Source organism: Methylobacterium pseudosasicola, from assembly GCF_900114535.1.
Classification (GTDB): Bacteria; Pseudomonadota; Alphaproteobacteria; order Rhizobiales; family Beijerinckiaceae; genus Methylobacterium; species Methylobacterium pseudosasicola.
Genome location: NZ_FOTK01000021.1, coordinates 52,852 through 109,039, shown reverse-complemented (window position 1 = coordinate 109,039; position 56,188 = coordinate 52,852). Strand labels below are relative to the sequence as shown.

General features: G+C 68.8%; 57 protein-coding genes (2 of these 57 running past the window's edge). 43 read left to right on the top strand and 14 right to left on the bottom strand.

Features of this window, described 5'->3' with window-relative positions:
- The 15 genes from BM228_RS19880 to BM228_RS19810 all read left to right on the top strand — a co-directional run.
- A protein-coding gene (locus tag BM228_RS19880; RefSeq protein WP_092043326.1) for a methanol/ethanol family PQQ-dependent dehydrogenase crosses the window boundary here: on the top strand, positions 1-1,186 show its 3' portion. The gene continues 698 nt to the left of window position 1, outside the view; the window shows 1,186 of its 1,884 coding nt (coding positions 699-1,884); its start codon lies beyond the left edge, outside the window; it ends in the stop codon at positions 1,184-1,186.
- A gap of 124 nt (positions 1,187-1,310) precedes the next feature.
- Positions 1,311-2,216, top strand: a complete 906-nt coding sequence (gene moxJ, locus BM228_RS19875; protein ID WP_092043325.1) for a methanol oxidation system protein MoxJ — start codon at positions 1,311-1,313, stop codon at positions 2,214-2,216.
- A gap of 62 nt (positions 2,217-2,278) precedes the next feature.
- On the top strand, positions 2,279-2,872 hold the full coding sequence (gene moxG / locus BM228_RS19870; RefSeq protein WP_425284971.1) for a cytochrome c(L), periplasmic: 594 nt from the start codon (positions 2,279-2,281) through the stop codon (positions 2,870-2,872).
- A gap of 86 nt (positions 2,873-2,958) precedes the next feature.
- Positions 2,959-3,255: a methanol dehydrogenase [cytochrome c] subunit gene (locus tag BM228_RS19865; protein WP_244537226.1), complete on the top strand. Its 297-nt coding sequence runs from the start codon at positions 2,959-2,961 to the stop codon at positions 3,253-3,255.
- A 173-nt stretch (positions 3,256-3,428) separates the two neighbouring features.
- A complete protein-coding gene (locus BM228_RS19860) occupies positions 3,429-4,460 on the top strand; it encodes an AAA family ATPase (protein ID WP_092043323.1) in 1,032 nt (343 codons plus the stop codon).
- Positions 4,457-5,314, top strand: coding sequence for a DUF58 domain-containing protein (locus BM228_RS19855; protein ID WP_092043322.1), 858 nt, complete (start codon positions 4,457-4,459; stop codon positions 5,312-5,314). Before BM228_RS19860 ends, BM228_RS19855 begins: the two co-directional genes overlap by 4 nt.
- Positions 5,315-5,462: 148 nt before the next feature.
- Positions 5,463-6,350, top strand: a complete 888-nt coding sequence (locus BM228_RS19850) for a nonribosomal peptide synthetase MxaA (protein WP_092043320.1) — start codon at positions 5,463-5,465, stop codon at positions 6,348-6,350.
- A gap of 3 nt (positions 6,351-6,353) precedes the next feature.
- On the top strand, positions 6,354-7,403 hold the full coding sequence (locus BM228_RS19845) for a vWA domain-containing protein (protein ID WP_092043319.1): 1,050 nt from the start codon (positions 6,354-6,356) through the stop codon (positions 7,401-7,403).
- Between the two features lie 198 nt (positions 7,404-7,601).
- On the top strand, positions 7,602-8,180 hold the full coding sequence (locus BM228_RS19840; protein WP_244537228.1) for a tetratricopeptide repeat protein: 579 nt from the start codon (positions 7,602-7,604) through the stop codon (positions 8,178-8,180).
- Complete coding sequence (locus BM228_RS19835) at positions 8,177-9,208, top strand: vWA domain-containing protein (protein ID WP_208612064.1); 1,032 nt, start codon at positions 8,177-8,179, stop codon at positions 9,206-9,208. The genes BM228_RS19840 and BM228_RS19835 overlap by 4 nt, the downstream gene beginning before the upstream one ends.
- Positions 9,209-9,210: 2 nt before the next feature.
- Positions 9,211-9,744 carry an SRPBCC family protein gene (locus tag BM228_RS19830; protein WP_092043314.1) on the top strand — a complete coding sequence of 178 codons (534 nt, stop codon included), beginning with the start codon at positions 9,211-9,213 and terminating at the stop codon, positions 9,742-9,744.
- Positions 9,741-10,691 (top strand): YncE family protein, encoded by a 951-nt coding sequence (locus BM228_RS19825; RefSeq protein WP_092043313.1) that lies wholly within the window; start codon positions 9,741-9,743, stop codon positions 10,689-10,691. Before BM228_RS19830 ends, BM228_RS19825 begins: the two co-directional genes overlap by 4 nt.
- Positions 10,688-11,209 carry an MxaH protein gene (locus BM228_RS19820; protein WP_092043311.1) on the top strand — a complete coding sequence of 174 codons (522 nt, stop codon included), beginning with the start codon at positions 10,688-10,690 and terminating at the stop codon, positions 11,207-11,209. Before BM228_RS19825 ends, BM228_RS19820 begins: the two co-directional genes overlap by 4 nt.
- Before the next feature lie 10 nt (positions 11,210-11,219).
- The gene (locus BM228_RS19815; RefSeq protein WP_244537225.1) at positions 11,220-11,921 is read left to right on the top strand and encodes a response regulator transcription factor; all 702 of its coding nucleotides are present in this window, start codon (positions 11,220-11,222) and stop codon (positions 11,919-11,921) included.
- A gap of 361 nt (positions 11,922-12,282) precedes the next feature.
- Positions 12,283-12,795, top strand: a complete 513-nt coding sequence (locus BM228_RS19810) for a DUF1440 domain-containing protein (RefSeq protein ID WP_092043309.1) — start codon at positions 12,283-12,285, stop codon at positions 12,793-12,795.
- Between the two features lie 18 nt (positions 12,796-12,813).
- Here the strand turns inward: BM228_RS19810 and BM228_RS19805 are convergent, their stop codons facing one another.
- Positions 12,814-13,074 (bottom strand): hypothetical protein, encoded by a 261-nt coding sequence (locus tag BM228_RS19805; RefSeq protein WP_092043308.1) that lies wholly within the window; start codon positions 13,072-13,074, stop codon positions 12,814-12,816.
- A 191-nt stretch (positions 13,075-13,265) separates the two neighbouring features.
- Between BM228_RS19805 and BM228_RS19800 the strand changes: the two genes are divergently transcribed.
- From BM228_RS19800 to BM228_RS19770, 7 genes are all read left to right on the top strand, one after another.
- Positions 13,266-13,877: a PAS domain-containing protein gene (locus BM228_RS19800; protein WP_092043306.1), complete on the top strand. Its 612-nt coding sequence runs from the start codon at positions 13,266-13,268 to the stop codon at positions 13,875-13,877.
- Between the two features lie 103 nt (positions 13,878-13,980).
- Positions 13,981-14,205, top strand: coding sequence for a hypothetical protein (locus BM228_RS19795; RefSeq protein WP_092043305.1), 225 nt, complete (start codon positions 13,981-13,983; stop codon positions 14,203-14,205).
- 275 nt (positions 14,206-14,480) lie between these two features.
- Positions 14,481-14,864: a hypothetical protein gene (locus BM228_RS19790; protein ID WP_092043303.1), complete on the top strand. Its 384-nt coding sequence runs from the start codon at positions 14,481-14,483 to the stop codon at positions 14,862-14,864.
- Positions 14,865-14,906: 42 nt separating this feature from the next.
- Entirely contained in the window at positions 14,907-15,560 is a 654-nt protein-coding gene (locus BM228_RS19785) for a hypothetical protein (RefSeq protein ID WP_092043301.1), read from the top strand.
- A gap of 323 nt (positions 15,561-15,883) precedes the next feature.
- Positions 15,884-16,342, top strand: a complete 459-nt coding sequence (locus tag BM228_RS19780; protein WP_092043300.1) for a Ros/MucR family transcriptional regulator — start codon at positions 15,884-15,886, stop codon at positions 16,340-16,342.
- 351 nt (positions 16,343-16,693) lie between these two features.
- Positions 16,694-16,939 carry a DUF6894 family protein gene (locus BM228_RS19775; RefSeq protein ID WP_092043344.1) on the top strand — a complete coding sequence of 82 codons (246 nt, stop codon included), beginning with the start codon at positions 16,694-16,696 and terminating at the stop codon, positions 16,937-16,939.
- A 34-nt stretch (positions 16,940-16,973) separates the two neighbouring features.
- A complete protein-coding gene (locus BM228_RS19770; RefSeq protein WP_092043298.1) occupies positions 16,974-17,252 on the top strand; it encodes an adenylosuccinate synthase in 279 nt (92 codons plus the stop codon).
- Between the two features lie 12 nt (positions 17,253-17,264).
- On the opposite strand, the gene BM228_RS35865 is transcribed toward BM228_RS19770, so the two are convergent.
- Positions 17,265-17,393 (bottom strand): hypothetical protein, encoded by a 129-nt coding sequence (locus BM228_RS35865; RefSeq protein WP_280142339.1) that lies wholly within the window; start codon positions 17,391-17,393, stop codon positions 17,265-17,267.
- Between the two features lie 268 nt (positions 17,394-17,661).
- Between BM228_RS35865 and BM228_RS19765 the strand changes: the two genes are divergently transcribed.
- Positions 17,662-18,171, top strand: a complete 510-nt coding sequence (locus tag BM228_RS19765) for a DUF3016 domain-containing protein (RefSeq protein WP_092043297.1) — start codon at positions 17,662-17,664, stop codon at positions 18,169-18,171.
- 51 nt (positions 18,172-18,222) lie between these two features.
- On the opposite strand, the gene BM228_RS19760 is transcribed toward BM228_RS19765, so the two are convergent.
- Positions 18,223-19,797, bottom strand: coding sequence for a PepSY-associated TM helix domain-containing protein (locus BM228_RS19760; protein ID WP_092043295.1), 1,575 nt, complete (start codon positions 19,795-19,797; stop codon positions 18,223-18,225).
- Between the two features lie 10 nt (positions 19,798-19,807).
- Positions 19,808-22,156 (bottom strand): TonB-dependent siderophore receptor, encoded by a 2,349-nt coding sequence (locus BM228_RS19755; protein ID WP_092043294.1) that lies wholly within the window; start codon positions 22,154-22,156, stop codon positions 19,808-19,810.
- Between the two features lie 263 nt (positions 22,157-22,419).
- Here BM228_RS19755 and BM228_RS19750 point away from each other — a divergent pair, with 263 nt between their 5' ends.
- On the top strand, positions 22,420-22,941 hold the full coding sequence (locus BM228_RS19750; RefSeq protein ID WP_244537224.1) for a helix-turn-helix domain-containing protein: 522 nt from the start codon (positions 22,420-22,422) through the stop codon (positions 22,939-22,941).
- Between the two features lie 21 nt (positions 22,942-22,962).
- Here BM228_RS19750 and BM228_RS19745 read toward each other — a convergent pair whose 3' ends face one another.
- From BM228_RS19745 to BM228_RS19735, 3 genes are all read right to left on the bottom strand, one after another.
- Positions 22,963-24,357, bottom strand: a complete 1,395-nt coding sequence (locus tag BM228_RS19745; protein ID WP_244537223.1) for an FAD/NAD(P)-binding protein — start codon at positions 24,355-24,357, stop codon at positions 22,963-22,965.
- A 281-nt stretch (positions 24,358-24,638) separates the two neighbouring features.
- A complete protein-coding gene (locus BM228_RS19740) occupies positions 24,639-24,986 on the bottom strand; it encodes a hypothetical protein (protein WP_139234132.1) in 348 nt (115 codons plus the stop codon).
- Positions 24,987-25,388: 402 nt separating this feature from the next.
- Entirely contained in the window at positions 25,389-30,041 is a 4,653-nt protein-coding gene (locus BM228_RS19735; RefSeq protein WP_280142338.1) for a S8 family serine peptidase, read from the bottom strand.
- 497 nt (positions 30,042-30,538) lie between these two features.
- Here BM228_RS19735 and BM228_RS19730 point away from each other — a divergent pair, with 497 nt between their 5' ends.
- A complete protein-coding gene (locus tag BM228_RS19730) occupies positions 30,539-31,591 on the top strand; it encodes a helix-turn-helix domain-containing protein (protein WP_092043288.1) in 1,053 nt (350 codons plus the stop codon).
- Positions 31,592-31,621: 30 nt separating this feature from the next.
- On the opposite strand, the gene BM228_RS19725 is transcribed toward BM228_RS19730, so the two are convergent.
- The gene (locus BM228_RS19725) at positions 31,622-32,080 is read right to left on the bottom strand and encodes a YeeE/YedE family protein (RefSeq protein WP_092043286.1); all 459 of its coding nucleotides are present in this window, start codon (positions 32,078-32,080) and stop codon (positions 31,622-31,624) included.
- Positions 32,077-32,490 (bottom strand): YeeE/YedE family protein, encoded by a 414-nt coding sequence (locus BM228_RS19720; protein WP_092043285.1) that lies wholly within the window; start codon positions 32,488-32,490, stop codon positions 32,077-32,079. The genes BM228_RS19725 and BM228_RS19720 overlap by 4 nt, the downstream gene beginning before the upstream one ends.
- 321 nt (positions 32,491-32,811) lie before the next feature.
- Here BM228_RS19720 and BM228_RS19715 point away from each other — a divergent pair, with 321 nt between their 5' ends.
- The 7 genes from BM228_RS19715 to BM228_RS19685 all read left to right on the top strand — a co-directional run bounded on the left by BM228_RS19715 (position 32,812) and on the right by BM228_RS19685 (position 41,208).
- Entirely contained in the window at positions 32,812-33,003 is a 192-nt protein-coding gene (locus BM228_RS19715) for a hypothetical protein (RefSeq protein ID WP_092043341.1), read from the top strand.
- 52 nt (positions 33,004-33,055) lie between these two features.
- Positions 33,056-33,901 (top strand): serine O-acetyltransferase, encoded by an 846-nt coding sequence (gene cysE / locus BM228_RS19710; protein ID WP_092043283.1) that lies wholly within the window; start codon positions 33,056-33,058, stop codon positions 33,899-33,901.
- A 418-nt stretch (positions 33,902-34,319) separates the two neighbouring features.
- On the top strand, positions 34,320-35,711 hold the full coding sequence (locus tag BM228_RS19705) for a family 2B encapsulin nanocompartment shell protein (protein ID WP_092043281.1): 1,392 nt from the start codon (positions 34,320-34,322) through the stop codon (positions 35,709-35,711).
- Positions 35,698-37,683, top strand: a complete 1,986-nt coding sequence (locus BM228_RS19700; protein WP_092043279.1) for a family 2A encapsulin nanocompartment cargo protein cysteine desulfurase — start codon at positions 35,698-35,700, stop codon at positions 37,681-37,683. The genes BM228_RS19705 and BM228_RS19700 overlap by 14 nt, the downstream gene beginning before the upstream one ends.
- 246 nt (positions 37,684-37,929) lie before the next feature.
- Entirely contained in the window at positions 37,930-39,015 is a 1,086-nt protein-coding gene (locus BM228_RS19695; RefSeq protein WP_092043278.1) for a glycosyltransferase family 2 protein, read from the top strand.
- Positions 38,913-39,647 carry a class I SAM-dependent methyltransferase gene (locus BM228_RS19690; RefSeq protein ID WP_092043276.1) on the top strand — a complete coding sequence of 245 codons (735 nt, stop codon included), beginning with the start codon at positions 38,913-38,915 and terminating at the stop codon, positions 39,645-39,647. The genes BM228_RS19695 and BM228_RS19690 overlap by 103 nt, the downstream gene beginning before the upstream one ends.
- 31 nt (positions 39,648-39,678) lie before the next feature.
- Complete coding sequence (locus tag BM228_RS19685) at positions 39,679-41,208, top strand: glycosyltransferase family 39 protein (protein ID WP_167367779.1); 1,530 nt, start codon at positions 39,679-39,681, stop codon at positions 41,206-41,208.
- Positions 41,209-41,332: 124 nt separating this feature from the next.
- Here the strand turns inward: BM228_RS19685 and BM228_RS19680 are convergent, their stop codons facing one another.
- On the bottom strand, positions 41,333-42,226 hold the full coding sequence (locus BM228_RS19680; protein ID WP_092043273.1) for a TauD/TfdA dioxygenase family protein: 894 nt from the start codon (positions 42,224-42,226) through the stop codon (positions 41,333-41,335).
- Between the two features lie 390 nt (positions 42,227-42,616).
- Here BM228_RS19680 and BM228_RS19675 point away from each other — a divergent pair, with 390 nt between their 5' ends.
- The 5 genes from BM228_RS19675 to BM228_RS19655 are packed head-to-tail and all read left to right on the top strand — an operon-like array spanning position 42,617 to position 47,795.
- On the top strand, positions 42,617-43,765 hold the full coding sequence (locus BM228_RS19675) for an acyl-CoA dehydrogenase family protein (protein ID WP_092043271.1): 1,149 nt from the start codon (positions 42,617-42,619) through the stop codon (positions 43,763-43,765).
- Positions 43,766-43,784: 19 nt separating this feature from the next.
- Positions 43,785-44,882: an LLM class flavin-dependent oxidoreductase gene (locus tag BM228_RS19670; RefSeq protein ID WP_092043269.1), complete on the top strand. Its 1,098-nt coding sequence runs from the start codon at positions 43,785-43,787 to the stop codon at positions 44,880-44,882.
- Positions 44,882-45,832 carry an ABC transporter substrate-binding protein gene (locus BM228_RS19665; protein ID WP_092043267.1) on the top strand — a complete coding sequence of 317 codons (951 nt, stop codon included), beginning with the start codon at positions 44,882-44,884 and terminating at the stop codon, positions 45,830-45,832. The genes BM228_RS19670 and BM228_RS19665 overlap by 1 nt, the downstream gene beginning before the upstream one ends.
- A 31-nt stretch (positions 45,833-45,863) precedes the next feature.
- A complete protein-coding gene (locus tag BM228_RS19660) occupies positions 45,864-46,412 on the top strand; it encodes a cupin domain-containing protein (protein WP_092043265.1) in 549 nt (182 codons plus the stop codon).
- A 36-nt stretch (positions 46,413-46,448) separates the two neighbouring features.
- On the top strand, positions 46,449-47,795 hold the full coding sequence (locus tag BM228_RS19655) for an LLM class flavin-dependent oxidoreductase (protein ID WP_092043263.1): 1,347 nt from the start codon (positions 46,449-46,451) through the stop codon (positions 47,793-47,795).
- A 460-nt stretch (positions 47,796-48,255) separates the two neighbouring features.
- Here BM228_RS19655 and BM228_RS19650 read toward each other — a convergent pair whose 3' ends face one another.
- Both BM228_RS19650 and BM228_RS19645 read right to left on the bottom strand, forming a co-directional pair.
- On the bottom strand, positions 48,256-48,618 hold the full coding sequence (locus tag BM228_RS19650) for a DUF6481 family protein (RefSeq protein WP_092043261.1): 363 nt from the start codon (positions 48,616-48,618) through the stop codon (positions 48,256-48,258).
- Positions 48,619-48,717: 99 nt separating this feature from the next.
- A complete protein-coding gene (locus tag BM228_RS19645; RefSeq protein ID WP_007565404.1) occupies positions 48,718-48,927 on the bottom strand; it encodes a cold-shock protein in 210 nt (69 codons plus the stop codon).
- Positions 48,928-49,554: 627 nt separating this feature from the next.
- Here BM228_RS19645 and groES point away from each other — a divergent pair.
- The 5 genes from groES to BM228_RS19620 all read left to right on the top strand — a co-directional run bounded on the left by groES (position 49,555) and on the right by BM228_RS19620 (position 52,885).
- Positions 49,555-49,842: a co-chaperone GroES gene (gene groES / locus BM228_RS19640; protein ID WP_007565402.1), complete on the top strand. Its 288-nt coding sequence runs from the start codon at positions 49,555-49,557 to the stop codon at positions 49,840-49,842.
- 90 nt (positions 49,843-49,932) lie between these two features.
- Complete coding sequence (gene groL / locus BM228_RS19635) at positions 49,933-51,576, top strand: chaperonin GroEL (RefSeq protein ID WP_092043259.1); 1,644 nt, start codon at positions 49,933-49,935, stop codon at positions 51,574-51,576.
- Between the two features lie 157 nt (positions 51,577-51,733).
- Positions 51,734-52,081 carry a hypothetical protein gene (locus BM228_RS19630; RefSeq protein ID WP_092043257.1) on the top strand — a complete coding sequence of 116 codons (348 nt, stop codon included), beginning with the start codon at positions 51,734-51,736 and terminating at the stop codon, positions 52,079-52,081.
- Positions 52,082-52,189: 108 nt separating this feature from the next.
- Positions 52,190-52,426: a DUF6522 family protein gene (locus BM228_RS19625; RefSeq protein ID WP_092043256.1), complete on the top strand. Its 237-nt coding sequence runs from the start codon at positions 52,190-52,192 to the stop codon at positions 52,424-52,426.
- A 90-nt stretch (positions 52,427-52,516) separates the two neighbouring features.
- A complete protein-coding gene (locus tag BM228_RS19620) occupies positions 52,517-52,885 on the top strand; it encodes a hypothetical protein (RefSeq protein WP_092043254.1) in 369 nt (122 codons plus the stop codon).
- Between the two features lie 831 nt (positions 52,886-53,716).
- Here the strand turns inward: BM228_RS19620 and BM228_RS19610 are convergent.
- Positions 53,717-54,259: a hypothetical protein gene (locus tag BM228_RS19610; protein ID WP_092043251.1), complete on the bottom strand. Its 543-nt coding sequence runs from the start codon at positions 54,257-54,259 to the stop codon at positions 53,717-53,719.
- Positions 54,260-54,546: 287 nt separating this feature from the next.
- Positions 54,547-55,887: a TAXI family TRAP transporter solute-binding subunit gene (locus BM228_RS19605; protein ID WP_244537222.1), complete on the bottom strand. Its 1,341-nt coding sequence runs from the start codon at positions 55,885-55,887 to the stop codon at positions 54,547-54,549.
- Between the two features lie 239 nt (positions 55,888-56,126).
- Between BM228_RS19605 and BM228_RS19600 the strand changes: the two genes are divergently transcribed.
- Positions 56,127-56,188: the 5' portion of a hypothetical protein gene (locus tag BM228_RS19600; RefSeq protein WP_092043248.1), read on the top strand. Its footprint extends 223 nt past the window's final position; 62 of the gene's 285 nt are visible here — the first part of the coding sequence; its start codon is at positions 56,127-56,129; its stop codon lies off the right edge, out of view.

The following is a 56,188-nucleotide window of genomic DNA, read 5'->3' as shown; positions in this document are numbered from 1 at the left end:
CCTGCTGCTGGCCAAGGACTTCAACATCAAGAACGCCCATTACGGCCAGAAGGGCCTGGGCACCTCGACCTGGGAGGGCGACGCCTGGAAGATCGGCGGCGGCACCAACTGGGGCTGGTACGCCTACGACCCGGGCACGAACCTGATCTATTTCGGCACCGGCAACCCGGCGCCGTGGAACGAGACCATGCGTCCGGGCGACAACAAGTGGACGATGACGATCTTCGGCCGCGACGCCGATACCGGTGAAGCCAAGTTCGGCTACCAGAAGACGCCCCACGACGAGTGGGACTATGCCGGCGTCAACGTGATGATGCTGTCCGAGCAGAAGGACAAGGACGGGAAGCTGCGCAAGCTCCTCACCCACCCGGACCGCAACGGCATCGTCTACACCCTCGACCGGACGGACGGCTCACTGGTCTCGGCCAACAAGATCGACGACACGGTCAACGTGTTCAAGTCGGTGGACCTGAAGTCCGGCACGCCGGTGCGCGACCCGGAATACGGCACCCGGATGGATCACCTCGCCAAGGACATCTGTCCCTCGGCGATGGGCTACCACAACCAGGGCCACGATTCCTACGATCCGAAGCGCCAAGCCTTCTACATGGGCATCAACCACATCTGCATGGATTGGGAGCCGTTTATGCTGCCCTACCGGGCGGGTCAGTTCTTCGTCGGCGCGACGCTGAACATGTATCCGGGCCCGAAGGGCGACCGGCAGAACTACGAGGGGCTGGGCCAGATCAAGAGCTACAACGCCATCACCGGCAAGTTCAACTGGGAGAAGATGGAGCGCTTCGCCGTCTGGGGCGGCACCACCGCCACCGCCGGCAACATCGTCCTGTACGGAACGCTGGACGGCTTCATCAAGGCGCGTGACTCGGACAACGGCGACCTGCTCTGGAAGTTCAAGCTGCCGTCCGGGGCGATCGGCTACCCGATCACCTACACCCACAAGGGCACCCAGTACGTCGCCATCTACTACGGCGTCGGCGGCTGGCCGGGCGTGGGCCTGGTGTTCGACCTGCAGGATCCGACCGCCGGCCTCGGCGCGGTGGGTGCCTTCAAGAAGCTCGCCAACTACACCCAGATGGGCGGCGGCGTGGTCGTGTTCTCGCTGGACGGCAAGGGCCCGTACGACGACCCGAATGTCGGCGAGTACGCGCAAGCCGCGGCCAAGTGATCGGCACGTGATCCGCGCTTCGTAGCGCGACCGCTCCGCCGCCCCGCCCGGGCGGCGGAGCCCCGGCTCGGCGGACCCCGCGCCCGGGTCGCCTCCCGACAAGACTCATTGAGGGAACGAAACCATGCCGCTCCTCGGCGGACTTCTTCGCGCGGCGACCTGCGCCGCGGCCCTGCTCGCCCTCGCGAACCCGGTCCCGAAGGCCTGGGCCCAGGAATCGGAGGCGCAGGCCATCCAGGCCGAGCCCGGCAAGGCCGCGGTCGCGCCCAAGGCCGACCCGTCCACCTTGCGGATCTGCGCCTCCGAGAAGCAGCCGCCCCTGTCCATGCGGGACGGCTCCGGGCTGGAGAACCGGGTCGCCGCCGCGGTCGCCGAGGCGATGGGCAAGAAGCCGGTCTTCGTCTGGCTCGCCAAGCCGGCGATCTACCTGGTGCGCGACGGGCTGGAGAAGCGGACCTGCGACGTGGTGGTCGGCCTCGACAGCGACGACCCGCGGGTGCTGACCACCAAGCCCTACTACCGCAGCGGCTACGTCTTCATCACCCGCGCCGACAAGGACCTCGACGTGACGTCGTGGTCGGACCCGCGCCTCAAGACCGTCGACCACATGGTCGTGCCCCTGGGCTCCCCGGGCGAGGCGATGCTCAAGGATATCGGCCGCTACGAGGAGGACATGGCCTACCTCTACTCGCTGGTTGGCTTCCGGGCGCCGCGCAACCAGTACACGCAGATCGATCCGGCCCGGATCGTCAGCGAGGTCGCCAACGATAAGGCGGAGGTGGGCGTCGCCTTCGGGCCCGACGTGGCCCGCTACGTCAAGGACTCGCCCGTGCCCCTGCGCATGACCCTCGTGCCGAACGACACGGTGAGCAGCGACGGCCGCAAGATGCCGCAGAGCTTCGACCAGTCCATGGGCGTGCGCCGGGACGACACGGCGCTCCGCGACGCCCTCGACGCCGCCATCGCCAAGGCCAAGCCGCAGATCGACGCGATCCTGAAGCAGGACGGCGTCCCGGTGGCGATCAACTGACCCGCGCCGCGCGGCCGGCGAGCGAGGGCCGCGCGATCCAGTCCCCGTGAAGCGAATGTGAAATGACGAAGACCACGCGTATCCGGTTGATGCTTCTGGCCGGCGCCGCCTCGGCGCTCTGTGCGGCCGCCGTGATGGCCCAGCCGCAATCCGGGCCGCAATCCGGCCTGATCTTCCGCAACACCATCACCGGGGAGCCGCTGGACCTCGCCGAGGGCAAGCCCGGCGGGCGCGACACCCAGGCGGTCCAGACCTTCTTCCAGACCGGCAAGAACCTCTACATCGACGACAAGGCGTGCCTGCGCAACGGCGAGAGCCTGTACCTGACCTCCTGCTCCGGCTGCCACGGGCATCTCGCCGAGGGCAAGGTCGGGCCCGGCCTCAACGACAATTACTGGACCTATCCGTCCAACACCGAAGATACCGGCCTGTTCGCGACGATCTGGGGCGGGGCCAACGGCATGATGGGCCCGCACAACGAAGATCTGAACCCGGACGAGGCGCTGCAAGTCATCGCCTGGATCCGGCATCTCTATACCGGCCCGGTCCAGGACGCCGCCTGGCTGACCGACGAGCAGAAGAAACACTACACGCCTTTCAAGGAAGGCGAGACCTTCGCCAAGGACGTCCCCGGCCAGTGCAAGCCGCTGGAGTGAGCGTCCGCGCGGAGCAGCGCCCGGCCGAGCCGGCGCCAAAGACCGGCCCGTCGGGCCGCCCTGGGAGCGAACGCAAGGAGTCGACGATGCGCAACAGAATCCTGATCACCGCCGCGATGATGGCCGCGGGGGCGCTCTGCGCCCTGCCGGCCCTGGCCTATGACGGGCAGACCTGCAAGGCGCCCGGCAATTGCTGGGAGCCCAAGCCCGGCTTCCCCGAGAAGGTCGCGGGGACGAAATACGATCCGAAGCACGACCCCAAGGAGGTCGGCAAGCAGGCGGAATCCATCAGGCTGATGGAAGAGCGCAATCGCAAGCGCATCGAGAACGCCAAGAAGACCGGCAAGTTCGAATACGACGTCAGCAAGATCTCGGCGAACTGATCCGGGTTCCCAAAGGGCGTGCCCTTTGGCGGGGTTCAGGGGCGGAGCCCTTGAAAGATCAGGGCTCCGCCCTGGACCCGCAAAAGGTCCGGGACCTTTTGAAACCCTGACTTTTTAACGTCTCCGGCCGGTCCCGCCCCAAGGGCCGGCCGCCTTGTCCCGGAACCAGCGCGATGAACACGCTCCACCCCGGCGACGCCAAGCTCACCGATTGGCGGGCCTCGGCCGCCCGCTTCGAGGCGGAGGTCGCCAAGGCAGTGGTCGGCCAGGCGCGGGTCATCCGCCTCGTCACCACGGCGATCTTCGCCCGCGGCCACGTCATGCTGGAGGGCGATGTCGGCGTCGGCAAGACCACGCTGCTGCGGGCGGTCGCCCGGGCGCTCGGGGGCGCTTACGAGCGCGTCGAGGGTACGGTCGACATGATGCCGACCGACCTGATCTATCACACCTACCTCGCCGAGGATGGCCGCCCCCGGGTCGAGCCGGGCCCGGTCCTGCGCCGGGCCGAGGATCTGGCGGTGTTCTTCTTCAACGAGATCAACCGGGCGCGCCCGCAGGTGCACGCCCTGCTCCTGCGGATCATGGCCGAGCGCAGCGTCACAGCCTTCGCCCGGGAGTACCGGTTCCCCAACCTCCAGGTCTTCGCCGACCGCAACCGGGTCGAGCGCGAGGAAACCTTCGAGCTGCCGGCCGCCGCCCGCGACCGCTTCCTGATGGAGATCGGGATGGAGGCGCCGCGCGACCCGGAGGCCCGGCGCGCGCTGGTGTTCGACCCGCGCTTCCACGACACCGACCGGCTGATCGCGGAGGTGGCCGAGGGCGTGCTCGACCAGGCCCGCCTCGGCGCCATCGCGGCCTCGATCCAGATGGCGATCCAGGCCGCCCCAGAGATCGAGACCTACGTGGTCGGGCTCTGGGACGCGCTGGTGCGCCCGGCTGAGGCCGGGATCCGGATCCCCGGGATCGACATGACGACGCTGGTCCAGGGCGGGGCCTCGCCGCGCGGCCTCGCCTTCCTGGTCCGGGCCGCCCGGGTGCGGGCCTGGCTGGAGGGGCGGGACTGGCTGGTGCCGGAGGATGTCCGCGCGGTCTTCCCCGAGGTGATGGCGCACCGCATCTTCCTGGAGCCGGTCCACGAGCTGCGCCGCAGCGAGATCGTTCCGGACCTGTGCCGGGCGGTGTTCGAGACGGTGCCGGCCCCATGACCGACGCGTCCTCGGCCGAGATCGTCTACCTGCCGCGCTGGCGCCCGCGGGGGCGCCGGATCGGGGCGCATCGCGGCCAGGAGGCCGGCGGGCTGGGCACGTTCCGGGACCAAGTCCCGTTCCTGACGCTGCCGGATGCCCGCCGGATCGATCTGCGCGCGAGCCTACGCGACCCGTTCGAGGGCGTGCATGTCCGCCGCTTCGAGATGCGCAACGCCGTCGAGGTCTGGGCGCTCATCGACCTCTCGGCCTCGATGCGCTTCCGGGGCGCCGGCGACCGCCTGCGTCTCGCCGCCGACCTCTGCGCCGGGCTCGCCGCCTCGGCGACCCGGATCGGCGACGGGTTCGGGGTGATCGGCTGCGACCGCACGGTCCGGGCGGACCTGTACCTGCCGGCCACGCGTCGGCGCGGGCCGGCCCTCGCCATGGCCGAGCGGATCGCGGCGGCGCGCTGCGACGCGACCGGTGCCGAGGGGCTGCTGGAGGCCGCGCGCCTGCTGTTCGGCCGGCCGCGGCTGGTCTTCCTGGTCTCGGACTTTCGCTGGCCGCAGGCCCTGATCGCGCAGGTCTTCGCGGCGCTGGCGCTGCACGACACGGTCCCGGTGCTCCTCGCCGACAGCGCCGAGGATGCCGGCCTGGCGGATTGGGGCCTGGTCGAGCTCGACGATCTCGAAGGCGCCGGCCGCCGCCTCGTGTTCCTGCGCCCGGCCCTGAAGCGACGCTGGATCGCCCGCGAGCAAGCCCGGCGCGACGCCCTGCGCACCATCGCCGCCGCGTCCTCGGCCCGAGCACCGTTCCACCTGGAAGACCGCTTCGACGCGCAAGCGCTCACCCGCCACCTGCTGGCCACCTGAGATGGCGGGGCTTCGCACCAAAAGTCCTGGTTTCAAAAGGTCTTCGACCTTTTGCGGGTGCAGGGCAGAGCCCTGCGATCGATTGAGGCCCCAGGCATCAGGGCTCCGCCCCGATACCCCGCCGAAGGGCTTCGCCCTTCGGAATCCCATGATTGCGGCTTGCTGCGCGCTGCTGCTCCAGGCCGGCGCCGCTGTGGCGCAGGTGCGCTCCGTGGAGGTGCGGGTGCCCCGGGCCTTCGGGTATTTTCTGGGCGACCTGGTGCGGGCCCAGGCCGATATCGCGGTGGATCCCGGTTTCAGCCTGCAGCGTGCCTCGCTGCCGGCGCCGGGGCCGCTGACCTACTGGCTCGACCTGCGCGGCATCACCGTCGAGGAGAGCCCCGGCCGGGTCCGGCTACACCTCACTTACCAAACCTTCTACGCGGCGCTCGATGCCCGCCAGGTCGCGATCCCGGGATTCTCCGTGTCGCTGGAGAGCGCGGCCGCGGGCGGCACGACCTCGGCCAAGGCCGAGATTCCCGGCTGGTCGCTCGGCGTCTCGCCTCTGCGGGAGGTCCAGCCCGAGAGGCACGATGACCCGGCCGAGTATCTCCGGCCGGACGGGCGCGTCTCCCGGCTCGACCCGCTGCCGGACATGCGGGCCGCCCTCGTCGCTCTCGGAGCCGCCCTGCTGGCGCTCGCCGCCCTCGGCTATGATCGCGGCTGGTTCGCGCGGCCCGGGCGCCCCTTCGCCAAGGCCGCCCGCGGGTTGCGCCGGTTGGGCCGCGAGGGCGAGGGCGGCTATCGCGAAGCCCTGCGCCTGATCCATCGCGGCCTCGACGAGACCGACGGCCGCCGGGTCCTGGCCGACGACCTCCCGGCCTTCCTCGACCGGCATCCGACCTTCCGCCGGGAGGGGCCAGCCCTGGCCCGGTTCTTCGAGGCCTCGCGCCGGGCCTTCTTCGGCCGCGAAGTCGAGGCCGCCCGGGCGAGCCTGCCCTGGCCCGAGGTCGAGGCCGGCCTGCGCCGGCTCGCCGCCGCCGAGCTGGAGGCCTGAGCGATGACGGTCGGATCGCTCGGGGTCGCATCGCCCGCCTGGCTGTGGCTGCTGCCCCTCGCGCTGCTGCCGCTCGTCGCCACCGGGCGCCGACGCGTGCGGGTTCCGGCGGTCGCGGCGGCGCCCGCCGACGCGCCCTCGCGCTGGATCGCCCGGCTTCTGCGCGGCGCCGGCGTGGTGGCCATCGGCGGCCTGGTCGTGGCGCTCTCCGGCCCCTACGGCGCCGGCGCGCCGGTGACCCGCATCGGCATCGGCGCCCAGATCTCGATGCTGATCGACCGCTCCGGCAGCATGAACGAGACCTTCGCGGGCCGGCAGCCCTCGGGCGCGGAGGAATCGAAGGCCGCCGCGTCCCGGCGCCTGCTGGCCGATTTCGTCGGCGCCCGGGCGCACGACCTGTTCGCGGTCACGGCCTTCTCCACCGCGCCGATGCTGGTCATGCCGATGACCGACCGGCACGCGGCCGTGCGCGCCGCCATCGCGGCGATCGACCGGCCCGGCCTCGACTACACCAACGTCGCCCGCGGCCTCGCGATGGCGCTGTCGCAATTCGCCCCCGAAAGCAGCGGCTCCCGGGTCCTGCTGTTCATCTCGGATGGGGCCGCGGTGATCGACCCGCGGGTGCAGGACGCTCTGCGCGCCGCCTTCGCCAAGTTGCACCCGAACCTCTACTGGCTGTTCCTGCGCACCAAGGGCTCGCCCTCGATCCACGACCGGCCGGCCGGGGAGGACACGCCCCAGGCCGCCCCCGAGCGGCATCTCGACCTGTTCTTCAAGAGCCTCGGCGTGCCCTACCGGGCCTTCGAGGCCGAGGGCCCGCAGGCTGTCGCCGACGCCATCGCGCAGATCGCCGCCCTTGAGCGGAACCCGATCCCCTATACCGAGCCGCGCCCCCGGCGGGACCTGACCGGTTTCGCCTACGCGCTGGCCGGGCTCGGGCTTTTTTTGCTCGTCCTCGCGGCTCTGGCCGAATCGGATCTTTTTGCCGGTAGCGCTCGGTCGCGCGCGTCGCGGGAGCAGCGGCTCGATCCGGATCTCAGGAGGGCGGCATGACCGGATCCGGTATCCGGGATGGGTCGATCGAGCGCGTGGCTTGCGATGCGCCCATATCTTTGGCGGAAGCGCGCTGCGGGGCCGTAGACGCGCGCGTCATCTCTGGAGCGGGCCGGCTTTGCGGCTTGGGAGGATTCTGGGCCCGATCCGCAAGTCCGGTTACCCGTGCGGAGGAGGGCATCCGTGCCCTGTCCCGCCATGCGTGAATCCGTTCGCCGCTTTTGGGGCCGGCTTCGGCCGCGACTGCTTCTCGCGCTGCCGGTGCTGCTCGGCCTTGCGTCCTTGGGCTTCGGGGTGTCGGCCTGGCGGGCGGATTCAGCCAACCGGAGCATCGCGGCGCTCGAGGCCGGCACGGATCTCGACGTCGGGATCGGCGCGCCGGCGCCTGTCCTAGTGGCGCGGATCGGCTACCTCGCCGGGCACGGGCGGCTGGAGGAGACCGAGCCCCTGGTCGCGGCCCTCGACCGGGCGGGCGCGGCCGACGCTGCGTCCCGCGCGCGCTACCGCATCGCCAACGCCCAGATGCGCGAGGCTTTCGGGCTCCTGACCCGAGGCGCCCTCGACAAGGCCGGCCCGCAGGTGACCCTGGCCCGGCAGGATTATCGCCGCGCCCTTCGGGACCGGCCGGATTTCTGGGACGCGAAGTTCAACCTCGACGTCGCCTCCCGGCTGATCCGTGATTTTCCGGACTTCGATCGCGCCAGCGGCGACGAGATGCGCGCCGAGCCGAAGCAGATCTGGACCGACATCCCGGGGCAGCCGAGGGGCGGTCCATGAGCCGGCAAACGGTTTTGCAAAGCCTGCCGCTTGCCCGCAACCTTCGTGGCCGCCGCTTCCAGGCGCTCGCCTTGGCCCTGGTGCTGGTCATCGCCGCCCTGGTGGTGCCTTCCCTGCCGGTGACCCGCACGGGCGTCGCGGTGCTGGCGGTGGTGGACATCACCGGCTCGATGAACGTGCGCGACTATGCGGCGGACGGCCGTCCGGCGAGCCGGCTGGAGACCGCCAAGGCGGCCCTGCGCCGGCTGGTGACGGACCTGCCCTGCGGATCGCGGGTCGCGCTGGCGCTGTTCACCGAGCGAAAGCCGTTCCTGCTGTTCGAGCCTGTGGAGGTCTGCGCCGCGTTCGCGCCGCTCGACGGCGCCCTGGCGGCGCTCGACTGGCGGATGGCCTGGGAGGGCGACAGCCGGATCAGCGCCGGCCTCTACCGGGCGGTGGAGATGGCGGCCGGTCTCGGCACGGACCTGCTGTTCGTCAGCGACGGCCAGGAGACGCCGCCGCTCCCCGCCGGGCAGGTGCCGCACTTCGAGGGCGAGCCGGGAGCGGTCCGGGGCCTGATCGTCGGCGTCGGCGCCTACGGCCTGTCGCCGATCCCGAAATTCGACGATCGCGGCCGCGAGAGCGGTTTTTACGCCGAGACGGACGTGCAGCAGGAGAACCGGTTCGGGCCGCCGCCGGCCGATGCCGAATCCCGCGCCGGCTACAATCCGCGCAACGCCCCATTCGGCGCCGCGGCCGCCCAGGGCAGCGAGCACCTCTCGTCGGTGCGCGAGGGCCATCTCAAGCAGCTCGCCACCGTCACAGGCCTCGCCTACGCGCATCTCGACGGGCCGGGCGGGCTCGACCGGCCCCTGATCGTGGCCGCGACCCCGCGCCCGCTGCCGGGCCGGATCGACCCGCGCCCGGCGCTGGGCGCCCTGGCGCTCGCTCTCGTGCTCGGCGTCCTGCTGGCGGGGCCGCTGCGCGGGCTGGCCCGCCGCATCACCCCGCTCACCCCCACCCACCGTTTGCGTTTCCGGAAAGCCTGACCATGCGTCGCGTTCTCACCACCCTCGCCATCCTGTTCGCCGCCGGCACGGCCTCGGCTCACGGGCCAACCCCCCAAAAAATCGATCAGACCATCACCATCCGGGCGACGCCGGACGCGGTCTGGAAGGTGGTCGGACCGTTCGGGGGCATCGGCGCCTGGCATCCGGACGTGGCCAAAGTCGAGGCCACGGGGGGCGACGGCGCAGACGCCGTCCGCAAGGTTACGCTGAAGCGCGGCGGCACCCTGGTCGAGGGCCTCGACGAGTGGAAGGGGGCGGAGCGGACCTATTCCTACCGCCTGTCGGACCCCGATCTCGACGCCTTGCCGGTCTCGTCCTACTCGGCGACCCTCTTGGTGACGCCGGAGGGGGATGGGGCGAAGGTCGAGTGGATGGGCCGCTTCTACCGGGGCGATACCGGCAACGAGCCCCCCGAGAACCTGAACGACGAAGCCGGCAAGGCGGCGATGAACCGCTACTTCGCCGAGGGCCTCAAGGGCCTGAAGGCGAAGCTGGAGGGCGGGCCGCAGCGATGAGGTTTGCGCGGCGCCTTCTCGGGGTCATCGGTCTCGCGCTCGCCGCCGGGCCGGCGGCAGCGGGATCCGTCTGGGTCGCGAGCCAGCAGGGCGCCCGCGCCACCCGGATCGAGCGGCCGGAGGGCGCGCCTGCCATCGCGCTGGCGGTGGCCCCGTCCCCCGCTGTGGTGACGGCCGGTCCCGGCGGGCGGCTCTATCTCAGCCATCCGGACGGCCGCGCGATTACTATGATCGCCGCCGACGGGACGACGCGACAATGGCCTGTCCCCGGCCAGCCCTTCGGGCTCGCGGCGGACCCGGACGGACGCAGCCTCTATGTCGGCGACTGGTCCGGCAACCGGGTGCTGCGCCTCTCGGCCGAAACCGGCGCGGTCGAGGCCGAGGTCGCGGTCGGGCGCGACCCGGCCGGGCTCACCCTCGGCGCCAACGGCCGGCTCTACGTGGCCGAGCGCGAGGGCCGCAGCGTCGGCGTGGTCGACACTGCCCGGATGGCGCGGATCGCCGGCATCCCGGTCGGCGACGGCCCCTTCGCCCTGGCCTACGACCCGGTCCGCGACCGGGTCTACGTCGCCAACGTGCGCAGCAACGACCTCAGCGTCATCGATGCCGGCACGCTCAAGCCCGTCGCGACCGTACCGGTCGGGGCGAGCCCCTACGGCGTCGCCATCAGCCCGGACGGGCGCCGCGTGGTTGTCACCAACCAGCATTCCGGCACCATCTCGATCGTCGAGGCCGACACGCTCGCGGTCGCCGCCACGGTGCCGGTGGGCCGCTATCCCGAGGGCGTGGCGATCCTGGGCGGACGCGCCTATGTGGCCAATTGGTTCTCCGACGACATCTCCGTGATCGACCTCGCCGCCTCGAAGGAGACGGGCCGGATCCCGGTGGCCGAGGGGCCGCGCACCCTGGCGGTGGAGCAGCCGGTTCCGGGGGAGGCCGTCCGGTGAGAGGTGCGCTCGCCAGCCTGATCCTCGCCGGCCTAGCAGTCGCTGCCTGTGACCGGTCCCAGGACTCCGGCGCGGAGGACAGCCAGGTCGTCGTGGCCAGCACCTCCGAAAGCGAGCTGCCCGCCTGGCTGTCCCCCACCGATGGGACCGATCCGGCCCGGTGGCTCGCCGGCCGCGAAGCCGGGCACCCGCTGCCGGCCGGGTCCGAACCCGTTCGGGCGATGCAGGACGCCCTCGCGGAGGCCAGGACCGGCTTCATCGAGGATCCGCGCATGATCGCCAACCGCACGGCCCAGCTCGGGCAGATGCTGGCCGAGATCGGCAAGACCGAGCGATACGCGCTGCTGCTCACTGGGTTCAGCACCGTCGCGGCCCGGCGCGGCCGCCACAAGAGCCTCTACGGAGAGATGTGCCAGCACTACTTCAACACCCGCGCCCGGGGCGTCGATCACGCCGCCGCCCTGGCGCTGCTCGCCGACCGGTTCGCGCCGCGCACCGGGGAGGGGGATGCCCCGTGAGGGCTCCGCGATGAGCGCCGCGCCGCGCTTTGCCGCGTCAGGCTTGGCCGAGCCCGCGTCCCGCCGATCCACCCGGCCCCGCGACCTGCTGATCGTCGACGACCACCCGATCGTCCTCCAGGGCTTCCGGCTGCTCGCTGAGGAGGCTGGGATCGCGCGCGTCCACGAGGCACGCGACATCGTCGCCGGCTACCGCACCTTCCACCGCCACCGGCCTTCCGTGGTCGTGACCGACCTGAGCTTCCGGGATGACGGCCTGTCCGGCCTGTCGCTGATCCGCCGGATCCGCGCGCTGGAGCCGGGGGCGCGCATCCTCGCGCTGAGCATGCACCGGGATCCGGTCATCGTCGCCCGCGTCCTGGAATGCGGGGCCCTGGGCTTCGTGCTCAAGGATGCACCCGCTGCCGCCTTCCTGGAGGCGCTGGAGGCGGTCGCCAACGGCCGCTCCTACCTGCCCCACGACATCGCCATCGAGATCGCGATGCTCAATGCCGGCGCCCGCGACCTGCCGCTGGCGAATCTGAGCAGCCGGGAGATGCAGATCCTGGTGCTGATCGGGAAGGGCAAGCCCTACGACGAGATCGCCGAGATCCTGGCGCTCAATTACCGCAGCGTGGTGAACGCCACCGCCACCCTGCGGTGCAAGCTCGGCGTCGGCAGCATGGCCGAGCTCATGCAGATCGCTGCTGCGCAGGCTCGGACCCTGCCTTGAGACCCCGCGCTCCTGCCGGCCGAGACACCAGACATCGAGGCGCGCGCCTGATCGCAGATGAAGTCATGGCGACTGGAAATATTCTGTGTTGAATGTGCAGAAATTCTGAACTTTATACAGTCGATCTGAAAATCAATAGCACATGCGGCATGATATTTTGCGCAGACTAGGCTAAAAACCGAGCATTCCGACGCATATCGTGTTGAGATCGGAAAGATTATCTTGTTAGCAGAGCCCGCCGACCGCGAATCATCTCGGGCCGGGCTCGGTCCCGCAGGCGGCACGCCGAGCCGCTAGGACCGGCCAGCGCGATGACGCTCGGACAAAAAGAAATCCAAAGCCGTCGAGGCGGGGGTCTGTCATGCGCGTCAACGCGACCGTGGTTTCACGTACCGATTACACGACTGCCCTGATCGCAGGGTTCATAGGCGGAAACCTGTCGAGCTTCGTCAAGTGGGGCTCCGAGATCCCGTTCCCGCCCCGGGAGGCCGGGCGTATCTCACCGCCCTTCGCCATCCTCAAATGGATCGGCCTGAACGTCGAGGATATGACCTATACGTTTACTGGGCACGTCATCAATTACGGCGTCGCGCTGATGCACCAGGGGTTCTCGATCTTCTTCGGTCTGTTCTATTGCCTGGCCGCCGTCACGTTCCCGCTCGTGACTCTGTGGCAAGGCCTAGCCTTCGGGCTGGTCATCACCCTCCTCTTCCACGGCCTCCTGCTGCCGCTCGGCGGGTGGGCTCCGCATCTGTGGCAGATCTCCGGCCACGAGGCGTTTTCCGAAGTGTTCGGCCACCTGCTCTGGGCCTGGTCGATCGAGATCGTCCGGCGCAACGTGATGGGCCCGCACTTGAGCGCGCGACACGTGTAACCGGCGGCGCCACGCGCGCTACCGGGGCGGCGAAGTCTCCGCCATCGCCCGCACGCGGGCGACGAAGTGCGTGCGGGCCTCGGGGCTCGCGCGCAACAGATAGGACCGCACGAGGTCGAGGAGGGCGACGGCGTCAGGGCTGGGCCCGTCCCGCGTTTCGGCGCCCGATGCGAAGAAGCTGGAGACCGGCACGCCCAGCGCCCGCGCGATCTCGCCCAGCGGGCTTCCGAACGATGCGGTGCGGGTCTCCGTGCCCGACGGTTTGGAATCGTCACACATGATTGGTTCAACGCGGCATGGGATCGGTCTTGAGATCGGTCGCGCGGGCGAAGCGGCGGGGTCCTGCCATTCCAACGGCCCTGCGACGCAAAGGCCCCCCGACGCGATCATGAAATTTCCGACAGGTTCCCGGATGAAATGGTACGCTCACGCACCAGATCGCCCTGACGCGACCGAGCGGGATGGATACGATGGGACAGCGCTCGAAGACGCCGGTCGACGCGACCGACGGCTTGCGTGAACCGCTCGACCGGCTCCGCGCCGCGCTGGAGGCGTCGTGCGTGGTCGGCGTCTGGGACTGGGACATCGTCCGTCACGTGGTGGTGTACGATGCCGGCGCGGCGCGCTTGCTGGCCGGCGATCCCGATCTGGCCGAGACCGAGCTGACCGGCCTCGCCGCCATGGCCACCGTGCATCCCGCCGACCATGCCTGGCTGCTCGAGCATGTCCAGCAGGCCTCGCGGACCGGCGGCCTGGTGATCGCCGAATACCGGGTCATCGCCGAGGACGGGACGGTGCGCTGGCTGCTCAGCCGCGGGCGCACCTATCTGGACCCGAACGGGCGCCCGGTCCGCTGCCGCGGCGTCATCATCGACATCACCGAGATGCAGCATCCGGGCGGCGAGCGCTACGTCTTCAGCAACCTGACGGCACCGGTCGATTCCCTGGAGCGGGCCGCCGATCTGGCCATCGCGCTGAAGCGCACCCTCGATGCTGAGACGCCGCCCGACGTTCGCGCCGCCGCGGACGTGCTGCTGATGAGCCTCGGTCGCGCGATCGCGCGGACCGGCGGCGGGCCCTGAGCCGCGCCGCTTCCGGACGATCGCGGCCGCCCGCGCGCCCGCGCATCGGGAACATGCCGCGCCCTGACCGTCTTGGCCCTCCACGAACAACCGGGAGGATCAGATGGGACAGGATGTCGACGCGGCGCGCGAAGCCCTCGGAACGGTGCCGCCCGCACGGCCGGCGGGCGCAGTGACGACGCCCGACCCCGCCGCAGGCGGCAGCGGCCCGCACGCCCCAGGTCACCCCGAAGCGTCGGACGAGACGGCCCCTGAAAGCGGCGGCTACGACACGCGCCCGCCCACGCCCCGGCCGGACAATCGCAAGGGCGGCCACGGCGCCGGCTGACGCCTTCCATCCGGCTGCCGCCTTTCGCGAGAGACGGATCGGACGTCGGCAGCATCGAGACGCGGCCCGGGATGCGCTTCCGGGTTGCGGCTGTTGATCCAACGATGTTTTTCAAGGGCTAAATTTATTCGGAAGATATTCAGAAACGCGATTTTTGGGAACCAAATATAACCTATGTCTGAAAACGTCGGATGTGATCCGTAAATACCAATTGAATGGAACGCATCAGGGATCGCGGGGATTGAAGGGGTCCGGAATGATCGACGGAGCCCATCATGCGTACCACTCTTGCCGCCCTTCTTGTCGCCACGCTGTTCGGGTCGGGCGCTCTCGCGCAGACCACCGTGACCGGCACGCCGGCGGCCCCAGACGCGAAGACGAGTCAGCAATCCGGCGGGCAGAACAGCGTCACCCGGCCGAACACCGACAAGATGACCCCCGATGGCGGCGGCGCCGGCGCCCATGCCAACGTCCAGCTCGAGAAGGGCGCCAACAGCTTCACCGAGGGTGAGGCGCGCGCGCGGCTCGAGAAGTCCGGCTACGCGGACGCCAAGGATCTCATGAAGGACGGTGACGGCATCTGGCGCGGCACCGCCATGCATGGCGGCAAGCCGGTCAAAGTCGGCCTCGATTTCAAGGGCAACGTCTCGGCCCAGTGATCCGCTGACCGCGACCCCCGACCTGCACGAAGGAGACTTCACATGGCTCAGCAAACCATTACGGCCCTCTATGACCGCTACGAGGATGCCACCGCCGCTGTCGGCAAGCTCGAAGCCGGCGGCATCCCGCACGGCGACATCAGCCTCGTGAGCAACAACGAGGGTGACCGCCACGCCGGCCGCACCGGCACGGACGGAACCCATGTCAGCGAGGACACCAAGGAGAAGGCCAAGGACGGGACCGGCACCGGGGCTACCCTCGGCACCGTGGTCGGCGGCGCGGCCGGCCTTCTGGCGGGTCTCGGCCTGATCGCGATCCCGGGCGTCGGCCCGGTGGTGGCTGCGGGCTGGCTCGTCGCCACCCTGACGGGCGCCGGGATCGGTGCCGCCGCGGGCGGACTCGGTGGGGCGCTCACCGGCGCCGGCGTCAGCGAGAAGGACGCCCATGCCTATGGCGAGGGCGTGCGCCGGGGCGGGACGCTGGTCACCGTCCGGATCGACGAGGCGCGCACCACGATGGTGCCGATGGTCATGGACGTTCTGGAGCAGCACGGCTCGGTCGATCTCGACCAGAAGGCCAGCGCCTGGCGGGCCGATGGTTGGGAGGCTCCGGCTTCGACGGCCGGGACCGCCGATGCCGGCCCGATCGACGGCCGGAACCGGGTCCGGGCCTATCCGGGCACCACGAGCCTCTGATCGCGCGAAGCGGCCGAGGCGGCGTCAGCCGGATCGATCCGCAACGCGTCGACACGCTTTTATCTTCACGTCAGCGGCCGGGATCTTGATCCCGGCCGCTTTTCATTTGGGGTTTCCGAAGTCCGCGACGGTCTTGAGGGCGCGCCGTCCCTTCCGAAAGCCGGCAACCATTCTTCGGGCCGATGCGCCGACATTCCTGTGACGCGGCCTGCCCCGAAACGCATCCTATGAACAAAATAACGTTGAAAGCCGCATTTGGTGTGTTGAATCCCAAGTCCGCCCGAAACAACAAGGGGAGCGTTGCACGATCAGAAGGGCTCAATATGAACGAGGCATCCTATGGGAAATCTTCCAACTTCACCGAGTTGGCGGTTGATCTTGTCGCCGCCTACGTCGCGAACAATCCTGTCCCGGCTACAGAGCTGCCGGCCCTGATCGCCCGGGTCTACGGCGCGATCGCCAGCCTGGCCTCCGGCACGGCGCCGGTCGAGAGCGGCGCGTCCGCGCCCGTCGCCGTCGACAAGCTGAGCCCCGCCCAGATCCGCAAGTCGGTCCAGCAGGACGGGATCGTCAGCTTCCTCGACGGCAAGACCTACAAGACCCTCAAGCGGCATCTGGCCGCCAACGGCCTCAGCCCGCAGAGCTACCGCGAGCGCTACGGCCTGCCATCCGATTATCCCATGGTCGCCCCGAGCTACGCCGAGCAGCGCTCCGCCCTCGCCAAGGCGATCGGTCTGGGCCAGCCCGGCTCGATGGCCAAGCGCAAGGGCAAGGCCGCCTGAGAGCGCTGTCCCCGACGGGGCAGGCCCTGGGCCGCCGTCATCGCGTCCATCGACGGGTTCGATCCGCCTTGGAACCTGACCGTCTCGACGGTCAGGGAAAAGTTTACTGGCGAAGACGCGGACGATCCGCATCGGGTGTGATCGTCAGGCCGGTCCGCTCCGGCGTCGCGCCGAGCGCAATGGCTGGGTGAGACGGATCTCCACAGAGCGTTCGTGTGGTTGTGGATGCATCGCGACGCCCCTATATTGAGAACATATCATGAACATAAGCGTGCGGACGGGCGAAGGGCTGTCGCGATGCCGCGGCCTTGAACGGAACCGGAGGGCTGTCGATTGATCGAGGAACGGCCGATGCCGACGAAGCTCTACCGCTTCCACTGCACGGACGGGCACGAGCTGGTGATCGACCTCACGGGCCGGCGCTTGCCGACCTTGGCGCAGACGCGCGTCCATGCCGAGCGGGTCGCCCTGGGGCTGATGGAGCGGATCGAGCGGTTCGACTGGTCGGGCTGGCAGGTCGAGGTCTACGACGCGAAGGGGCGGCGGGTCTGGATCCGGGCCTTCGTCGACGTGAACGTGGATGTGCAGGCCGCGTGAGACGCGCTGGCTCGGGAATTAGGGAGACACCAAGATGGCGTTCAAGCCGAAATCCGCAGCGGAGACCAAGGCGAAGGATCTGGGCCTCGCGCTCGCTCGGATCGCCGAGGGCGACGGCATGCCGGCGAGCATCGGGGTCGATCAGCTGCGGCGGGTGAGCCCGCGCCTGACACCCCTGGCGATCGGCCAGATGGTGCGCAAGGAGCGCGGGATCGTCGAAGAGACCCTCGCCGAGCGCGGCTTGGCACTCGTCGACTACGCCGATCAGGGGCCGGGCCGCGGCATGGAATTCGTCATCGACGCGGCGGGATGATCCGGGGGGCGGTCAGGCGACCGCCGGACGGCCCCGCAGCAGACGGCCGGCCAGGCGGAACGGCAGGAGCGGCAGCTTGAACAGTGCCGTGAGGGCCAGGACCGCGATAACGGTGAGGATCGCCAGGATGGAGTTGATCAAGCGGTGCGCGCTCCCATGAGAGGGCCGCCCTCGCGGGCTGATGGTGACAGGTGGCGCCCGGAACGCGGCGAGACTATGGACGCTTCCACCCATGGCTGAATTCGCACGCGCCCGACCGCGCGTCGTCCGGATTGCGGAAACGGAAGGCCGTTCAAGGGGTTTCCCCGTTGCGCGCGGTTCGTCCGCCCCGGTCCCGGCGATCCGGTGGCCGACCCGGCGACACACGGCCGCAACCGCGGGTCACGACGGGCGAGACGATAGGTTCGACATGAGCAAGCGCAGTGCAGGCACGGCCGGCCTCGTCCTGGCCGGGATGCTGCTGGCAGCCGGACCGGCCGCCGCGGAGGTCCAGGTCCGCTACGCCGCGCCGGAGCGCTTTACCGACGCGGAGAACCGCTTCGCCTCAGGGCAGCCCCTTCGGGTGACGTTGGCCGAGCTGACGCGGATTCTCGTCGATCTCGGCAATGCCCGGCTTCGCCCGGACGAGCGCCTCGACATCACCGTCCTCGACATCGACCTCGCCGGGTTCGACCGGTCGGGTTTCGCCTCGCCCACGGGCGTCCGGGTCGTGACCGACGCCACCCCGCCGCGCATCCGCCTCGCCTACGTGCTGCGCCGGAGCGGCCGCATCGTCGCGCAGGGCGAGGACACGGTGACGGACATCAACTTCCTGCTGACGTCCAATCCGCGCTTCTCCACCGGTGGCCTGTATTACGAGCGCCAGCTCCTGCGGGACTGGTTCGCAAAGCGGTTTCCCACGGGGGCCGAGCGCGGTTGAGGCGAGCGCTGAGACGGTCACCCGGCAATCCCCGAAACCCGTCCGCAGCGATCACTCGGCGGCGGTGCCGCTCACAGCCTCCCGGGGGGCGCCGCGGGCGCGCGTACGCCGGCTGCCGTCGTAGCGGGCAGCCTTGCCGGCGGCGAAGAGGAGGAGGGCCGCGAGGCCCAGCAGCACGAGATCGACCCCGACGAACAGCGGATCGACCGGGTCGCCAGCGCCGAAGGCCCGCTGCATCCGCCAGCCATCGGCGACAGCGGCCGCCGCGTACAGGGCGGCCGCCGCACTCAGCACCTCGGGCCAGGCCCGGCGCTGCGGACGCACCAAGCCGACCGCGGCGATCAGCACCCAGACGGCGAAGAACCCGCGGATCTCCCAGAGCGCCCGGTCGGGCATCCCCACCGGCAGGATCCGGTTGGCCAGGAAATAGCCCGCGATGGCCGCCGGCAGCCCGGCGATGGTCGCGATGTTGAGGCCCTGGACGAGGCGCAGGCCCAGATGCGGGTCGGCCCCGGCCTTCTTGGGCAGGCGCGCCACCGACCACAGCAGCAGGCCGGTGGCCACCATGGCGCTGCCCGCGAGCCCGCACAGGAAGAACAGGATGCGCAGGGCCGGCCCGGCGAAATGCGCCTCGTGCAGGCCGACCATCGTGGTGAAGGTCTTGGCCGCGGGCTTCAACCCGCCCGCCCGGACCTCCAGGACCGCGCCAGTGGTCCCGTCGAAGGCGACCTGCGGATGCTCGTGCGAGAGCCCGTGGGGCTCCTCGAACACGACGACCACGGTGGCGTTCACATCCTTCGGGTTGACGATCGAGATCCGCTCCAGGGGCTCGTGGATCGTCGCCAGGGCGCGCAGCACCATCGGGCCGACGGGGGCCAGCGCGCCCGCCCGGCCCGCCGGCGGGCGCGGCGCGGTGATCTGGCCGGCCTCGGCGAAGAAGCGCTGCGTGTCGCCCCGATAGGCCGCGTTCATGCCCCACGGCATGTACAGGAACGACAGGGTGACCAGCCCCGTATAGGTGATCATCAGGTGGAACGGCAGCGCGAGCACGCCCGTGACATTGTGGGCGTCGAGCCAGCCGCGCTGGGCGGACTTGTCCCGCCGGAAGGTGAAGAAGTCGGCGAAGATCCGCCGATGGGTGATGATCCCCGAGACCAGCGCCATCAGCATGATCATCGCGCAGATGCCGACGATCCAGCGGCCCCAGAGGGGCGCCATGTTCAGCTCGAAGTGGAAGCGATAGAGGAAATCGCCGCCGCGGGTGTCGCGCAGGGCGGCCGGCGCCCCGGTCGCCGGATCGAGGAACACGCGGTTGGGCGGCTGGCCCGGCCCGGTCCGCCAGAACAGTTCGACCAGGGGTATGTCCGGGCGCGGCGGCGTGATGGACCACGACCGCGCCCTGCCCGCCTGCGCCTGCAGATAGGCGACGCCACGTTCCACCGAGGCCGCGAGCGCGTCGGGGCCGAGCTCCGCACCGGCATGGAGTTCCGGCCGCATCCAGCGCGAGATTTCGGGCCGGTAATAGCTCGCGGTCCCGGTGACGAAGACCGCGAACAGCACCCAGCCGACGATCAGGCCGGACCAGGCGTGCAGCCACGCCATCGATTGCCGGAAGCTGGTGCGCATCGGTCGGCTCTCACCAGCGGTAGCGCAGGGTTCCGTAGACCGTGCGCGGCAGGCCGTAGAAGCAGGCCGAGTAGGACAGGCAGCTCGAGACGAAGCGCTCGTCCAGGAGGTTGTTGACGTTCAGCTCCGCCGTGAGCCCTTCCAGGCTCGGAGCGAGGTGCCGCATGTCGTAGGACGCGACCGCGTCGACGACCACGCTCTCCGGCACCTGGAAGGTGTTGGCCGGATCGCCCCAGGACGGGCCGAGATAGCGCACACCGCCACCGATCCCGAGGCCCAACAGGGGGCCGTCGGTAAAGCGGTAGTTCGCCAGCAGCGAGATCGTCGTGTCCGGCACCTGCACCGGGCGCCGCCCCTGAAGCGGCACCGACAGCCGGGTGAGGTCGTTCGTCGTGTTGCCGGTATCCCGCACGTTGCGGATGTCGAGGAGCGAGACGCCTCCGATCAGTGTCAGGCCCTCGGCCAGGTTAGTCCGGGCCTCGAACTCGACGCCCTGGGCGCCGACTTCGCCGGTCTGGACCACGAAGCCCTGGCGCAGGGGATCCGCGGAGGTCCGGTTCGACTGGCGGATGTCGAAGACTGCGGCGGTGAGCAGGATGTCGGTGCCCGGCGGCTGATACTTGATGCCGGCCTCGTACTGGTCGCTGCGGACCGGGTCGGGCACGCGGCCCACCGATCCGAACGCACTGTCGAACACGCGCCCGCTCACGATTGGTTCGAAGGCCTGGCTGTAGGACACGTATGGCGCCACGCCGCTGTCGAATTGGTACAGCAGGCTCGCACGATAGGTCAGGGCGTCCGAGGGCGCGTCCTGAAGCGTCAGGGTGCTGGTGTTTCCGGAGAAGCTGCGGGTCGGGCCGGTCTGGCGGGCGACGTCGTAGCGGCCGCCGAGCGTCAGCACGACGCGATCGAACTTCGCCTGATCCTGAAAGTACACGCCGGTCTGCTGGGCATCGACCCGCGAGGTGGTGTTGAAGGCTGGGAAGGCGATGTTCATGGCATAGTTCGGCGCCAGGATGTTGAGGTCCGGGGCGCTCGGGAACGGGGTGCCGCTGGTGCGGGTGCTGAAGGTCCGGTGATCGACGCCCAGCAGGGCCGTGTGTGCGATGAACCCGGTATCGAACTCGGCGATGAAGTTGTTGTCCATCGTGTAGGCTTCGGCCGCCACGTTGGTGCCGATGATCGAGCGTGCCAGGAGCGGCCCGCTGGCGGTCGGGCCGTTCCGGTCGTTGAAGGCACCGTAGACGCTGCGGTAATCGCCCTGGGTGCGCAGGTAGCGCCCGGCCGAGTGAAACCGCAGGTTCTCGCCGATGCGCTGGTCGAACAGGTACTCGATCGAGGCCTGGGTCCGGTCGGAGCGCTCGATGTTGCGATCGCCGTCGTAGAAATTCACCGGCAGCCGCCCGAACAGGCCACCACCGAAATTGCGCGGGAACACGGTGCCCACCGCCGGGAAGCCGCCGTAGAAGCCCGAGAAGGGATCGCGCTGATAATTGCCGATCAGGGTCAGCGACGTGTCGGTGGATGGGCGCCAGGTGATGCTCGGATTGATGAAGGCGCGCTCGACCTTGGTGGTCGCGGCCGGCCCGTCGCCGTTCCAGCCGAGCCCGATCACCCGGTAGGCGAACTGGTCGGCCAGACCCGGGATGTCGGACGCGATCGGGCCGCCGATGTCGAATCCGCTCCGGACCTCGTTGAAGCCGCCGCCCTGTAGGAAGACCTCGCCGTGGCTGACGAATCGCGGCACCTTCGACACCAAGTTGACGATGCCGCCCGGGCCCGACTGCCCGTACAGCACCGAGGCCGGCCCCTTGATGATGTCGATCCGCTCCAGACGGTAGACGTCGATCGACGTGTTGGCGTCGCGCCCGCTGATGAGCGCCATCTGATCCAGGAAGACCGGCGCCGCGAAGCCTCGGATGTTGAACAGCTCCAGGCGGGTCGAGCCGGCACCGCCGCGCGACTCGGCGAAGACACCCGGCGTGTAGCGCAAAGCCTGTGTGACCGTCAGCGCGTTCTGGTCCTCGATCTGCTGGCGACCGACGACCGAGATGGATTGCGCCGTCTCCAGGATCGGGGTGTCGGTCTTGGTGCCGACCGTACTGCGGCTGGCTACGTAGCCGGGAACCGGGCCGACCGCTCCGCCGGCGCCGTACAGGTCGCCGTTGAGGGTCCGGCCGCTGCCTTCGCCGGTCACGCTCAGTTCGGACAGCTCGATATCGGTGGTCGGCGCGGTCTGGGCCCGGGCGACACCCGGTGCGAGCACGGCGCAAGTCGTCGAGAGCAACGCCAGATACAGGGAACCGGCCAGCGACCGTTCGCGTGCGTTCCAGGTCGATACAGCCCGGGACCGGTCCATTCAGGCGCCTCTAATACGAGTACGAAACTCCCCGTGCTCCCCGCGAAAACCGGGACTTCACGCGGTCGTGATCGTGTTGGCATCAGAGTATTGGTCGAGGCAACCGCTATGTTATGGAGTAATTCTAATATAACTTGGACCCATTCCAAGTTGTGGGAGCTGCGCCAGCCAAACCTAAGGGAATGGGCACATCCAAGCGCGCGGATCGGCCTGCCCGAGGACGCGATGACGCGGTGACATCGGCTCACCGATACGGCCAAGATATGCGCGGTGCACAAGCGGGGGTTGCATTGCCGCGCGAAACTCAATCGTGCACGATACAGTTATGCCGCCTGGATTGCGGTCGACCTCGCCCGCACGCCCTGAAAGACCGTCCTGACATGATGACCGTGACCAAACCGAAGCTGGCAACAGACGCCGATCGCGCGATCGGGAGCCGCATCGCGGCGATCCGGGCCGCGCAGGGGCTGAGCCAGACGACGCTCGGTCACGCCATCGGCGTGAGTTTCCAGCAGGTTCAGAAATACGAGAAGGGCCGCAACCGCGTCGGTGCCAGTCGCCTGCAGATGATAGCGGACCTGCTCAAGGTCCCGGTCGAGACGTTTTTCGCCGACAAGGTGCCGGCGGATGGGAGCGCTGCGCCCGTCCAGACCTATTTCGATGATCCCGCGATCATGGAGCTCGTGGCCGCCTTCCGGTCGATCCCGGACCAGACCACGCGCAGCGGCATCCTGTCGATCGTGAAGGCCGCGGCCGCACTCCGGAACGCCAGCACCGAATCCTGATAACGGCGCGGGGACCGGTTCTCAGGTCTCACCGGCGAGCAGGCCGCCCACCGTCCGCTCGATGTGCTGGGCGATGTCGGGGGCGCCGGTCATCTCGCCGAAGCTGCCGCGCGTCATCGGCCCGAAGGCGTAGAGGCCGGGCCGGGACTGGCCCGAGGCATCGCGCACGCGGCTGCGACGATCCACGGCAAGACCGAGCCCGACCGTGTCGAGGCTGGCCGTCCCGTCGGCCAGCAGGGCGGCGACCAGCGGGTTGCGCGCCACATCGCGCTCCGGCCCGGTGCACAGCACCACCGCGTCGAACCGGCGCCGCTCGGTCTCACCGCGGCCGCGGCGCAGCTCCGCTTCCAGCCGCCCGTCCGCGCCGAGATCCAGGCCGGTGATGGTGGCCCGCTCCACCGTCAGGCGCCCCTCCGCCTGGGCGTGGGCCAGCGCCGCCTGGATCTGCGGCGCGATGCGGAAGCGGTGGACCTCCCAGAACGGCAGCAGACGCCGGACGACCCTTCGCTTCTCGTCGGCCGGCAGCCCACCCCAGAGATCGGGCAGCGCCGGGCGCAGGGAATCGACCACCGGGTGCCAGCCCAAAGCCGGGTCCGCCGCCGCGATCTGCCGCCGGATCATTCGAAGCAGTTCCAGCGCGGTGGCGGGCCGCTGGCCGCCGGTGACGTCGAGATCCATCTTGAAGACCCCGTGCGTCTTCGGCAGGAGGCCGCGCCGCGACACGGCCGTGATCTTCCCGTGATGCCCCCTGGCGCCGAGGCTCGTCACGACATCCGCCATGGTCAGCCCGGTGCCGACCACCAGCACGGAGGATTCCGGGCCGATCCCCGCGAGCGCGTCGGCCGCCCAGGGATCGGCCACGAAGTGCGCAGCCTCCGCGACGCCCGGACCAAGCCGGCAGGGCAGGGCGGGCACGGCATGGCCGAAGCACAGCGCGACGCGGTCGGCCGCGACCCGCTCGCCGGCCTGGGTGACGATCGTCCAGGTCCCGTCCGAGTCCCGCACGTCCGTGGCGGTGGTGCGCAGGTGGCGCAGGCGCACCCGGCCCGCTGCCGCCGCGAGGGTCCGGGCCAGAACGTCACCGATATAGGCGCCGTAATCGGCCCGGGGCACGTAGGCGCCGGTGGTATCCTCGCTCTCGGGATCGGGCAGGATGCCGTGCGCGTGCAGCCACGCGGTCGCGGCGCCCGACTCGCCGGCCGTGATGTCGAGACGGTCGCTCGGCACGTTGATCCGGTGGCTGCGGTCGCGGGTGCTATAGGCCACCCCGCGCCCGAGCTCGGCCCGGGGCTCCAGCACCACGATATCGAGCGGCCCCGTCGAAGCCCGCACCGCGTGGATGGCGAGCACCGCGCCGGTGAAGCCGCCACCGATGATCGCGAGGCGGAGAGGGCTTGGAGTCGATGTCGCGATCACGGAGCGTCCCCGAGGATTTTGGGGATCTTCGATCAGGCACGCGGCGGGTGCGCAACCCCGTCGGGGTGGGCTGATGCACGCTAAAGAGATCGGCCGCTTTGAGAGGCGCGCGCGGAGAGGTGGAGCATCGCGATTCGAGCCGGTTGGCCGCGGTCGGAACGGGTTACGTGGATCCGAGGTGAGAAATGACGGGCCGATGTTTCACGAGAAACATCCGTCACCGGCACCAATCCGTCGTCGGCCTGGCCGATCGACCGGCGCCTGCCCTCCAGCGGCAGCCTCTAAACCGCCAAGGGCGTGAACTGGACGAAGGCACTCGCGAAGGCTGCGACCCCGGACAGTGCCCCGGCCACCCGGTAGGCACGGGCTGGCAACCTGCGTCCGGGCAGAACCCAGCTCAGCGCCGGCAGGGCGATCAGGTTTACCACGATACCGGCCAGCACCGCTGCCGCGATCGCTCCCAGCGACAGGGAGAGCGCTTCGAAGAGGACGCGCTGCCCATCACCCAGGCCAGTCACCATCCGGGCGCCCCCGCCAGCAAGAAATCCGATGGCCGATGCCGCGGTTATCGCCTCTCGGCGCATCGCGTTCCGCGACCTTTCGGATCGACGATTCTCGATCGTCCGCATGGTGGCCCTCTCGATCGCACACCACCGATGATCCGTGATTGCAAAAAGTAATGCAATCAAAAGTTGTATTGCTATCCGAGATGCACGCAGTCTCCAGCGCGCGGCGGACAAATCCAGCACGTCGGCCAATCCGAAATTTCGCCCGGGCGACGGGATGCCTCCGATGAGACCAAGCGCAGCCAATCGAACGGCAGAGCCACCGTTTGGCCAACCACCTATCACGCTCCAGCGCCGAGCGGTTGGCCGCGACGCCCTTGGAGGCAATCCACGTCGATCAGACCGCCTAGCCGAGGACCGAGCGAAGCACTGGCCATGGCTACCCGCGCCGGCCTCTCGCATCGGATCAGAGCGAAGAAATCCAGCCGCAGCCGCCCGAGAGGCGATCGCGGCTGGAGCATGGGTTCACCAAGCGGCTTGCAACCCAGCCGAGAAGACCTGGGCGTTGGCGCCGGGGCGGACCTCGCCGGTGTAGCTCGCCGAAAGGGACACGCCCTCGGCCACCGGGCCGGACAGGCTCACGCCCAGCACCGCCCCGTCCCGGGCCAGCGCGCTCGTGCGGGTCGCGAACGGAGCCCCGAACAGGCTGGAGCGCACCACCGCCGCCGTGTCGGCGAGCTCGTGTGCCCAGTACGCCCGCGCGTCGAGGCGCAGACCCGCGGTCTCGTCCACCGCGAGGCTTGCGAGCCGGCCGCCCGCCAGGAGCCGCGCGCCCTCCAGCGCCGCCGTGGTGAAGGCCTGCTGGACCAGACCGCCGCGCTCGGCCACCCGGCCCCGGCTCAGCCGGTCGTAGCTGAAGCCCAGTTCCGGCACGAATTCCACCGGCAGCCCGGTGCCGATGGCGTAGCCGGCAAAGCCGGACAGGCCGAGATCGGCTCCCCCGGGCGCGCCGCTCGCCCGCACCAGGGCCGAGCCCAGCGTCACCGTCCGGTTGATCCGGCCGTCGGCATAGGCACCCCCGGCCGTGCCGCGCAGCACCACCGCGCCCAGCCGGGTGCTGCCGTAGAGCGTGCCGCCGTAGCTGTCGGCGGTGAACGACCCGAGCCCGATGCCCACCCCGGCGCTCCGGGAGGCGCCGGTCTCGCGCAGGTAGCTGAACGCGCCGCCCACCAGCGTGTCGCGCCCGACCTGGCGGTCGACCCCGAGCAGCAGGCCGCCGGCATCGAGATCCGCCCCGCCGGCGGCGCGGTCGCCGCCGCGGCCGCCGAAGCCGTAGAGCGCGTCCGCCCAGATCCGGCCCTCGCCGGCCGCCAGCGGCTGGTCGGGCGCCCCGGCGCCGCCGCGTAGGTCGAGCGCGGTGCGGTTCGGCCCGAGCCCGGCGCCGCCAGTGCTGAAGCTGGCGCTGCCGCCGCCCAGGGTCAGGTGCCGGTCGATCGTGGCGGCGACCAGACGGCGCGCGGTCAGGTCGGCGACCAGGGCGTCGCCGTAGCTCTGGCCCGACAGGCTCGCGAGCGAGCCGGACAGGGTGGTGGGGGCGGCGGCGTAGAGCGGATCGTAGACCCGCGCCTGGGCGGCGTTGGGCCGGGTCCCGGCCTCCGGCCGGGCGAGGTCGAGGGCGGCGCCCACCGCCCGGGCATTGCCGGTCTGGGCGAGGCCCAGGGGCGCGAGGTTGCCGTAGGCGGCGGGCGTCACCACGAGGTCGAGCTCGGCGGCCCCGTAGAGCGCGTCGAAGCGCGTGGCCGCGGCCAAGCCGGCCGTCGGCTGGGCGAGCCCGCTGAAGGAGCCGCCGAGGCCTGCCTGCGCCACCAGCACGGAGAAGCGCTGGCCCAGCGCCGGGGTGAAGCTGTTGCCGGCATTGCCGGTGATCCCGCGCAAGCTCGGCACCAGGGTGCCGTTGGCCGAAACCGCGCCGCTCGGACCCACCGCCAGCAGGCGGGAGTAGTTGCCCGCCCCGGCGCCGGGGCCGGTCCCGTCGATGTCGAGCCCGAACACGCTGCCGGGGGCGAAGCTCACCGGGCCGATCACGGTGAGCGTGCCGGGTGAGTTGCCCGGCCGCAGGGCGCCGGCCACCGCCACCGGGGCGGCAATGGTGCCGGTGCCGCGCAGGGTGCCGGCCGCCGCCACCGTGACCGGCGAGGTCCAGGCGCCGTTGAGCGCCAGCGTGCCCTGCTGCACCGTGGTCGGGCCGGAGAAGCGGCCGGTGCCGGTGACGTTGAGCGTGCCGGTGCCGACCTTGGTCAGCGTCGTGGCGCTGCCGCCATCCACGATGGCGCCGGCATAGGTGGAGGAGCCGGAGCCGCCCACCGTGAGCCGGCCGTTGCCGAGCACGGCCGTGGCCGATCCGGACAGGCTGGCGATGCTGAAGGCGCCGCCACCGAGGTCGAGCGGGCCGGAGGTAGTGAGCGCGGTGAGGCCGGCGACCGGGCCGGTGAACAGCAGGGCGCCGGTGTTGGTCAGGGCGCCGTTGAGCTGGCCGGACAGGCGGGCGGTGCCGGTGTTCGACACGGGCCCGTTCAGGGTGCCGTCGCTGACCAGCAGGCCGGCATTGCCGATCTCGGCGGCCGAGAGGCTCGCGCTGGCCGCGACCGCGACCGTGCCGGCGTTGCTGAGCGCCCCGGCCAGGCCGTAGGCGCCGCCCCCCGCCACCGCCAGGGTGGCGCCGGCAGCGTTGGTGAAGGCGTTGTCGCTCGCGACCGTGCCGGTGACCGTGAAGGTGCCGGCGGCGTTCCGGATCGCGCCATCGACCCGGCCGGCGCTGGCGACCAGGCTGCCGGTGTTGGTCACCCCGCCGGAGAGCGTGCCGCTGGTGGTCAGGGTTCCGGCATTGGTCACGCCGCCGGCGATCGTACCGGCATTGGCCGTGTAGCCGGCATTGGCCAGGCCGCCGGAGAGGCTGCCGCTGGTGGCCAAGGTGCCGGCGTTACTGACACCACCGCCGATCGTGCCGGTGTTGGCGGCGTAGCCGGCGTTCGCCAGTCCGCCCGAGATCGTGCCGCTGGTTGCCAGGACGCCGGTGTTGGTCACGCCGCCGGCGATCGTACCGGCGTTGGCGGTGTAACCGGCGTTCGCCAGTCCACCGGAGACGGTGCCGCTGGTGGTCAGGATGCCGGCATTGGTCACGCGCCCGGCAATGGCACCGGTGTTGGCGGTGTAACCGGCATTCGTGAGGCCGCCGGAGATCCATCCACTGGTGGTCAGGAGGCCGGTGTTACTCACGCCGCCGGCGATCGTTCCGGCATTGGCGGTGTAGCCGGCATTCGCCAGCCCGCCCGAGAGGGTGCCTCGCGTGGTCAGGAGGCCGGCATTGGTCACCCGGCCGCCGATGGTGCCGGTGTTGGTCGTGGAACCGGCATTGGTCAAGCCGCTCGAAGCGATGCCGGCGTTCACGAAGCTGCCGGCCGTGCCGACGGAGATCGGCGAGACGAGGCGGCCGGTCGCCGTCAGCGCCAGCGTGCCCGCCGCCACGAGGGTGCTGCCCGTGTAGGTGTTGGCCGCCGACAGGCTAGCGGTGCCGAGCCCGGACTTGATCAGCGCTCCCGCCCTGGTTCCGTTCGTGATCTTGCCCGCGAAACGCGCGGTCCCGGTATCGATCTGAAGCGTGCCGGTGCTGTTGAGCGTCACCGGCCGGGCGGTGGCGAAGCTGTCGGCCAGGACTTCGAGGGTGCCGCCGCCGAAAGCAAGGCCGCCACTCGCGGCGCCGAGGTTGCGGTCGGCCAGGACGCCGAGCACGCCGCCGTTGATGGTGGTGCCACCAGCGTAGCTGTTCGTGCCGGTGAGATCCAGGATGCCGGCGCCGGTCTTCACCAGGCCACCGACCCCGGAAATGTCGTTGGCGAACAGGCCATAATACGCTTGGCTCTTGTAGGTGGTGTTGACCGTCCAGGTGGAGGTGAACTGCCCCGGCCCGTCGATCGCCTTGCCGAGATTGAGCAGGCCCCAGCCGTAGATGGCGTTCGGGGTGTTGCTGGGACCATCGCCGAGATGGGTGGCGGTGGTGAACATCGTCTGGGCGATCTGCGGCGCCGTCAGGAACGGGAAGGCCTGCGTCAGCACCGCGGCCGCACCGGACACGTGCGGCGTCGCCATCGAGGTGCCGCTCATGGCGTCATAGTTGGATCCGGCGTCGCCGCTGCCGGTCGGCACGGTCGACAGGACGTTGACCCCCGGCGCGGCGATGCACCAAGCGGCGGCGACGCCGCACCAGTTGCTGAACGAGGCGATCTTGTTGTTGCGGTCGGTGGCGACGACCGCGACGATCGAGCCGGCGACACCGGAAAAGTCGACCTGGCTCTGGTCGGTTCGGAATCCCGCACTGTCATAGAATCGGTAGACGCCGCTGTTGGCGTGGCTGGGTTGGATATACGGGTAGAGAGCCGCACCTATCGGATTCTGCGAGATCAGCGGCTGATCCTCGCGTCCGTTGCCGGCGGCAAAGACCAACAGCATACCGCTGTCGGCGGCTCGCTTGAGCGCGTCGTATTGAGCTTTCGTGCTGTCTAGAATGTATGGCTGGAACGGCAGGAGCACATATTGAGGATTGACCGTGCCGTCATCGTTGAAGGGGCGCGGATAGGCTGGTCCATAGCTGCCATTGAAGATCCGGGCACTCCGCTGGGTTGCGTAGTCGATCGCCGTGGGGCCGTTGACTCGAAAATCGGAGAATGTCGTCCACGCGTAACTGGGTGGGAGCGTGTAGAGGGTCAGGATCGTGCTGTCGTAGGCGACGCCCATGGTTCCGACGCCGTTGCGTGCCGCACCGATCGTACCTGATACGTGCGTACCGTGGCCCTGCTCGTCCGTGATGAAATTGGGAAAGAAGTTGAAGTCGGAGGCCGAGAAGAAATTCCGCGAGGCGGCCGAGATGCGACCGGAAAATTCTGGGTGCGTTCGATCGATGCCGGTATCGTAGACCGCCACCAGCACACCAGCGCCGGTGAAGCCGCGGGCGTAGGCCGTCGCAGCATTGATCTGGGCCAAGCCCCAATCGGCCCGGTACTCGGGCGTGTCGAAATCCGACGCGGTCAGACCGAGGGTAAAGGGAGACCATCGCGCCGGGACACCCTGCGCGGCAGCCGGCCCCATCGCCGTCGCCAGCACGGCGAGCGAACAGCCCAGCATGAGTCTGCGCCGCGAAGACCCCTTTCGACGTATGAACGAGAGCGATCGTACCCGCCCAAGTTTGAAATCGTCAGCAAAAACTGGTGATTTTTGCTCGATGTCCATCTGTGTACTCGCAATATATAGAATAAAGTAGAGAATCAGTGACCGTGATAGGCATTTTTATCCCGAAATTGCGTGGAATCAACTTTGTTTGAGCTTACAAATTTCGACTTTATCATGATGTGATCTGAAAGCATCAGTGAAATCGAGGCAAAGTTGTGCGGCTATCATAGAATATCAATTTGAAGTGATAATTCTGGTCTGAATTTGACATCCGTCGCGCGTGGGATCGACAGTGTTTCAAGATGGATCGCCGCTTGGCTCGCCATGAAACGCATGATCGCAGCAGTAAGATTGACTAAATTTTGGGATAACCTGGCATCGATGCTTCGCAACACAGGCGTTGACACGCCATCATCGTCGTGACGGGATGAAACGAGACTTCGGTTGCATCAATGTCTTCTGAAGAATCAGAGAGCGAAATCACCGCCCGGGCCGGCGACGGGGTCGCTGCGGAAACGCGCATCGCCTGCATGCGCTTCGAGCCGCCCGACGATCCGGGCGCCTTGGGCCATGCGTGGCGGCATCACCTCGCGCCGATCTTCGAGGTCAGCTTCCGCCCTGAGACCGACCTCAGCGTCCCGATCGCGATGCGGAGCTATCACCTCGGCGAAATGATCGTCGGCGACGTCGTCGCGCCGGCCCACATCCTCGAACGGTCGGAGGAGACGATCCACCGACAGGGGATCGATCACATCCTCCTGCAATTCTACCGGCGGGGGCAGAGCCTCGTCGAGACGGACCGCAGCACCCGGCCGGTCACCGAGGTCCAGTGCATCGTCTTCGACCTGGCGCAGCCCGTGCGCATCGTCGCGGATGCCGTCGATGCGACCAACGTGCTGATTCCGCGCGTCTTGCTGGAGAAGCAGGGCTGCCGCCCGGAGGCCTTGCACGGCCGCCCCCTCGACCACGATGGCGACCCGTTCGGGAGCCTGGTCCACACTTTCGTCGCCAATGTCGTGGCCTGCGGCGACCTTCTGGACCGGCGCGAGGCGCTGTCGGCCTCGTCGGCGATCATCCAGCTCTGCGCGACTTGGTTGCGCGGCCAGGAGGACGGAAGTGCCTGCCAGAACCTGGATGTGCGGATCCGGACCCGCCGGTTCATCGAAGCGGAACTCGGCAACCCGAAGCTCACGCCGGCGCTGATCGCCGAGCGGCTCGGCCTGTCGCGATCGACCCTGTACCGGGAATTCGCACCGAACGGCATCGTCTCCTACATCCGCGACCGCCGCCTGATGTACGCCATGCGCCTGCTGATCAAGGAGGGCGCGCGGCCGGCCCGGATATCCCAGATCGCCTACGCGGTCGGCTTCTCGGATGAGCGGACCTTCCGACGCGCCTTCAAGCGCCGGTTCGGCTTCATTCCCAGCGACGCCCCACGCCGGATCGTCACGGCCTGGATGCCCGACTCCGTCTCGGTCAGGCGGACCTGGATCGAGAGCCTCTGAAGGCTGCATCAAAGCGGAGCGATCCGCCAGTCAGGCCGGGGGGCTGACGCCCCGCGGGCTTCCGGCCGCTGCGGTCGGCAGCAGGCCATGGAGCGCCATGCCGATCAACATCGCCACGACGAAGACCAGGACCGGGATCGCCCCCGTGGACAGGGCCGCCACGGCGGGGCCGGGGCAGAAGCCCGAGAGGCCCCAGCCGATCCCGAACAGGGCGGCCCCGAGGAGCAGGGGCGCGTCGATCCGGCGCCGGGTCGGCAGGTCGAACCGGGCATCCAGCACGGGACCGGCGAGGCGCCGGCTCAAGAGGTAGCCGAGCCCCGAGACCGTGACGGCGCCGCCGAGGACGAAGATCAGGCTGGGATCCCAGGCGCCCGCCACGTCGAGGAAGCCGCGCACCCGGGCGGGGTCGAGCATGCCGGAGAGCGCCAGGCCGAGCCCGAAGGTGAAGCCGGCGGCCAAGGCCGCCAGGATGCGCAGGGCCGCGCTCACGCCAGCACTCGTGCGGCGGCCACGGTCAGCATGCCGGTGGCGAGGAAGACCAGCACCGCCGCGATCGAGCGCGGCGACAGCCGGGCGAGCCCGCACACTCCGTGCCCGGAGGTGCAGCCGGAGCCGAGGCGGGTGCCGAAGCCGACCAGCAGGCCGGCGAGCGCCAGGACCGGCAGCGCCGCGGCGATCCGCATCTCCGGCCAGTGCCCGGCTAGCAGCGCGAAGGCCGGCGGCCCGAGGACCAGGCCGAACAGGAAGGCGGCGTCGGCGAGCCAGCGCGTGCCCGCCGGCCGGCCGAGGCCGGCGACCAAGCCGCTGATCCCGGCGATCCGGCCGTTCAGCAGCAGGAGCATCGCGGCCGACAGGCCGATCAGCAGCCCGCCCGCGAGGGATGGAAGATAGGTGCTCATGCCGCTCCCGTGTCGAGGTCTCGTGTCGCGACTCGAAGGCCGCCCCGGCGGCCCTGGGTCATCGGGTTAGCGCCCGCGGCTTTTCGGAACAAGCCTTGCCAAACACCGTTGAACCAGCAATTATCGAGCAAATTCAGTAGCTTAGTGAAGATCATGCTCTTTCTGGAGCAATCCGCGAACGAAACCTTCTCCTCCGATGCGGAGCAAACGGAAGGGCCTTCTTGGGGCGGGTCGGTGTCCCGCCAGCCCCGCTCCGGACATCGGAATCAGGCCGGCACGATCGGCTCTCTTAAGGACGACAGCGCGAAAGGTTCAGTGACGATGGCGCAGGGTGATCAGGTGGTGTTCCAACGGCTCGACCTCGCCGAGATTCTGGGGATCTGGCGCCATGCCAGGGGGCGGATCGTCGGCATCCATCAGCAGAGCGGTCACTCGGCCACGGTCGATGTGAAGTTCGAGGGCCACGAAACGCTCGAACGCTATCTGGCCGACCTGTTCCGGCTGGTGGCGTGATGCCGCCCGCGGTCCGAATTTCTCGCCGGATCTCTCGCCGGATTCCCCGGACGTGACAGCCTCGGCCGCGATCCCGCCGCTGCGTGCCACCAGCCGCAGTACCCTGGAGGGCGACCTGTGGGCCGAACTCCGCGCCGAGGCCGAGGCGGTCCTGGTCGAGGAGCCGCTCTATGCCGGGATCATCCAGGCAACGATCCTGGACCAGCGCAGCCTCGCCCAGGCCTTCGCCTATCGCCTCGCCCACCGCCTCGGCGACGGCGACCTCGCGCGGCTGTCGATGCGCGACCTCTGCCTCGCCGCCTTCGAGGCGGATCCCCATGCCGGCGCGCATGCGGTGCGCGACCTGATCGCCATCCGCGAGCGTGACCCGACCTGCCGCCGCTACCTCGACCCGTTCCTGTTCTACAAGGGCCTGGCGGCGCTGGAAGCCTACCGGGTCGCCCACTGGCTCTGGCAGCAGGGCCGGGCGACGCTCAGCCTGCATGTGCAGAGCCGCATCTCGGAAGTGTTCGGCTGTGACATCCATCCCGCCGCGCGGATCGGCTCGGGGGTGTTCATCGACCATGCCACCGGGGTCGTGATCGGCGAGACCACAGTGATCGCCGACGACGTGTCGATCCTCCAGTCGGTGACGCTGGGCGGCAACGGCAAGGAGAGCGGCGACCGGCACCCGAAGGTCGAGCGCGGCGTGCTGCTGAGCGTTGGGGCCAAGGTGCTCGGCAACATCCGTATCGGGGAGGGCGCCAAGGTCGCCGCCGCCGCGGTGGTCCTGAACGACGTGCCGCCCCACACCACCGTGGCGGGCGTGCCGGCCCGGGTGGTGTCGCGCCTCGCCGCGGGCGCGGAACAGCCGGCCCTGAGCATGGACCAGTCCTTCGGCTTCGGGGACGGGATCTAATCCAAGCAAGGAAAATTTTTCTTCGAGACAAGCGTCGTCAATCCTCGAGGAATGGCCGCTAATCGAGAAAGCAATTCTACGAGTGTGGGGCATTGCGCTGACTTCGTTCTAAGGTAGTTGCTTGTTTGAGCGAAGCCTTCCACGGAACGTCGATAAATAAGAAAAATCGTTTCGTTGACCGAGCGCAGAATCAAAGCCTAAGTTGCCTTCGCTGGCTCGCCGAGGAGGTGAGCACAGTGTCGCGCCGGCCAATGACTTTGCGGCGCCGCGACAAAGCGGATCCTATCAAGAACGGCTCGGCCATTCGGCCCTGCCGGCATCAACCAAAGCTTGCGCCAGGCCCGCGTTGCTGCGTGGCGGCTCGCCAATGCGCGGGCTGATGCGGCGCGCCCGCAATCGACATGAAAGAGGACGAACGATGAGTGGACCGGGTCTGAGCGTGAGCGCCACGGCGGCACGCAATCTTGCGACAGCCACCGTCACGTCGGTCCAGAACGCGGCCAACACGCCGCGCTGGCTCCTTCGGCTTCTGCCCTTCGTGGACGTCGCGGGCGGCGTCTACCGCGTCAACCGGCGCGCCGTCGTCCTGGCGCGGCCCGGCCGCGTCGACTTCGTCACCGAGAACAAGGACCGGACGATCCGCTCCGCCTCCCTGCGGGCGGTGCCGCTGTTCAGCCGTCTGGGAGACGCTGAGCTGGCAAAGATCGCCGAGCGCTTCACCGAGAGCAAGCACAAAGCCGGCAAGATCATCCATGAAGAGGGCGCCGGCGCCCGCAGCCTGACCGTGGTGGCGGACGGCACGGTCGAGCTGACCTTCTCGGGCCCGTACAAGGGCCGCCTGCGCCAGGGCCTCGCTACCCGCGGCGACTATTTCGGTGACGGCGATCTCCTCGGCGCCGGCGCGCCCGCCCCGGCCGTCAAGGCGCTCTCGGCGGTCACCCTCCTGACCCTCGATCCCGACGCCCTCGAGAACGACGAGATCCGCGCCAAGATCGCGCAGTACCGCGACGAGCAGGAGCGGCTGAAGGGCCATACCAGCTCCCATGGCGAGCAGGGCATCGAGCTGCTGGCGGTCCATACCGGTGAGCCGCGCCTGCCGACCACCTTCGTCGACTACGAATCGCACCCCCGCGAGTATCACCTCTCGACGATCCAGACGATCCTCAACACCCATACCCGCGTCACCGACCTCTACTCGAACGAGATCGACCAGCTCCGCGAGCAGATCCGCCTCACCGTCGACGCGGTGAAGGAGCGCGAGGAGTGGGAGCTGCTCAACAACTCGCAGTTCGGCCTGCTGAACGAGGTCGGCCCGCGCCAGCGCATCCCCACCCGCGGCGGCCCGCCCACCCCGGACGATCTCGACGAGCTGCTGACCCTGGTCTGGAAGAAGCCCGCCTTCTTCGTCGCGCATCCCCGCGCCATCGCGGCCTTCGGCCGTGAGGCCACCCGCCGCGGTGTGCCGCCGGTCGTCGTCCACCTGTTCGGTGCGCCGTTCGTCACCTGGCGCGGCGTCCCGCTGGTGCCGAGCGACAAGCTGCCGATCGACATCGATCCGGTCACCGGCGCCGAGACCACCTCGATCCTGCTGCTGCGCGTCGGCGAGGGCGAGCAGGGCGTGGTCGGCCTGCAGAAGACCGGCGTGACCGGCGAGATCGAGCCCGGCCTGTCGGTGCGCTACGCCGGCACCAACGACCACTCGATCGCCTCGCACCTGGTGACCCGCTACTTCTCGGCCGCCGTGCTGGTCGAGGACGCGATCGCCCGCCTCGATAACGTCCTCCTCGGCAACTACCATGACTACGCCTGAGGGACTGGCCTTCGGTCGACCGGAGGCGAGCCCGGCCGAGCTCGCCCATAGCGATCTCATCGGGCGCCTCGCCCGCGAGATCTACCAGCAGGGGCAGGCCGCGAGCCAGCCCCTCGCCCCGACGCTGCCGGCGGGACCCCAGGTCCCGCAGGCCCTCGAAGGTCTGCCTCAGGGACCGGGCGGCGCCCCGTTCCCGAGCGCGGCCACGGGAATCCCCTCGGTGCCGACCGGGGGGCAACCCTCCGGCCTGCAACCGGACGCCTCGGCGCTGGCGGCCCGCTCGTTCGGCGGGCCGGCCCTCGGCGTGCCGGGCCTCACCGGCCCGACATTGCCGAACCTCGCCCCCGCGAGCCCGGCCTTCTTCGACACCGCCGCGATCCCGCCGGTCCATCCGGCGAGCCCGCGTCCGGTCCTGCCGGATTTCGGGTTCCCGAGCGCGCCGGCGGCCTTCCCGGGCGGTGCCGACCTGCACCGTCAGGTGGCCGGGGATCATCCCCGTGCCAATGCCTTCGCGCATGCGATCGCTCCCCAGCTGGTGCCGGCCGACCCGTCCCAGCAGGGCGTCGATGTCGCTCAGGAAAGCTTCGCGCGGACCGGGCACCTGTCCCGGGCGCCCGAGGCTCCGGTGTCCGACTACTACTTCCTGAATGCCGGTCCCGGCCCGGCCCGCAGGGCGCCGGCGAGCCCCCGGGTCGAGCCCGCCCGCTATCCGGGTCCCGCGCCGCGGCTCACGGCGCAGGGGTCGAGCCCGGTGTCGGCGCCGTTCGACGTGGAGCATGTCCGCCGGGATTTTCCGGCCCTGCACCAGAGCGTCAACGGCCACCCGCTGGTCTGGCTCGACAACGCCGCCACCACCCACAAGCCGCAGGCCGTGATCGACGCGACCTCGGAGTTCTACGGGCGGCACAACTCGAACATCCACCGGGCCGCCCACACCCTGGCGGCGCGCTCCACGGATCTGTTCGAGGGCGGCCGCGAGGCGGTGCGCCGCTTCCTCAATGCCCCGTCGAAGGACGACATCGTCTTCCTGCGCGGCACCACGGAGGCGATCAACCTCGTCGCCAATTCCTACGGCCGGGCCAATATCGGCGCGGGTGACGAGATCATCGTCTCGACCATCGAGCACCACGCCAACATCGTGCCGTGGCAGCTGCTGGCCCAAGCGACCGGGGCGACGCTGCGGGTGATCCCGGTCAACGACCGGGGTGAGATCATCTTCGAGCAATACGCGGCGCTGCTCTCGGGCCGCACGAAGATCGTCTCGATCACCCATGTGGCGAACGCGCTCGGCACCGTGAACCCGGTGCGGGAGATCATCGCGCTCGCGCATGCCTACGGGGTGCCGGTGCTGGTCGATGCGGCGCAATCCTCGCCGCATATGCCGCTCGACGTGCAGTCCCTGGACGCCGACTTCCTGGTCTTCTCCGGCCACAAGGTGTTCGGGCCGACCGGGGTGGGCGCCCTCTACGGCAAGACGCACCTGCTCGCGGCGATGCCGCCCTGGCAGGGCGGCGGCCACATGATCGAGGACGTCACCTTCACCCGGACCGTCTACAAGGGCGCCCCGGAGAAGTTCGAGGCGGGCACCCCGGACATCGCGGGTGCGGTCGGCCTCGGTGCGGCGCTCGACTATCTGGAGAGCATCGGCCTGCCGGCGATCGCCGCCTACGAGCACGACCTGCTCGAATACGCGCAGGGCGGTCTCGCCGAGGTGAAGGGCCTGCGCCTGATCGGCACGGCCCGTGAGAAGGCGAGCGTGATGTCCTTCGTGATCGAGGGGCAGGAGAACGAGGCGGTGGCCCACCATCTCGACGCGCACGGCATCGCGGTGCGCTCGGGCCATCACTGCGCCCTGCCGGCCCTGCGCCGGTTCGGGGTCGACCAGTCGGTGCGGGCCTCCCTGGCCTTCTACAACACCAAGTCCGACGTCGATGTCTTCCTCAAGGCGCTGCACACCCTGCCGCGGCACTGAGCCTTATCGCGACGGGACAGACGGAAACCAAGACCGGTCGGACCTCGAAAGGTCCGACCGGTTTTTTGTGTTTCGGCCATGGTGCGAGACCTGAGATCTGAACAACTGGATGTGCCACGATCGGCGCAGGCCCGCGCGCCACATCAACGACTCAAGCGTGCCGAGCGAAGGGAAGCACAATCCGAAAGAGCTCATTAACCATTCGATTTTAAGTCGGAGGCGAATAATTCCTCGATCGAGGCATCAATGCTATCGGCCCCGATCTTACTGTCTCTCGTCGTCCCGGTCTTTAATGAAGCGACGGCGATAGAGCCGTTTCTCGTTCGCGCTGGGGCGGCCATCGAAGCCGCCTGCCGTCGGGTCGGGCCCGGAACGCTGTATGAGATCGTGTTTGTCGACGATGGAAGCACCGACGCGACTCTGAGAGTCCTTTCGGCGGCCCGGCAGCGGAACACAGCGATCGATATCGTCGGTCTGTCGCGCAACTTCGGAAAAGACGCTGCCCTTGCCGCGGGCCTTCGCCACGCGCGCGGCCATGCCGTCATACCGATCGATGTCGACCTGCAAGATCCACCCGAGATCATTGTCGACATGGTCTCGCATTGGCTGGCGGGCGCCCTCATCGTCAACGGCGTCCGCAGCCACAGGCGGGCCGATTCGCCCCTGAAACGTTTGACGGCTTGGGGCTTCTACGAATTATACAATCGCTTTGCTGACCAAGTCATACCGTCGAACGTTGGCGATTTCCGGCTCATCGATCGCCGCATCGTCGACATCCTGAACACGCTTCCGGAGCGGTCGCGGTTTACCAAAGGTCTGTTTTCCTGGGTCGGGTTTCGACAGGCGGAAGTCTCTTTCGTCCGCGAACAACGCCAGCAAGGCATGACGAAGTGGCGCTATTGGCACCTTTGGAACTTCGCGCTTGACGGATTGACCGGCTCCACGACAGCGCCCTTGCGGATCTGGACCTATATCGGACTGACCGTCGCCGGCCTGGCCTTCCTGTATGGCCTTTTCCTGGTCGGCCTGACCGCATTCGCAGGCAATAGCGTGCCAGGTTATCCGTCTCTGATGGTGGCAATCCTGTTCTTTGGCGGCCTCAATCTCATTTCTATTGGTATTATGGGAGAGTATGTCGGCCGCATTGCTGCGGAAGTCCGCGGTCGTCCGCTTTACCTCGTCCGCGACATCAACGGCGAACTCCTTCGCCCTATCGACCAGGACACCGCATGGACCCGATCGCCTACAGCCGAATGGCCGACAACGAGCAGCGGCATTGGTGGTTTTCCGGGCGACGCGCCATCCTCGCAGCGCTCCTACGCCGCGAATTAGCGCAGCACTCTCAGCCGATCCGCATCCTGGAGGCGGGCTGCGGGAGCGGCGGCAATCTGGACATGTTGACCACGTTCGGCGCGGTGGATGCGGTCGAGTTCGACGCCGGCGCACGCGCGATCGCCGCCCGTCGATCGGGCATCCCGGTTCAGGCCTGCGCCCTGCCGCACGATCTGCCGGTCCGCGACGGCGCTTACGATCTCATCGTTCTTCTCGACGTGCTGGAGCATATCGAGGATGACCAAGCCACGCTGTGCGCGCTGAGGCGGAAGCTGAAACAGGACGGGCGGCTGCTGGTGACGGTGCCGGCCCTGCCCTGGCTTTGGTCGCACCATGACGACCTGCATCACCACAAGCGACGGTATACGAAACGGAGCCTCGAGCTTGCGGCTGCAGCAGCCGAATTCAAAATCGCCCACATCGGATATTTCAACACCTTCCTGTTTCCGATCGCTCTCGTTCGTCGCCTCATCGCGATCGTCTACAGCCGGCCGACCCAGGATGATCGCATGCCAACGCGGCTGTTGAACGCGATCCTGAGCCGCATCTTTTCGAGCGAGCGTCACATCATCGGACGCGCCGGTCTGCCGGTCGGCCTATCCCTTTATGCTGTCCTGAGCGACGGACGCTGATGTGATGCCGAGCCGACAGGGAGGACATAGATTGTCCGCGCCGCTGCAAGAGAGTGAGCACCTCAACGGTTGCGGCATCGAAGGAAGCATTGCATTCCGTCAACACACAGTATTCGATCGGCTGCGGAGCCTGGACGGGCTTGTACTGATCGCGAGCGCGGCGTTCTTGGTCGGATCCGTGATCCGCATCTTTACCGGCCACGAACTTCCATTATGGATCGATGAGACCTTTACCGGGGCGATAGCCGATCAACCTAGCGGGCGTGATTTTCTTCATCAGATCTGGGCGGATGTGAATGCGCCCTTGTATTATTGTTTTATGTATAACTGGGTCGCGGTCGCGGGTCTGTCAAATGACATGCTGCGCTGGCCGAGCACGATCTTTTCCCTGGCGGCGGTTCTGCTCGCCTATCGTGGAATCAGCGCCTTGGACAGGACGACGCGCTTGATCTGGGGGGCGCTCCTCAGCCTATGGCTGCCGGGCCTTTATCAAGCGTCTGAGGCCAGATGCTATGCCTTGCTTCTCCTGATAACCCTGGCGACGACGCTCGTCTTTGCGAAGCTGATGGCTTCCCCCAACCGTCGCTTGGCGTGTTGCTGGGGTATCTTGGCGTCATTGAGTATTCTGACGCATTATTTTGCCGCCCTGCTCATAATCGCCCAAGGTTTCGCGTTTCTGGTTGTCTACCGGACGCGCGCGCTTCGGATCTGGCCGGCCGGTCTATTCTTTATTCCGACGGCGCTCTGGATCAGCTACCATCTGCCGCGACTCTTGGAATTCGGAAATCCCGATGTTGCCTGGTATGCGATCCTCGGGCCGCAGCATTTGCCATTTATAATAAATTACGTCTTGAATTCATTCGGATTTATCTTGATTTTGATCGTGGCAGCGATTCTCATTTTAAAAAACCCCTCGCCTGCATGGGATTGGGAACGCCGCAGCTTGTTCCTTGTCGCTGCCGCTTCTGCGGCCGGACTTTTAATTCTCATCGCCGTCGGAATGATGCGGCCGAGTTTCACCTTGAAATACGCCATTCCGTTCATGCCTGGAATCCTGCTCGGCGTCGCGCTGACAATCGAGCGGGCCGCACGCCATTGGCCTCGACTTCCCGCGCTCGCGATTTTTCTATTCGGGCTGCCGATGCTGCTCGATTTCGATGCGACCGCGCTGCGAAAGGCCTACTCGTTCGAGGCTGCTTCGACGGTTATCGAGAGGGCAGGGGCCAAACGCGTTGTGTTCCTGTGGGATCACCCGTCCTCGATTATGCAGGATACCGCGCAGATGCGCGCGTTCGGCGGCTTCTTCCTGGCTCGGTCCGGGCGCACCATCGACGTGGTGAATGTCGCCAATCCGTGGCGCGAGGATCCTCAGCCGCGTCTGCTTGCAGCCGCTGGATCGGAGCCGGGAACCGCAATTCTGTGGGTTTATGATCGCCTCGTGCCGAAAACCGCTGCGCTGGCCCATCCCCCGCACATCGAACGCCTCGATCCGGCCTGGCAATGCCGCGACTACACCACTGCACCCTACGCCGCGCTCGTCTGTTTGCGAGCGCCTTCGTGATCGGCCCGCTGCACCGACGTGATGTGGCGCGAGACGCAGCGCGACGACATCCGCTGTGCATCTGGGCTTCTTCTTCGGACCTATCGGCGCATCCGTTTTCGGGATCAGGCCATACTGCGCGGCTTCAGTGCAGCGCCTCGCCCGCGATGGTGATCCGGTGCATCAGCCGGCGCTCGCCGTGATAATCGTTGAGGGCGAGGTGCCAGGTCGCCCTATTGTCCCAGAAGGCGATGGAGCCCACACGCCACTGGAACCGGTAGGCGAATTCGGGCCGCCTCGCATGCTCGTACAGGTAGCCAAGCAGGGGGGCGGATTCGGTCTCGGTCCAGCCCTCGATCCGCAGGGTGAAATTCGGGTTCACGTAGAGGGCCTTGCGGCCGGAATCTGGATGCGTGATCACCACCGGATGCACGGCGTCCTGGGTGGCAGCCTCCGGGTTCAGGATGCGGCCCTTGAGGTCGCTGGTCGCCAACGAACGGCTGGCGGCCCCGAAGACGTGGCGGCTCGAATGCACCGCCCGTAAGGAGGACAGCGTCGCCTTGAGCCCGTCGGACAGCGCGTCGTAGGCCGCGTACATGCTGGCGAACAAAGTGTCGCCGCCGACCCGCGGCACCGCCCGGGCGTACAGGATCGAGCCCTTGGCGGGCTCGGCATCGTAGGAATGGTCGGTGTGCCACTGGCCGCCGATATTGGCCGCCTGATGCGCCTCCTTGCGCACCTCGGCGATCTCCGGATAGCCGTCCACCGCCTTGAAGAACCGGTTCACGTCGATCCGCCCGAACCGCTCGGCGAGCGAGATGTGCTGCTCCGGCGTCAGGTTCTGGCCGCGGAAGAACACCACGCCGTACCGGGCCAGGGCCGCCGCGATGGTGTCGCGCGCCGCGTCGTCCAGGGGAACGGCGAGATCGAGCCCGGCGATCTCGGCGCCGACATGCACGCCCAGCGGCGTGACCGATAGGTCCGCGCGCGGCGGCGCGGGCGGCAGCCAGGCATCGGCGAAGCTGTGGATCTGGGTCATCGTCTCCGTCCCGTCGCTGGGCTCCGCAGGGCGCTTCGGCGGCGCGCGCCGCCTGAGCATTCAAGCGCGGTGTGACCAAGTCAACGAAAGCGCATTCTCAACTTCGGATCATCCAGAAAAGAACGTTCGCTGAGCTGCCGCGGCCGCGAGAATATTGATCGGCATACCGCGACGATCTGCTGAGCGATGCCGCGAGACGCAGGCGCGCTCGAGAACAGAGATCGCGCGCGATCCGCGAGCGAACGATCATATTCTTCTCGCACTCTCCCGGGAACGGCGAAGTCTTGTTCTGTCGTGGGTGGGAAATTCGAAAACCGCTTTCGTTGACGCTGCGCGGCCCCGGGCGGACGATCGCGCCAAGTCTTGCAACCCCTGTGCGCCTCGCCTGTCATGACCGTCGCCGTCCCGCCGCCCGACATCGTCCGCAGCCTGGCCGAGACCTTCGCGGGGCGCGCGGCCGGCCACGACCGGGCCGGCACGTTCCCGCACGACAACATCGCGGCGCTGCGCGAGGCCGGGCTCCTGGCGCTCACCGTGCCGCGGCGGCTGGGCGGCGGCGGGGCCGGGTTGGCCCGGGCCGCCGAGGTGGTCCGCACCATCGGGGCCGGCTGTCCGGCGACGGCCCTGGTGCTGGCGATGCAGTATCTCCAGCACGCCGTGATCCATCGGGCGGATTCGGCCTGGCCGCGGGCCGTCGCCGACGCGGTCGGCAAGGCTGCGGTGGAGACGGGGGCGCTGATCAACGCCCTGCGGGTCGAGCCGGACCTGGGGACGCCGTCGCGGGGCGGGGTGCCCGAGACCATCGCCCGGCGCGACGGCGATGCCTGGCGCATCACCGGCCGGAAGATTTTTTCCACCGGGGCGCCGGGGCTCGCCTACGGGGTCGTCTTCGTCCGAACCGACGAAGAGACGCCGCGGATCGGCAACGTGTTGGTGCCGTTCGCTGCGAAGGGTCTTCGCATCGCAGAGACTTGGGACCATCTCGGCCTGCGCTCTTCGGCGAGTCACGACGTCCTCTTCGAAGAGGTGCCGATCCCGGCCGCCTACGCGGTCGACTTGCGGCCGCCGGAGGGCTGGCAGCGGCCGGATCCGGTCCAGCAGGCCTGGAGCTGCACCCTGCTGGCTTCCCTCTACGATGGCGTCGCCGGCGCGGCGCAGGATTGGTTCGTCGGCTACCTGCGTGACCGCAAGCCCGGCAGCCTCGGGGCGCCGCTCGCCAGCCTGCCGCGCTTCCAGGAGGCGGTCGGCGAGAACGCGCGCCTGCTCGCGATCAATGCCCGCCTGGTCGCCGGGCTGGCGGAGGAGGTCGATGCGGGCCGGCCGCCGCCGGCGCGGGAGGCCGGCTTCGTGAAGCTCACCGCCACCGAGAACGCCATCGCCGTGGTCCAGCGCGCCGTGGAGCTCTGCGGCAACGCTGCGCTGACCCGGGCGAACCCGCTGGAGCGGCACCTGCGCGATGTCCTGTGCGCGCGCATCCACTGGCCACAGGCCGATGCGGTGCGGGTCGCCGCCGGCAAGGCCGTCCTCGACGCCCGATAATCCGACACGGAGAACTTTCATGAGCCTGCTGCCCCCGGAGGCCGTCGAGTTCATCGGCTACGTCGCCCCCCGCCACACCTCCGAGATTCACCCGGCCGAAGGTCCATCGATCGACCGGGATTACCTGAAGCTCCTGGCCCAGGCGCATGAATGGGGCGGGTTCGACCGGGTGCTGGTGGCGTTCCATTCGACGTCGCCGGACGCCCTGTTGCTCGCCGCCCAGGTCGCCACTGTCACCGAGCGGCTCGGGCTGATGATCGCCCACCGCACCGGCTTCACGGCGCCCACCGTGGCGGCCCGGCAATTCGCGACCCTCGACCAGCTCACCGGCGGCCGGGTGGCGATCCATGTGATCAGCGGCGGCGACGACCGGGAGCTTGCCCAGGACGGCGACCACCTCACCAAGGACGAGCGCTACGCCCGCACACAGGAATTCCTCGACATCGCCCGCCAGAGCTGGACCGCCACCGCGCCGTTCGACTACGCGGGGACGTTCTACCGGGTGGAGCGGGGCTTCTCCGAGGTGAAGCCCGTCGATGCCATCCCGGTCTATTTCGGCGGCGCCTCGCCGGCGGCTCTGGCGGTGGCCGGCCGCCACGCCGACACCTACGCCCTGTGGGGCGAGACCCAGGCCCAGGTCCGGGAGCTGATCGGGCGGGTCCGGGATGCCGCCGCGCCGCATGGGCGCAAGCCCCGCTTCAGCCTGTCGGTCCGGCCGATCCTGGCCGAGACCGAGGAGCGGGCCTGGGCTCGCGCAGAGGATATCCTGGCCCGGACCCGCGCCGCCCGGGCGGCCAGAGGCCTCGGCCCGGCCGCTGCGCCGCAGAACGAGGGCTCGCGCCGGCTGCTCGCCGCAGCGGCCGCCGGCTCGCGCCTCGACAAGCGCCTGTTCACCGCCATCGCGGCCGAGACCGGGGCGGCGGGCAATTCCACGGCCCTGGTCGGGACGCCCGAGCAGGTGGCCGAGGCGCTGCTCGACTACCACGACCTCGGGGTGCGCACCTTCCTGATCCGCGGCTTCGATCCGCTGGAGGACGCCATTCAGTACGGCCGGGACCTGCTGCCGGCCTTCAAGGCGGCGCTCGCGGCCCGCGGCCGCGCTTCCGAGGCCGCCTGATGCGCGCCGCGTTGTTTTGGGTTCTCGCCCTCCTGGCCATCGGGCCGGCCCGGGCGGAAGACGTGCTGCGGATGGGCGACCAGCGCGGCAATGCCCGTGCTCTGATGGAGGCAGCGGGCGTTCTCGAAGGCCTGCCCTACCGGCTGGAATGGACCGAGTTCCCGGCCGCCGCGCCCCTGCTGGAGGCGTTGAATGCCGGGGCGATCGATGCCGGCGGGGTCGGCGACGCACCCCTCACCTTCGCGGCCGCCGCCGGGGTGCCGGTGAAGGCCTTCGTGGCGTTCCGCACCCGGCAGGACGGGCTCGCGATCCTGGTGACGCCGGATTCGCCGATCCGGACCGTGGCGGATCTCAAGGGCAAGCGTGTCGCCACCAACCGCGGCTCCATCGGCCATCAGGTGGTGCTGGCCGCCCTGGAGGAGGCAGGCTTGCCGTTCGACAGCGTCGTGTTCAGCTTCCTGCCGCCCGCGGATGCCAAGATCGCCCTCGCCTCCGGGGCCGTCGATGCCTGGGCGACCTGGGAGCCCTACACGGCCGCGGCGGAAGTCGCCGGCCTGGTCCGGGTGGTCCGCGACGGCAACGGCATCACCCCCGGTCTCACCTTCGCGGTGGCCCGCGACAGCGCCCTGAAGGACAAGCGGCCCCTGCTCGCCGATTTCGCCGCGCGCCTCGCCCGGGCCCGAGCCTGGGCGCTCAAGGACCCGGCGCCCTACGCTGCCGTGTGGTCGAAGCTGATCGGCCTGCCGGAGGCGGTGCCGCTGCGCTGGTTCAGCCGCGCCCCCTACCGGACCGTGCCGATCGACGCCGACGTGATCGCCGACGAGCAGCGCACCATCGACCTCTACGTCCGCGCCGGCCTGATCCCGAAGGCCCGCGCCCCGCAGGCGGCGGCGATCTTCGACACGGGGTTTTCCCAAGCTCTGTCCGAAGCCCTGGCGGCGGTGCAATGATGGGCACTTCCTCGGATCAGAGGTCCTGACGATGCACGACACCGGCGACGGCCATACTTACGATCCTCACGCCCACGATCACCACACGCACGATCACGGGGCAGGGGAGGGGGCGCCCGAGGCACCGCGCTGGAAGCATGACGGCGTGCGGGTGATCCCGGGCGACCAACTCGACAGCAACACCGCGCAGACCCCCGGCATGTTCCGGCAAGCGGCGATCAACGCCGCCCGGGTCGGCGCCCAGAAGATCTGGGCCGGCACGGTGGCGATCCAGCCCGACGCCAAGACCGGCGTGCACCATCACGGCGCCCTGGAGAGCGTGATCTACGTGGTCTCCGGCCGCGCCCGGATGCGCTGGGGCGAGCGGCTCGAATACGTGGCCGAGGCCGGGCCGGGGGATTTCATCTTCGTGCCGCCTTACGTGCCCCACCAGGAGATCAACGCCTCCACGGACGAGCCCCTGCACTGCGTGCTGGTGCGCTCGGACAACGAGGCCGTGGTCGTCAACATCCCGGATGTCGAGCCGGTCGAGCGGCCCGAGGCCGTCCACTGGGTCGATCCGATCCACAAGCACCCGTAAGTCCCTGCGGAGCGCAGCCATGAATCGGGCAGAGCCATGAGTCGAGACCGCCAATTGCATCTCGGCGCGTTCATGCGCCCGGTGGGGATCCACACGGCCTGGTGGCGCTATCCCGGCGGCTACCCGGACGCGAACTTCAACTTCGAGCACCTGACGCATTTCGCCCGGCGGCTGGAGGCGGCGAAGTTCGACGCCTTCTTCATGGCCGACCATCTGGCGGTGATGAACATGCCGGTGGCGGCCCTGCGCCGCTCGGCCACCGTGACCTCGTTCGATCCGCTGACGCTGCTGCCGGCGCTCGCCGCCCTCACGTCGCGGATCGGGCTGATCGCCACGGCCTCGACCACCTACAACGAGCCCTACCATGTCGCCCGGAAGTTCGCCTCCCTCGACCATATCTCCAAGGGTCGGGCCGGCTGGAACCTCGTCACCTCGGGCAACCCGGACGAGGCGCTGAATTTCGGCCGCGACGCGCATCTCGATCACGCCGTGCGCTACGCCCGGGCGCGTGAGTTCTACGACGTGGTCACCGGCCTGTGGGATTCCTGGGCCGACGACGCCTTCCTGATGGATCCGGAGAGCGGCCTGTTCTTCGATCCGGACAAGCTGCATGTCCTCGACCACACGGGCGAGTTCCTGAAGGTGAAGGGCCCGCTCAACGTCGCCCGGCCGGTCCAGGGCTGGCCGGTGATCGTCCAGGCCGGCGCCTCCGAGGCCGGAAAGCAGATCGCGGCCGCCACCGCCGAGATGGTGTTCGGCGCCAGCCCTACCCTGGAGGCCGCGCAGGCTTACTACGCCGACGTGAAGGGCCGGATGCCGGCGCTGGGGCGCGATCCCGACCACCTGAAGATCCTGCCCGGCGCCCTGGTGATCCTCGGCGAGACCGAGGCCGAGGCCCAGGCCAAGCGGGCGCGCCTCGACGATCTGGTCCATCCCGATAGCGGGCTCGCCAACCTGTCGGTGAGGCTCGGGGTCGATGCCTCCGGCTTCGATCTCGACGCGCCGCTGCCGGAGATCCCCGAGACCAACGCCAGCAAGAGCAGCCAGGCGCAACTTCTCGACTATGCCCGCCGCACCGGCGCTACCGTGCGCGACCTCGCCCGCAAGGTCGGCGCCTATGCCGGGCTCCATTTCGTGGGGACGCCCGCGCAGGTCGCGGACCGGATGGAGGAATGGCTGGACGGCCGCGGCTGCGACGGTTTCAACGTCATGTTCCCGTTCGTGCCCGAGGGGCTCGACGACGTGGTCGATACGCTCGTGCCGGAATTGCAGCGGCGCGGCCTGTTCCGCCGCGACTATGCCGGCACGACCCTGCGCGACCATCTCGGCCTGCCGCGCCCGCCGAACCGGTTTTTTGCGTCGCAGGCGACGGGGCGCGCGTAACGGCTGCGGGCGACGCAGGTTTTCGTTGTGAAACGGGCCATGTCATCGCCCATGAAAGGCGCGACGCGCTTTCCCTTGACGGCTAGCGGAGTTACAGACCGCGGTCCGGATGGCTCTCGGCTACAAGAGAAGTCGCATCGCAGCGGATACGCGCCCTCCCCCCCCCCTCCGGGGGAGGGTGGCCCCCGAAGGGGGTCGGGAGAGGGGAGCAACGGCGCAGAACAGGTCTTTGCCCGTCATGCCGGTCGCGTCCTCTCCTGAACCCAGGTTCCCCTCTCCCGACCCGGCCTGACGGCCGGCCCACCCTCCCCCGCAGAGGGGGGAGGGAGACGCGCTTGGGGGTTAGCCTTGGCCCACATTCGGCAGCGATGTGTGACCCTCGAAGCCCACACGGACGGCCGTCCAAACCCACCTCTCTCATGAGGTGGAGGCCGGGAGAGATCGGTTCTGGAACGATGCGTTAGCGCTTCACCTTGGCCTTGCGAGCGGCGAAGCGGGCGTCGCGGGTCGCCTTCTGCTCGGCGGCCAGAGCGGCTTGGCGCTCGACCTTCTCGGCGGCCTGACGGACGATCTCGGCTGCCGCGCGCTCCTGCTCCGCGAGCGTTTCCGCCGCGCGGACCGCTTCGGCGGCGGCGCGAGCCGCTTCCCGCTCGCTCACCCGCACCTCGCGGGCCTCGGCGACCGCCTGGCGCTCGGCCTGCCGGGCGAGGACGGCCGGATCGTCCGCGGCGGGGCGTGCGCGGAACTGGGCCAGCCGCGCCTCCTTGGCCTTCGCGCCGGATTCAAGACGATCAGAGAGCTGCGTTTCTTTGAATTGACCCACGGATACTCCTCGCGCGCCGCAGCGCCCGTATCAGAAACAGAAGAAGCCGCTCCACGTAGGGAACGGCTTCGAAACGCGTCCTCGGTTGAGGCGCGAGGTTCAGGCGGCCTGGAGGCTGCCGGCGGACTGCTTGCCGCTGCGACGGTCGGTTTCCAGCTCGTAGGAGAGCTTCTGACCCTCGATCAGGTTGCGCATGCCGGCGCGCTCGACCGCCGAGATGTGCACGAACACGTCCTTGCCGCCGTCGTCAGGCTGGATGAAGCCGAAGCCCTTGGTCTCGTTGAACCACTTAACGGTGCCGATGCTCATAAGTCTTCCATGTGCTTTAGAGCACGATGCGAGAAACCGGATTCCGGTCTTCCGTGATCATCATGCGGTAACAAAGGTCCAGGGCCTGCCGCTGTTGCGCTGCATCTGCCGCGAACGCTGGACGATCGAATAGGGCGAGCGCGTGCCAAAAGGCTGCGCCCGTCCGTGGTCGTCGAAAATGGGAGAGATGCAGAGCGCTCGCCCTGTTGTGGCGAGACGGCCGAATATCTGGCCAAAGATCGATTTATGTTCTGTAGCGCATCGGCGAGATAATCACAATCACGAAACGGACCGGGCAGAATTTCGTGGCGTCCCGCCGGTGAAGCGCGGGTTTTTGCGATGCTGATGTGATGTATAAACGCGGATACTGTCACGACCCGCTACGGCGCCAAATCCAGTCGAGGCGCGGGCGTGGCGGCCCTCGAAGATCAGTCTGTCCGAACGTGAAGGACTTCGCCAAAAAATCCGTCTGCGGCGCATCGACCGTGAGACGCGTTAGCACTCTTGCGCATTGAGTGCTAAGACAGGGCGACCCGGCGCGGACGATTCGGTCTGCCGCCGCCTTTCCCGCACGGGCTCCGTCATCTCGACGGAAGGCCCGCAGGCGGGACGAACAGGATGCCAAACATGAAATTTCGCCCGCTGCACGACCGCGTGGTGCTCCGCCGCATCGAAGGCGAGGAGAAGACCAAGGGTGGGATCATCATCCCCGACACGGTCAAGGAGAAGCCGCAGGAGGGTGAGGTCGTCGCCGTCGGTCCCGGCGCCCGGGACGAGGCCGGCAAGATCAATCCCCTTGAGGTGAAGCCCGGCGATCGCGTGCTATTCGGCAAGTGGTCCGGCACCGAGGTCAAGATCGACGGTCAGGATCTCCTGATCATGAAGGAATCCGACATCATGGGCGTCGTCGCCTAAGGGCGTCCATCGAGCCCGACGCTCCTCAAGCCCTTCGAGGCGCCCGCACCGGCGTGCCTCGGGGCCGAACGACAACAGAAGAGACACTCCATGTCAGCCAAAGACGTTCGTTTTTCCGTCGATGCCCGCGAGAAGATGCTGCGCGGCGTCGAGCTGCTCGCCAGCGCCGTGAAGGTCACGCTCGGTCCGAAGGGCCGCAACGTCGTGATCGAGAAGAGCTTTGGCGCCCCGCGGATCACCAAAGACGGCGTCACCGTCGCCAAGGAGATCGAGCTCGTCGACAAGTTCGAGAACATGGGCGCCCAGATGGTGCGCGAAGTGGCCTCGAAGTCGAGTGACACGGCCGGCGACGGCACCACCACGGCCACCGTTCTGGCGGCCTCCATCGTGCGGGAAGGCGTGAAATACGTCGCCGCCGGCATGAACCCGATGGATCTGAAGCGCGGCATCGACCTCGCGGTCGCCGCCGCCGTGAAGGATATCGGCGAGCGCTCCCGCAAGGTCGCCTCCTCGGAGGAGATCGCCCAGGTCGGCACGATCTCCGCCAACGGCGATAAGGAGATCGGCGAGATGATCGCCCACGCCATGCAGAAGGTCGGCAACGAGGGTGTCATCACCGTCGAGGAGGCCAAGACCGCCGAGACCGAGCTCGACGTCGTCGAGGGCATGCAGTTCGACCGTGGCTATCTCTCCCCGTACTTCATCACCAACGCGGAGAAGATGGTCGCCGATCTCGAGGATCCGTACATCCTGATCCACGAGAAGAAGCTGTCGTCGCTGCAGGCGATGCTGCCGGTGCTCGAGGCCGTGGTGCAGACCGGCAAGCCGCTGCTGATCATCGCCGAGGACATCGAGGGCGAGGCCTTGGCCACGCTCGTGGTGAACAAGCTGCGCGGCGGCCTGAAGGTCGCGGCCGTGAAGGCGCCGGGCTTCGGTGACCGCCGCAAGGCGATGCTCGAGGACATCGCGATCCTGACCAAGGGCCAGATGATCGCCGAGGATCTGGGCATCAAGCTCGAGAACGTGACGCTCGACATGCTCGGCCGGGCCAAGCGCGTGCGGATCGAGAAAGAGAACACCACGATCATCGACGGCGTCGGCGAGAAGTCGGACATCGAGGGTCGGATCAGCCAGATCAAGGCGCAGATCGAGGAGACGACCTCGGATTATGACCGTGAGAAGCTGCAGGAGCGTCTGGCCAAGCTCGCGGGCGGCGTCGCGGTGATCCGCGTCGGCGGTTCGACCGAGGTCGAGGTCAAGGAGAAGAAGGATCGCGTCGACGACGCCCTTCACGCCACCCGCGCGGCGGTCGAGGAAGGCATCGTCCCGGGCGGCGGCACCGCGCTGCTGCGCGCCAAGGCGGCCGTCCAGGGTCTCTCGAACGACAACCCCGACGTCCAGGCCGGCATCAAGATCGTGCTGAAGGCGCTTGAGGCCCCGATCCGTCAGATCGCATCCAACTCGGGCGTCGAGGGCTCGATCGTCGTCGGGAACATCCTGGCCAACGCCTCGCCGACCTACGGCTTCAACGCCCAGACCGAGGAGTATGTCGACATGCTCCAGGCCGGTATCGTCGATCCGTCCAAGGTCGTCCGGGCCGCGCTCCAGGGCGCCGCTTCGGTCGCCGGCCTGCTGGTGACCACCGAGGCGATGATCTCCGAGGCCCCGCGCAAGGAAGCCCCGGCCATGCCGGGCGGCGGCGGCATGGGTGGCATGGGCGGGATGGACTTCTAAAAACCTCCCCGACCGTAGACACGATGGTCCGGCGCGGCGCCCCCCGCTGCGCCGGACCGTCATTCCCGATCCGATCGGCACTTGGCCCGTAACCCCTTCGTGACCGCACCAAGCGTCCCGCTGCGGGTTGACCCTTCGAGATTGTCGAGAGGTTGTCATGGGCGCGCGTGTCGATCCAGATAGGACCAGGGTTTCGATCCGCACGGCGCGCGCCGCCGTGCTGGCTCTGGTGACGCTCATTGCGGCCCCCGCCACGGCGTGGGCCTGGGGCGCTCCCGGCTGCACCAATCTTCCCGAATACAATCGCGCCCTCGGCGCCCTTCAGGGCATGACCAGCGCCTGCGACATGAGCGTCGAGCGGGCCCGCCAAGTCATCGCGGAGCATGACGGCGTGCCCGTCGCCCAACCGCCGGTGGCGCCGCCGCCGAGGGTCCAGGCCCGGCGCCATGCGGGACGAGCCCACCACCACAGGGCCTCCCGTCACCGGCGCGCCGCCGAGCGCTGACGCCAGCCTCGATCGTCCTGGGCTGGGTCCGGCTTCCCCTCGGGCGCTGGCGGCCCTAGCATCGGTCCCAAGCCCGTATAGGCAGCCGAGCACAAGGAAACATTTTCCGTGCGGCTCGATCTCGGTCACAAAGGCGATTGGATCGTCGATCCCCGCGAACTGGCCTCGCGCCTGGGCGTCAGCATGACCGTGCTCAAGCGCCAGGAGCGCCTCGGGCAGGTCGACGCCCGCATCAAACCCGGATCCGGCACCGACCAGACCTGCGTGACGGTCCGCCTCCAGGGCAAGGGCTGGCGGGGAACCTTTGACGGCAGCGGCGCGCTCATCTCGGAAGAGCGGTGGTGAGACCGGATCGCCGCGACGCAAGCCGGTTCGTTCGGGCCATGCGTGGTACAGATCTGGTGTAATCCGCCTTCGCTATCTCAAAGGATCGACATGAACACCTTCAGATGGCTTATGGCCAAGGTTATCGGCTTCCTGTTCTCGCAGACGATCGACCACAAGAACCGCAAAGCGGCTGCCGACAAGGAGGGCGGGACTTACGATGCCGGCCAAGCCTATCAATCGGCCGGGTTCGAGGGCGATTATCACGCCGCGACCACCCTGCTGAAGCAGCGGATGAACAAGAACTTCCCGGACAATTTCCACGCCCGGTTGGGTTCTCAGACCAACAGCATGTACGATTACGGCGAGGATCGCGCGGGCGCCGTCGACACGGCCTCCACCGCGATCGCGATGGCGCTGCGGAACGGCGCAACCGTCGCCCAGGCCGCCGAAGCAGGCGCCGCGAGCGTCGGGATTTGAGCGCGGACACGGCGTTCGTCTCAAGTCGCCAGCGCGGGATTACCAGCAGAGCCGAAGATTACCGGCTTGGCGCCTTCAGAGCCTTACCGTCCTTGCGAAGGTCGGGCGCGGCAGCGTTCCGAGCTCAATCATCCGGCGCCTAATTAGGTCTGCCTGGCAGACTTGGTCGCGGCATCGCTTGCAGGAGGCGCGGGTCCCCCTCCCGTATGGCCCACGATGTTCACGCATCCTGTTGTGCAGGCCGCAACGCACCACCTCTCCCGTGCGGGTTAGCGGATTCACACATCCAGATCGTTCTATCGCAAGCCTTTGAAACGCGACGCATTTCCCCTCCCCCTTGCGGGGAGGGGGCAGGGATGGGGGTGGTGCAGGATCGAACGTCACGGTGCCGTCTGCACCACCCCCACCTCCAACTCCTCCCCGCAAGAGCTACGGGCTACACAGGTTTGAGGCACAAGCGCTCTTGTAGGCCGCGACGTGCCCCCACTCCCGTGCGGGAGAGGGTTGGGGTGAGGGACCAAGTCTTTCCGGGGAGGTCGCATCCCTCACCCTGTCCCTCTCCCGCACGGGAGAGGGGACCCGCGCCTTCTGCGCCGACGGCATGATCACGGCCACGGTCGAAACCTGTGTAACTCGTAGCCGTAAGGGGGAGGAGCGCGCGTCGCGCCTTCCGCCAGCCGATGTGTGAACATCGTAGCCCGTGCGGGAGAGGGGACCCGCGCCACATCCGGAAACGTGTGACTTCGTTAACCCACCGCGGGAGAGCGGGCGCGACACAGCCTTTAAGGGCGATTGCGCCTCGAAGAACCTGCGCCCCGCCGCTCGCTCACATCACCACAGGTGGCGCGGCAGGCGCCGCTTCCAGCGTTCGCCGGCCTTGAGCGTGTCGCCCTGCCGCGAGAGGCGGATCGGACGCACAGGCATCGCGGCCGGCTGAGCCGGAGCGGCCGTAGCCGCAGCGGGCGCGCTCGTCGGCTGCCGCGCGATCGCGGGAGCCGGGGTGAACACGGGCCGGACCGCCTCGGCGGCGGGCTTCGGCGCGCGCTTGCTGGCCGTCTTGACCCGGCGTACCCGCGGCAGGCGCTCGATCGTCGGAGCTTCGTCTTCCTCGGGGGCTTCGGGCTCGCTGGCGGTCGAGAACATCGGCACGAGGCTCGGCAGCACCCGGCGCGCCGGGGCCTCGGGCCGCGCCGGCTCGGCTGGGACCACGGGGGCATCAGCCGGCTCGGTCGGCTTATCGGCGGTGACCGCGGGGATGTCCCACCAGAGGTCGTGATGTTCGCGGGGCCGCGTCGTCGCGTCGACCAGGGCGACGCGGGAGGTGCGGGTATGCTTGACTTCGACCGTGAACGGCCGCGCGCTCCGGCGCTTCATGTGTGCAGAATTCCTGAAAACAACGTGCTCAACGGCTCAAAACGGGCCGGCAACGTTTGTGCATCATACGGGAGCGAACCACGCGTTGTCGAGCGTGGAGATCAACAATCCTGTTCGGCCAGCATAAGCTTTTGTGATGACCTCACGGTCCGACGTAAGGTTGGCACTGTTCGAAGTACTGGGTTCGACGCTTCGCGCTCGCCGCGCCGGCCCGATACGGGGCGGCCTCCGCGTCTGGCGGGCGTCGCCGCTGCATAGGCGCGCAGCAAGTTTTTCCGATCTTGAGGTCAGCGCTTGATGGAGAGCGGGGCCGGTGCCGTATTCGGCGCGCTCGTCTGTTGAGAAGGCCGAAGATCAAGGGTCAGACGACGCCGCGCGGCCTCCCGGATATGGGTGACGAGCAGGGCGACGAGGCGCATCTCGACGCTCTCCGTGCGTCCATGCGCCTCCGCCCGGATCGCCTCGGCGGCGAGGGCGTCGGCTTCCCGTTCCAACTGGTCGACCTCGGCGGGATCGGCGCTCGACACGGCCAGCCAGATCTCCAGCAGGCGCAGGACCCGGGTCGGCGGCTGCCGCGGCCGGACGCGCTTGTAGAGGGCGATGGCCGCCGCGCTCAGCGAGACCGCCGCGCTGATCATGAGCCCGATCCAGTAGGCCGCATTCTGCGCCTGATCGGCCAGGCTCGGCTGGTTTCCGGTCAGGTAGGCGGCGGCCCCCGGATGGATGGGCAGCGCCTGCACCTTGTCGTCGGTGTCGGGGGCTTCGATGCCGGTGAGATCGTCGTCGAGGGCGACGAGCCGCGGCTTGCCGGTCAGGACCTCGCGGGTGATCTCCCCGGCGAGCCAGTCCGGCATCTCGCCCCGGGCGACGAGCCGGTGGCTGACCGACAGGGTGGTGATGTCGTCGCCCGGCGCCGGCAGCGAGCCGAGAAAGGCGCCCTTGGGCACGTCGATCGTGTCGAGCACGGGGTGCGCCTTGGCGATCGCCGCCGCCTCGTCGACCTCGAACAGCTTCGCCGCCCCCGATCCCTTGCGCAGGGCCGTGAACAGCGGCAGCCACACGGCGCTGCCCACCGGCGCCGCGACGAACACGGCGCCGATCTGCCGGCTGCGGGCGGCTTCGGTGAGCTGATCGAGGGTCAGGACCTTCCGGTGCACGCTCTCCGGGGGCTCGCCGAAATGCGTCAGGATCAGGTCGAGGAGGCGCGGGTCGAGCTTCCGCCCGTCGAGGAGCCCGACCGTGCTGCCCCTGAGCTTCGCGACGCTGTCGACGCCACTGCCCCCGGGTGCGACGAAGACGATCGCGTCGCGGCGCAGGATCGCGAGGGTCTGCCCGTCCTTGGGCGCGGCATCGCTGCGGACCAGGGCGAGCTGGACCGCGCCGTTGTCGAGGGCGGCTGCCGTCCCGAGACGGTCCGGCTCGTAGATCGTCCGGATGCGCACGCGCGGATGCTGGCTCTCGAACAGTTGCGTCAGAGCCTGGGCCGCCTGCCGGTCCTCTTCGCTGGTCTTCGCGACCGCGATGTCGAGGGCGAGCAGGCCGAGCAACAGATGGAGGAGCACCGCGACGAGAGCGGCGGCGGCGATGACGCCGAGGGCGATGACAGTCGTCTTCGAGCGCCGGATCATCAGTCGCGTGCCGATAAGTCGAGTCAATACCATAACGCGGCGGTGCGGCTCAGTCTTCCTCCGCCCCGACAACAGGCGACAGCACGCCGATGAGCGGAGGCTTGCGCATCCCGCTCGGCCGCGGCGCCCGGCCACGATTGCGTGCACGGGCGGGGCGGATGGATCGTGAACCGGAGGCGGGCTCGCTCGCTTCTCCAGGGGCCGAGGCGATCCTTCCGGGCCGAGGCAGGAGGAATCCCATGCGCATCCCATGTCTCGCGGCGCTGGCCGGTGTCGGCCTCGCCATCCTGTGCCTCCCGGC

Coding starts and splice junctions, on each gene's coding strand:
- BM228_RS19810 (WP_092043309.1), top strand. CDS start 12,283: ATGCGCGTCAACGCGACCGTGGTTTCACGTACCGATTACACGACTGCC.
- BM228_RS19845 (WP_092043319.1), top strand. CDS start 6,354: ATGACGGTCGGATCGCTCGGGGTCGCATCGCCCGCCTGGCTGTGGCTG.
- BM228_RS19740 (WP_139234132.1), bottom strand. CDS start 24,986: ATGCGGACGATCGAGAATCGTCGATCCGAAAGGTCGCGGAACGCGATG.
- BM228_RS19790 (WP_092043303.1), top strand. CDS start 14,481: ATGCGTACCACTCTTGCCGCCCTTCTTGTCGCCACGCTGTTCGGGTCG.
- BM228_RS19750 (WP_244537224.1), top strand. CDS start 22,420: ATGCGCGGTGCACAAGCGGGGGTTGCATTGCCGCGCGAAACTCAATCG.
- BM228_RS19670 (WP_092043269.1), top strand. CDS start 43,785: ATGAGCCTGCTGCCCCCGGAGGCCGTCGAGTTCATCGGCTACGTCGCC.
- BM228_RS19775 (WP_092043344.1), top strand. CDS start 16,694: ATGCCGACGAAGCTCTACCGCTTCCACTGCACGGACGGGCACGAGCTG.
- BM228_RS19855 (WP_092043322.1), top strand. CDS start 4,457: ATGACCGACGCGTCCTCGGCCGAGATCGTCTACCTGCCGCGCTGGCGC.
- BM228_RS19675 (WP_092043271.1), top strand. CDS start 42,617: ATGACCGTCGCCGTCCCGCCGCCCGACATCGTCCGCAGCCTGGCCGAG.
- BM228_RS19700 (WP_092043279.1), top strand. CDS start 35,698: ATGACTACGCCTGAGGGACTGGCCTTCGGTCGACCGGAGGCGAGCCCG.
- BM228_RS19840 (WP_244537228.1), top strand. CDS start 7,602: ATGCGTGAATCCGTTCGCCGCTTTTGGGGCCGGCTTCGGCCGCGACTG.
- BM228_RS19620 (WP_092043254.1), top strand. CDS start 52,517: ATGAACACCTTCAGATGGCTTATGGCCAAGGTTATCGGCTTCCTGTTC.
- BM228_RS19715 (WP_092043341.1), top strand. CDS start 32,812: ATGGCGCAGGGTGATCAGGTGGTGTTCCAACGGCTCGACCTCGCCGAG.
- BM228_RS19765 (WP_092043297.1), top strand. CDS start 17,662: ATGAGCAAGCGCAGTGCAGGCACGGCCGGCCTCGTCCTGGCCGGGATG.
- BM228_RS19850 (WP_092043320.1), top strand. CDS start 5,463: ATGATTGCGGCTTGCTGCGCGCTGCTGCTCCAGGCCGGCGCCGCTGTG.
- BM228_RS19645 (WP_007565404.1), bottom strand. CDS start 48,927: ATGAGCATCGGCACCGTTAAGTGGTTCAACGAGACCAAGGGCTTCGGC.
- BM228_RS19705 (WP_092043281.1), top strand. CDS start 34,320: ATGAGTGGACCGGGTCTGAGCGTGAGCGCCACGGCGGCACGCAATCTT.
- moxJ (WP_092043325.1), top strand. CDS start 1,311: ATGCCGCTCCTCGGCGGACTTCTTCGCGCGGCGACCTGCGCCGCGGCC.
- BM228_RS19835 (WP_208612064.1), top strand. CDS start 8,177: ATGAGCCGGCAAACGGTTTTGCAAAGCCTGCCGCTTGCCCGCAACCTT.
- BM228_RS19730 (WP_092043288.1), top strand. CDS start 30,539: ATGTCTTCTGAAGAATCAGAGAGCGAAATCACCGCCCGGGCCGGCGAC.
- BM228_RS19785 (WP_092043301.1), top strand. CDS start 14,907: ATGGCTCAGCAAACCATTACGGCCCTCTATGACCGCTACGAGGATGCC.
- BM228_RS19630 (WP_092043257.1), top strand. CDS start 51,734: ATGGGCGCGCGTGTCGATCCAGATAGGACCAGGGTTTCGATCCGCACG.
- BM228_RS19695 (WP_092043278.1), top strand. CDS start 37,930: ATGCTATCGGCCCCGATCTTACTGTCTCTCGTCGTCCCGGTCTTTAAT.
- BM228_RS19800 (WP_092043306.1), top strand. CDS start 13,266: ATGGGACAGCGCTCGAAGACGCCGGTCGACGCGACCGACGGCTTGCGT.
- BM228_RS19815 (WP_244537225.1), top strand. CDS start 11,220: ATGAGCGCCGCGCCGCGCTTTGCCGCGTCAGGCTTGGCCGAGCCCGCG.
- BM228_RS19780 (WP_092043300.1), top strand. CDS start 15,884: ATGAACGAGGCATCCTATGGGAAATCTTCCAACTTCACCGAGTTGGCG.
- BM228_RS19755 (WP_092043294.1), bottom strand. CDS start 22,156: ATGGACCGGTCCCGGGCTGTATCGACCTGGAACGCACGCGAACGGTCG.
- BM228_RS19860 (WP_092043323.1), top strand. CDS start 3,429: ATGAACACGCTCCACCCCGGCGACGCCAAGCTCACCGATTGGCGGGCC.
- BM228_RS19690 (WP_092043276.1), top strand. CDS start 38,913: ATGGACCCGATCGCCTACAGCCGAATGGCCGACAACGAGCAGCGGCAT.
- moxG (WP_425284971.1), top strand. CDS start 2,279: ATGACGAAGACCACGCGTATCCGGTTGATGCTTCTGGCCGGCGCCGCC.
- BM228_RS19760 (WP_092043295.1), bottom strand. CDS start 19,797: ATGCGCACCAGCTTCCGGCAATCGATGGCGTGGCTGCACGCCTGGTCC.
- groL (WP_092043259.1), top strand. CDS start 49,933: ATGTCAGCCAAAGACGTTCGTTTTTCCGTCGATGCCCGCGAGAAGATG.
- BM228_RS19665 (WP_092043267.1), top strand. CDS start 44,882: ATGCGCGCCGCGTTGTTTTGGGTTCTCGCCCTCCTGGCCATCGGGCCG.
- BM228_RS19610 (WP_092043251.1), bottom strand. CDS start 54,259: ATGAAGCGCCGGAGCGCGCGGCCGTTCACGGTCGAAGTCAAGCATACC.
- BM228_RS19735 (WP_280142338.1), bottom strand. CDS start 30,041: ATGCTGGGCTGTTCGCTCGCCGTGCTGGCGACGGCGATGGGGCCGGCT.
- BM228_RS19680 (WP_092043273.1), bottom strand. CDS start 42,226: ATGACCCAGATCCACAGCTTCGCCGATGCCTGGCTGCCGCCCGCGCCG.
- BM228_RS19720 (WP_092043285.1), bottom strand. CDS start 32,490: ATGAGCACCTATCTTCCATCCCTCGCGGGCGGGCTGCTGATCGGCCTG.
- BM228_RS19805 (WP_092043308.1), bottom strand. CDS start 13,074: ATGTGTGACGATTCCAAACCGTCGGGCACGGAGACCCGCACCGCATCG.
- BM228_RS19795 (WP_092043305.1), top strand. CDS start 13,981: ATGGGACAGGATGTCGACGCGGCGCGCGAAGCCCTCGGAACGGTGCCG.
- BM228_RS19825 (WP_092043313.1), top strand. CDS start 9,741: ATGAGGTTTGCGCGGCGCCTTCTCGGGGTCATCGGTCTCGCGCTCGCC.
- BM228_RS19770 (WP_092043298.1), top strand. CDS start 16,974: ATGGCGTTCAAGCCGAAATCCGCAGCGGAGACCAAGGCGAAGGATCTG.
- BM228_RS19605 (WP_244537222.1), bottom strand. CDS start 55,887: ATGATCCGGCGCTCGAAGACGACTGTCATCGCCCTCGGCGTCATCGCC.
- BM228_RS19830 (WP_092043314.1), top strand. CDS start 9,211: ATGCGTCGCGTTCTCACCACCCTCGCCATCCTGTTCGCCGCCGGCACG.
- BM228_RS19655 (WP_092043263.1), top strand. CDS start 46,449: ATGAGTCGAGACCGCCAATTGCATCTCGGCGCGTTCATGCGCCCGGTG.
- groES (WP_007565402.1), top strand. CDS start 49,555: ATGAAATTTCGCCCGCTGCACGACCGCGTGGTGCTCCGCCGCATCGAA.
- BM228_RS19865 (WP_244537226.1), top strand. CDS start 2,959: ATGCGCAACAGAATCCTGATCACCGCCGCGATGATGGCCGCGGGGGCG.
- BM228_RS19660 (WP_092043265.1), top strand. CDS start 45,864: ATGCACGACACCGGCGACGGCCATACTTACGATCCTCACGCCCACGAT.